Raw genomic sequence first — 54,496 nt, forward strand, 5'->3', positions numbered from 1 at the left:
CGCCGGCAGGCGTCAGGGCAAAATACACCGTATCGCCAGGCTCCAGGCCTTGCTCGAGAGGCCAGCCAAGCGGCACATCGCTGGTCCCGAAATCGCGATAGCTCAAAACGGCGTAATGGCCGAAAAACACGTCGCGCGGGTCAATGGGGTAGGTCTGGAGCACCACTTCAATCCCGGACGACCGCGCCTGCTCATGGCGGACCGTCATCCAGCCCAGAAACGCGAGAATGACGGCAAGGCCCAGTCCGGCGCGCGCCAGATAAGACATCCCGATCATGACGCCTGCTCCCCTCGTTTCGCCTGACTGCGCCGGGTGACCAGCAGCAGGACGGTCAACGCGGCTCCGAAGACGATCAGGGTGAAGCCGGCGGTGACAAGGTTGGTGGAATAGGTGAACAGGATGATCGCCGCACCGATAAAGCCGACCACCCCAGCGCCGCGAAACCAGCGCCGCCCCGGCGCGGCGCCATAGGCGGTCAGGCCTGAGAAGATCGCAAGGCTGAATACGGCGATGATCGCCATGAAGCCGCTGTCCAGAACACGCTCCGTCCCTAGCCCCATCAGCAGGAACACCATGGCGGCCCAGCTGGCCCAGCCTGCAAGGCTTCTCAGCGCGAAAACCGGTCTGGCTCGCACCACGCCTTCAAGAACAATCGCGACACCCGCCCACAGGGCGAACAAGGCGTAGGCGACACGACCGTCCTTTTCCGACGTGAATTGCTCAAGCACCAGTTCGGTCAGGTTCCAGCTCGCCCAAGCGATCACGGTCAGGGCCACAATGTTGAGCACCAGAAGCGAACGCCATCTGAACCCCTGAACGCCCAGAATGGCGAGCACCGGCAGAGCCCAGATCGGCTCGGGCAGACGCGTGAGTTCGCCCGTCTCGCCAAAGTGAAACAGGCTCCATACAAGCGCCAGAAGCGCGGTTCCCGCCGCCGCCAACGGCGAGCGTTGCGTGACGCTGATCAGAAGGCCCAGCCCGGTCCACAGGCCCAGAAAGGCGGCGTTGGTGGCGCTGGCGTGATAGAGCTGGCCAATCACGATTACGCCGCCGCCGGTCAACAAGACCGCAATCGCGGCGAGGATGTTGGACGGCAGGGTCAGGGCGCGATCGCGCAGCCAGCCCGCGGACAACATGGCGGCGCTGATCAACACGCCGACAAGGCCTAGACGCATCACCCCGGTCAGGGCCGACCAGTTCGCGGCGATGACTGTCAGAACGCCCAGGCCGATGACGAGGCCCGCCAGACTGGTCAGGATGGGCGAGGAAGAGGTTGAGGGCGGCGTTTCGCCTGCATGCTCACGCAGCGTCTTCGCGGTCGCCTCGTCAATGAAGCCCTTGCGGACCCATTGCTCCAGATCCGCGCTCAAGCGCTTGATATAGGCGTCTGTTTTCATACCCGTCCCGTCGCCCGACCCGTTCAGCGTGTTCCTTACACCCTGATCATGTCACAAATGCAGGCCGTCAGGGCATAAAAGCCTGAGCCTTACGCCTGTTTGGCGAGGCCCTGGCTGCAACGACGCAGGGTCTCGCTGGCGGTCTGCTCATCTCCCGCCAGCTCGAGCGGGTCCATGGGGGCGCCAAAAAGCAGGCGATAGCGCGCGCCCTTCTTGGCCAGAAGCTCGTGAAACACGGTCATGTGGCGCAATTCCTCATGGATCAGCCCGAGCGAATAGAACCAGAGCGACATGCGCTGGCGCACGCCAAGCGAGACGACAGGCGTCCTGTATTTGCGCGCCAGGCTGAGCGCTGTGGGCTGCCAGTCGGAATCCTGCAGACTCAGGCTGCGCCAATCCCAGGCCGACATGCGGCCCGCGGGGAAGACCACGATGCAGCGCCCCTCCTGAAAGGCGGTGATGGCGCGCTTGAGCGTGTCGCGGGTCTTTTCCCGGTTGCGATGCGCCTCGCGCCACTCCACCGGGATCACCACATCCGCGAGCCCTTCACAGACGCGGATGGCGTCGCGATTGGCGAAGAACACCATGTCGGGTCGCCGCGCCTTGAGCGCCTGCCAGACTGCGATGCCGTCGGCAATGCCGCCGGGATGGTTCGCGGTGATCACGCAGGGACCGGTCTCGGGCACATGTTCGATCCCCGTCTCCACCGTCCGCATGCTCAGAAAATCCTGCGCCCAGTCCATCGCCTCCCGGCCGGACTTGTCCGCCAGCGCATCGGCAATCTCGCACGCTCTGCGATAGCCCAGCAGCGGATAGAAGATGCGCTTCACCCAGGGCCAGAGCCGGGGGTTGGCGGACAGGCGGACCGCCCGCTCCTCAATGAGCTGGTCGACAATGTGGGAGGGCAAGGGATCAGATTCTGTCATGCCGCCAGAACAGGCTAGCAGGCGGCTTTCTGCAAGCCGTTGAGATCAGAGACTGCGAGATCGCAGATTTCAGGATTGCCGTCACAGCATTCCACGATCAGGAAATTCAGAAGGCCGCTCACCGCCGGCAGGGTCGCGGAATAGTAGCGGCGGCGCCCCTCCTTGCGAACATGCAGCAAGCCCGCAGACACCAGCACGGTCAGATGCGCCGAAAGATTGCTGGGCGTCACTTGCGCCTGATCCGCCAGATCTCCTGCGGACACCCCGTCCGGCCCAGCGCTCATCACGGCGCGGAACACGGTCAGTCGCGTCTCGTGCGCCAGCGCGCCGAACTGGTTCGCGGCAAGCTCCGGGGTCAATTTCAGCTCTTTCATTTCAACTTATCCTGAAATATAGAGACCTCGCAGTATAGAGGCCCAGACAGCCCCAACCAAGCGGAGCGCCGCGTCATGAAATTATTAGTTCTGTGCACCGGGAATTCAGCGCGTTCGATCCTGGCTGAAGCCTTGTGGTCGACCCTGAGCAAGGGGAGCGTAACAGCCTACTCTGCAGGGTCAAAACCTTCCGGGACGCCCAATCCCTACGCCCTTGAGACGCTGGCGCGTCATGGCCTGCCCATCGAGGGTCTGCGCTCGAAAAGCTGGAGCGAATTCGAAGGCGATGCGGCGCCGCAGATGGATGTGGTGATCACCGTGTGCGATTCCGCCGCTTCCGAGCCCTGCCCCATCTGGCCGGGCGCCCCGGTGCGGGTGCACTGGGGTTTGCCCGATCCGGCGAGCCTGCCGGCCGGGCCGGAGGCCGAAGCCGCATTTGAAGCCACCTTCCAGGCGCTCAAGTCCCGCATCCAGGCCTGCCTCGACGCCGGCATTGTCCCGGCATCCAATGAGCAGCGTCTCGAAATCCTGAAAGCCGCGCACGAGGCCGCCTGATGAGCCGACCAGAACCCCAAGTTGACGCACGCCCGGCGGGCGGAATCGGCCTTTTTGAAAAATGGCTGTCGGTATGGGTCGGCGTCGCCATTCTTGCCGGCACGGCGCTCGGCGCGCTGGCGCCGGGCGTCTTCGCCGCTCTGGCGAGCCTGGAGATCGCCCGGGTGAACCTGCCGGTGGCCCTTCTGATCTGGCTGATGGTCTTCCCCATGATGGTCAATATTGATCTGGGAAGCCTGCGCCAGATCGGCGCACGACCCAAGGGCCTCGCAATCACGCTGGTTGTGAACTGGCTGATCAAGCCCTTCACCATGGCCGGGCTGGCCGTCCTCTTCTTCGAATTCGTGTTCGCCCCCTTCCTGCAGCCGCAGGACGCCCAGGCCTATATCGCCGGACTGATCATTCTGGGCGCAGCGCCCTGCACCGCCATGGTCTTCGTCTGGTCCCAACTGACGCGGGGAGACGCCAACTACACCCTCGTCCAGGTGGCTGCGAATGATGTGATCATGGTGTTCGCCTTCGCCCCGATCGTGGCGCTGTTACTGGGCGTGACGGAGGTCAGTGTTCCATGGAGCACGCTGCTGATCTCGGTCGGTCTTTATGTGATCGCGCCGCTGTGCGCCGGCGCAATCGTCCGCCACATGCTGACGCGCGGTCTGGCGCCGCCGGACGCTGAGGCTGCGGTTGACGCGTTCACGGCGCGGATCAAGCCGCTCTCAATTGTCGGACTGATTGCGACCGTGGTGATCCTCTTCGGTTTTCAGGGCCGCACCCTGCTGACCCAACCGGTCGTGATCGCCATGATCAGCGTGCCGCTGCTGATCCAGTCCTATGGCATCTTCGCCATCGCCTATGGCGCGGCCTGGCTGGCGCGCACCCCGTTCAGCATCGCCGCCCCCTGCGCCCTGATCGGCACATCGAACTTCTTCGAGCTGGCGGTCGCTGTGGCGATCTCGCTGTTCGGCCTGAATTCCGGCGCTGCGCTGGCCACCGTGGTGGGCGTGCTCGTGGAGGTGCCGGTCATGCTGTCGCTGGTCGCCTTCGCCAACCGGACGCAACGCTGGTTCCCGTCATAACGGTCATGAAAAAGCCGCCCCGGCCAGGCCGGGGCGGCTGATCATGGACCTGCAGGCCCGTTCGCCTAGAAGCGGAAGCGAGCGCCCACGGACAGGGTCTCGGTATCCAGAACGCCGCGACGATCGTTCAGGGAGTCATAGCTGATCGCGACAGCAAGACCGCTGTCGAGATGGGCGGTGACGCCCAGCGAGAACTCGGACCAGTCATTGTCCTCAGTGTTGACCGGATCGATCACGATCGGGCCGGAGGCCGCGTTGAGCGAAGCGATCACCGCTTCATCCGAACCGCGGGCGTCCGCCGCGATGCCGGCGTACAGGCGCGGCTCGAGCACGGCGGCGCCCAGGCGGAACTGCGTGCTCGCCGCCAGACCGACGCGGCCCACCAGCTCCACATACTCGCTGGGATCGACCGTCATGGAGGCGACAGAGCCTGATTGCTCGCCCGCGTCAAACCGGGTTTCGGACCAGGTGGCGCTCACGATCGGGGTCAGCTTCAGCGCGTCTTCCACCGGCGACAGGTCATAGGCCAGGGCGCCCGTCACGGCATTGGTGTGACCGTCCTGGCCGCCCGTGGTGCGGAAGCTCGCACCGCCGACGACCGCGGTGCGGTCGCTGTCTGCAGTGTGACCGGCATGGGAGGCGGAGAGCATCGCCGTCAGGCCGCCCTGCTGGGCCAGTGCGAAAACGCCGACCTGAAGGGTGTCCACATCGCTGCGGGCCTGACCGCCGCCCACCAGAAGGCTTTCCGCCTCGGAGTTGGCGTAACCCAGGGTCGCGCCGACGCGCAGCCAGTTCCGGGTCTGATAGTCGAACCCGACAAAGCCGTAGCTGCCTTCAAGCTCGCTGGAGCTGACATTGGTGGTGTCCAGTTCGCCGTCCGTGGCGCCGGCTGCGCCAAACAGGCGCCAGCCATTGCCCTGATCCTGGATATTCGGACCGCCCGCAGCCTGGTCGGCTGCAATCGCCAGCGAGGCGTCATCCAGACGCGCCGTCTGATCGCCGCCCATCAGCTGGGCGGTGAAGCCCGCGGCCATGGCCTGACCGGACGCTTCAGCGCGGCCCTGACCCAGCGCCACATCACGCATCTGGTTGGCGAACAGCTCGAGATGCGCCTCGGACGCCCGACGCAGCTGGTAATGCTCGTGCGGGACGAGATTCTCGAAAGCCGAGGTCAGATCCTCGCCCGACAGCAGGTCGATGGGCGCATACAGGTTGGACAGGGCGTCATAGCTGCCCTCGCGGGCATTATCGAGACGCGCGGCAATGCCGCTCTGAGCGCCGTTCTGGAACTGGGCCTGGGTGGAGAAGGATTCCGCCTCCACCGTGACGTTGACGAAACCGGCGCCATAGGTCGTGGCCAGGTAGAGCACGCCCGGCAGGTTATCGCCGTCGAACTCGCCGACGCGCTCGCCCGCGAAGCTCAGAATGCGACGCGTATCGCCATAGGTCGGCACATAGCCATCCAGCGGGTTGACCGCGATCAGACCGCCCAGCGACACATCGCCATTCACCACCAGCAGGTCAGCGCCATCCGCGCTCCAGTCAACGCCCAGCACGCCGCCGGAGGTCTGGATGTAATCGCCCTGGATGGTCAGCGAGCCGGTCTGGCCCACAGCGCCGGCCGTCACCACGCCGCCCACATTGAACAGGGCGCCGTCAAGGATCTGTCCATTGCCGACGAAGGCGTTGAGATCGAACAGGGAGACAATGCCGGAACCGCTGAGCATGCCCGTCCACAGCATCAGCTCACGGGTCAGCAAGCCGCCATTCACCTCCAGCTCGCCGGCGATGACGTTCACGCCGATCAGGCTGGTCAGATCCGTGTCCTCATTGATCACGAGACGCGCATCGCCGCCCGCCAGGGTCAGATTATCAATCTCGGCAAAGTCGAGATCGAAGGTGGTGGTGCCCGCCGCCGCGAGGGTGACGTCGAAGAACTGCGCCGGATCCTCGAAGGCCGGCGCGTTCGGGCGGCCATAATAATTGCTCGGGACAAAGCCGGTGTAACCGGGCCCGGTCAGGGTCTGGATCAGGCCGGACACCGTCTGGGCGGTCGCCGCTTCCGGAGCGGCCCATGCAGAGCCGGCGGCGCCGTCGCGCAGACCTTCAGGCAAGGTCGCCACGACACCGTTCGCAGCAAAGTTGACGAGGCCGCCGCCAATGCCGGCGCCGGTTCCGGCCGGATTATCGCCGGTATCGGTGTCCGCGACCGGGGTGTCGAAAACGATGCCCTCGATCGGGCGACGCTGGCCCAGACCGCCTTCGTCGCCATCGGGCAGACCGTTCACGATCTCGCCGTCCTCGTTGTAGACGAAATAGTTCGGATCGAGCCCCTGCACCCAGTGGTCGCCATCGGACCACAGGCCGTCGCCCGCCATCGCGCTGACGTATTTGTAGGGGTTATTCTCGCTGATCCACTGATGGTAGGTGAACAGCGGATTGTAATAGCTGACCTCGCCATAGCTCTGGCCGGAGCTGTGGAAGAAGCCGTCCACAAAGCCGCCCGACAGCACGCCCAGGATCAACGGATTATTGAAGAGGTTCATGGCCATCAGCGGACCGCCGGAATCCCCGCCGCCGGTCGCGACTTCATTCGGCAGCGCGTCGCCCGGGAAATAGTCGATCGACGGGCCAGGCAGCACCACGGTGTCGCCGTCCAGACGCACGCCGTCGCCGGGGACATTGTCATCGCAGAAGATGCTGTCTTCACCCGTCGGGCCCAGATTGGCGCGGGTGCAGGTTCCGGTGCGGCCCGGAAGGTCGAAATCGGTCCAGTACAGCAGCTGGTTGTCGCTCGGCACCGGCGAGCCCGCGCCTTCTCCGGCGAGCGCCTGGAAGAAGTCGCTCTGGGAGGCCAGCAGGCCCAGCATGTTCTCGCCCGCGCGACGGCGGCCATTGATCGAGCCGATCGAGCTGTCCGAGCCGGGGTGGAAGGTGCCATAGCCGATCTGATTGACCAGAACGCCTTCATTGAAGACATCCTCGGGGATCGGGCTGAACAGCATGCCGTAGGTCGGCAGCGTGTAGAGCGGGTTGGAGAGCGCGATCATCGCCACATCCGCGGCGGGGAAGGTGTTCACGCCGTTCACTTCGCTGTCCGGGTGCATCATCAGATCCACGCCGAAGGACAAGCCGTTGAGATCATCGACGAATTGCTGGCCGGTATTGATCCAGTTGAAGAGCGGCACGAAGGTGTCCGGGCCATAGGCGATGATCGGCGTCAGCGAGCCGGGACCATCAGCGTAGACCTGTTCAGGATAGGCGTCGAAGCAGTGCGCCGCCGAGATCACGGTGCGCGCATTGATCATGGAGCCGGTGCAGTTGAACGTGATCTGCCCTGAGACCCGGTTCCACAGATAGATCTGGACGACGCCGTCCCAGCCCTGCGCAAACTGCTGGGCGCCCTCATCCCCCACATCATCGCGGAACGGGATGGCGTCTGCAGACGCGGTCATGGCCATGGCGAGCATCACGGATGAGGTCGCCGCCAGAAGCGGAGCTTTGATCGATTTCATGTGCATTCCCCGTGCGTATCGAAGCCGGCGATTTGATCGCCTGTTTTTCAGTCCGGTAAGCTACACTGGCCGACGCACAGGGAAATGCTTCATCTCACTGACACACACGCGAAAGGCGTATTCCATGCTGCTGCGTTGTATTTTTGTCTCAATCGCCGGCCTGCTCTGCGCCTGTGCGGGGGCGCCGTCCCCGGACCGGGTGCAGATACAGGGAACGCCCCCTGACAATACCCTCACGCCGCGGCTGCCCCGATCCGATCAGGGCCTGCCCCCGGACTGGTTCCTGGGCGACTGGCGCGTGGGCGCCTCAGGTTGCATGCTGCATCTGGGTCGAGGGGACGCCGAAGGCGCTTCAGGGCCGGTCGAGACGCGCGACTGCGCGCCGCCCTGGTCCGGGGCGAGCCGCTGGCGCCGACCGGCGGATGATCAGTCCCTCTTCGACATCCTGACGCCGGAGGGCGCCCTGCTCTGGCGGGCAGGCGCCATTCAACCGACCGCGATTGCAGGCGTGAATGGCGAGGGACGGCTTGTCCGCCTATACTGGGCGCAAGAGGGAACCCATGGGGGATGGGTGCGTCCCGGAGGGGAAGAATAATGATGCTGACAAGTCTGACTGTCCTTTTGACCTTCATGGCGCTGGCCGACGCGCCGCCGGAGGGCGGGGTCTATACGCTCACCACGCCTGTGCAGAGCTGCGAGATCCTGCTGGACGCCACAGCCGCGCCGCTGCCCGAGACCAATCTGGACCAGCGCGACGCCTCGGGCTTCGCCACGGCCATGCCCAGCTGCCCCGCGAGCGTCTCCCAGACGAGTTTCTGGAGCTATCGGGATGCGGATCGCACGCTGAGCCTTTTTGATCCCAGCGGCGCAAGCCTGTTCACGGGTCTGGCCAGCGAAGAGGGCTGGCGCGGCGAGATCACGGACGGCCTGCCCGCCACGCTGTCGGCGCGCTAGACGCTCACAAACGCCGCTGAGCGCTCGACAACCCGCCTTGCCGGGCGTTACACCCTGCCGCAATCAATCAAACGAGCCGGCGTCCGCGCGAGACCGGCCTGATGGAGGAAGCCCCATGTCCGCTCACCGCGATATCCACCACTTCATCAATGGCAAGGCCGTCCCCGGCGGGTCGGGTCGCTTTGGCGACGTCTACGACCCCAATACCGGCGAGGTGCAGGCCAAGGTCGCGCTGGCCAGCGTGAAGGAGCTCGATGAAGCGGTCGCCATCGCCAAGGCGGCGCAGCCGGACTGGGCGGCGGTGAACCCGCAGCGCCGCGCCCGCGTCATGTTCAAGTTCAAGCAACTGCTCGAAGAGAACATGGACGAGCTGGCGGTGCTGCTGTCGTCCGAACACGGCAAGGTCGTCGCCGACGCCAAGGGCGATGTGCAACGCGGCCTCGAAGTGATCGAGTTCGCCTGCGGCGTGCCGCACCTGATGAAGGGCGAATACACCGAAGGCGCCGGCCCGGGCATCGACGTCTATTCCATGCGTCAGGCCCTGGGCGTGGTGGCGGGCATCACCCCGTTCAACTTCCCCGCCATGATCCCGATGTGGATGTTCGGCGTGGCCATCGCCTGCGGCAATGCCTTCATTCTCAAACCGTCCGAGAAGGACCCGTCCGTGCCGGTGCGCCTGGCCGAACTGATGAAGGAAGCGGGCCTGCCCGACGGCATCCTGAACGTTGTCCATGGCGACAAGGAAGCGGTGGACGCCATTCTTGATCACCCCGATATCAAGGCGGTGAGCTTTGTGGGCAGCTCCGACATCGCCCAGTACGTCTATTCGCGCGGCACGGCGAACGCCAAGCGCGTGCAGGCCATGGGCGGCGCCAAGAACCACGGCATCATCCTGCCCGACGCCGATCTCGATCAGGTCGTGCAGGACCTCGTCGGTTCGGCCTATGGCTCGGCGGGCGAGCGCTGCATGGCGCTGCCTGTCGCGGTTCCGGTCGGTGATGACACCGCCGACCGCCTGCTGGAAAAGCTGATCCCGGAAATCGAGAAGCTGACCCCCGGCGCCTCCACCGATCCCGAGGCCCAGTACGGTCCGGTCGTCTCCCAGGCGCACAAGGAAAAGGTCGAGAACTACATCCAGATGGGCGTGGACGAGGGCGCGAAGCTCTTGATCGACGGTCGGAACTTCAAGCTGCAAGGCCATGAGAGCGGCTATTTCATCGGCCCGTCCCTGTTTGACCATGTCACCGCCGACATGAAGACCTATCAGGAAGAAATCTTTGGCCCCGTGCTGCAGATCGTGCGCGCCAAGGACCTTGAAGAGGCCGCCAAGCTGCCGAGCGAGCACCAGTACGGCAATGGCGTGGCGATCTTCACTCGCAACGGCCTCGCCGCGCGGGAATTCGCCTCCAAGGTCAATGTGGGCATGGTCGGCGTGAACGTGCCGATCCCGGTGCCGGTGGCCTATCACACCTTTGGCGGCTGGAAGCGGTCTTCGTTCGGCGACGCCAACCAGCACGGCATGGAAGGCGTGCGCTTCTTCACCAAGATCAAGACGGTGACCCAGCGCTGGCCGTCCGGTCAGGTGTCCGATCAGGCCTTCATCATCCCGACGATGGACTAGGGGTCTAGTCCTGAACATGAAAAAGCCGGCGGAGCGATCCGCCGGCTTTTTTGTGGGCCCGGACGGACAGCCTACCGCTTGTGCGCGTCGCGGATCGCCTGCATGTGCTCGACCGCACGGGGTTTGCCCTTGCCGCCGCAGAACTTGTACTCCTGCGTGCCCTCGGTGACGATCACATCGGTGTCGAGCGCTGCGGTGGTGGCGTAGGTGAAGCCCGCGGGCAGCTTCTTGTAGATCGGCGTGAAATCGCGACCGGCGGTGCTCTCATACAGCGCCTTGATGGAATCCACGACGAAATAGGTTTCCTGAAAATCGCTGATCACATAGTCGGTGCGCATGACCCGCTCGGGCACCATCTTGATGCGGTGCGGGCTGTCGGAGTAGAGCGAGAACAGGGTCTCGTCCGGGCTCGACAGAATGCCCGCGCCATAGACGCGCAATTCGCCCTCTTCCAGGATCAGGCCGAACTCCACCGTGTACCAGTAGACCGAGCCGAAATTCTTCAGGCGGTTATACTCGATCGCCCGACGCCCGCCCGCGCCATAGGCTTGGATGTAGTCGGCGAAGAACGGGTTCATCAGCATCGGCACATGGCCGAAAATGTCGTGGAAGGTGTCCGGCTCCTGCAGGTAGAAGAGGTCGTCCTCCACCGCCGTGTATTCGACGAATTCCGGCGCGCGGCCTTCATTGGCCTCTTTCACCTTTTTCGTTTTCGGATTGCCGCCGCGAATGAAAACGCCCGCCGGGAAGCGGCGGTTCTCCAGGTGCCAGAAGAAGATGTTGTCCGGGATCAGCTCGGGCACCGGCACCACTGTCCAGCCCGTGGCGGGCTTGAGGATGGCGTTGATGTCGTCAAAGCTGGGGATGCCGTCCTTGAAGAGGTGCTCGAGCTGCTCGAAGCCTTCCATGAAGTCCTTGCAGGCTCGGCCCGGCAGCATCTTGCGCTGGTTCTCGAACAGGAGACGCCAGCGCGCGTGTTCGGCGGGCGTGTAGTCGGGCTGGCGCTTGAGCTGCCAGCTGTCGGCGATGAAATCGCTCTCGTCCAGACGATAGCCTTCAGGCCGGATGGCGTAGCGATAGAGCGCCCCGCCGGGCCCCGTCAGTCCATTGCCGGCGTCCTGCACCAGCGGGTCGTAATAGGCGCGACCCATATCCGGGATGGATGTGGACACTTCGTCGAGCATACTCGCCTCCTATGGCTGGCCAGCCGGGCTGGTCTGAGTGAAAAGAACAGGCATACTGTGCCCGTTTCGAGGGTCCGCATAAAGAGACCCCGCTCATAACACACGCGACGCATCCGCGCAGTGCGAGCCCGCAGACGGGAGGAGCCGACGGCCATGACCACCGCTTTCACCTTCACGACAGTCCCCAAAACCCTGTTCCAGCCTGGCTCGAGCGCACGGCTCGCGGAAACCGCCGCCCCGGCGCTCAAGGGCGCCCAGCGCATCCTCTTTGTCACCGATCAGGGCGTCCTGAAGGCGGGACTGGCCGATGCGGCGCTGGCGGGCCTGAAGGATGCGGGCCTTCAGGTGCATGTCTATGACAAGGTGGTCGCCGACCCGCCCGAAAGCACCGTCTTCGAAGCTGTGGCGGAAGGTCAGGAATTTGGCGCCGAGGCCGTGATCGGCTTTGGCGGCGGCAGCCCGATGGACACGGCGAAAGTGGTCGCGCTCCTTTTGTCCGGCGAGCAATCCCTGTCCACGATGTATGGCGTGCAGCAGGTCAGGGCGAACCGTCCGCCGCTGATCCTGCTGCCCACCACGGCGGGCACCGGCTCGGAAGTGACCAATGTGGCGGTGCTGACCACGGGCGCGACCTCCAAACGCGGCATCGCGGCTGATCCTCTGTATGCGGACATGGCGATCCTGGATCCCGATCTCACGCTGGGCCTGCCCAAGCATCCCACCGCCTATACCGGCATTGACGCCATGGTTCACGCCATCGAGGCCTTCACCAATCGCCGCTCGAAAAACCCCATGTCGGACGCCCTGGCGCTGACCGCGCTGAAGCTGCTGCATGGCTCGATCCTGCGTGCCTGTGAGGACGGGTCGGACCGTGAGGCGCGCGGCGACATGCTGCTGGGCGCCATGCTGGCGGGTCAGGCCTTCTCCAACTCGCCCTGCGCCGGGGTGCACGCCATGGCCTATCCGCTGGGCGGCATGTTCCATGTTCCGCACGGGCTTTCGAACGCCGTCGTGCTGCCGCCCGTGCTGCGCTACAACGCGCCTTCCTCCGAAGATCAGTATGCGGAAATTTCCTCGCATCTGGGCCTCAAGCCGGGCTCCTCGGGCCTGATCGACGAGATGGACCGCATCGCCGAGGCCGTGGGCATCGAGCGCCGCCTGTCGGAACTGGGCATCAGCCATAATGACGTGCCGAAAATGGCGGAGGACGTGGCCGCCAATGATCGCCTCCTGCCGAACAATCCGCGCGAGATGACCTATGATTCCATCGTCGCGATGTATGAGGAAATCCTGTGAGCGCTGAGCGTCAGGCCCCGGCCAGACGGGCGGATTTCAAGCAGTTCGAACCCATCGAGACCCGCTGGGCGGACAATGATGTCTACGGCCATGTCAACAATGTGGTCTATTACGGCTTCTTCGACACCGCCGTGAACCGGCGGCTGGCGCGGGCGGGCCTTCTCGACATCGAGCACGGCGAGACCATCGGCCTCGTGGTGGAGACCGGCTGCCGCTATCACGCCGCCACGGCCTTTCCGGATGCTCTGGAAGCGGGGGTGAAGGTGGCGCGGATCGGCTCAAGCTCGGTGCGCTATGAGATCGCCATCTTCAAGGCGGGCGAGGACACCGCCGCCGCCGAGGGCTTCTTCGTGCATGTCTATGTGGACCGTCAGACCCGTCGCCCGAAGCCGCTGCCCGAGGCTTGGCGGTCGGAGCTGGAAGGCTGGATGGTCTAGACGGGCGACAGCATGGGGACCAGCAGTCGGACCCAGGCTGCGGCCGTCACCAGAAACATCCCGCCCCAGACAAGACTCGCCAGCATGATCATACGGTTGGCTTCCACGAGTTCAGGCAACTCACGGCGCGATAACTGTCGGAGCGCCAGACGGTCGAAGGGCCAGCTCACCTTCTTGCGGATGCGCATGGCGATCCGGGTGATCGATTCGGCGCCAATCTGCGTCAGAAAGCCGGGAGTGGCATCCAGCAAGGCATTGAGGGTGTAAGCCATCAGACCACAGATGAGTGTCAGCACCAGCGCCAGATAGAGACCAAAATCCTGCGTCTCTGTACGCCAGACCCAGAACAGGCCCAGAATAAGTGGGAACCGGAGAATCCTGTAGGCCGTCAGGATGACGACCGTATCTCTGACAAGCATCGTTGCAGGCATGAACATAGACTTGGCGGGTTGGACCTGACGGATGAAATTCACATCACGTCGCCTGAACCCCGATCTGAGCAGGATGGGCGCAATCTCGTGACGCGGAAGCCCTATGAACTCGGTCCGCCAACGGCCTCGCCGCCAGGCGTTATGCTCGCCACGACCATAGGCGCGCCGGAGATGAAACCTTCGACCAGACCGCCTCATAATCCCCTCAGGCGCGCATCAAGATAAAAAATTCAACGCACTGGCTAGCAGCTGTCAAAACAGGCCTCAAGACGCAATCCTTCTGCAACCTCATAAGGGTATAAGCGCATCCGTCTTGGCGGGGCGGGCGCATCATTGTATCGAGGCGGCCATGCGCACCTTGCAACGTCCCGCCCTTGTCTGGCTCGCCGCCGCTGTCAGCTTTGCTCTGATCGCGACCGCAGCTCTGGTCTGGAGCCTTTGAGAATGGGTCCTGTGGACAGCCTGAAACAGGCGGTGGCCGAAGGTCGGCTGCAGCCCGATCCCGGTCAGGCTGAGATCGCCGCGCACCTTGAAGCGCTGTGTGAGGCGCTATCGGAGTGGAATGAGGGCAAGTCGGGCCTGTTCAGCAAGTCCAAACCCGCGCCCAGGGGCCTTTATCTCTATGGCGGGGTGGGCACCGGCAAATCCCTGATGATGGATCTGTTCTTTGACGCCGCCCCGGTGGCGAAGAAGCGCCGCGTCCACTTTCACCAGTTCTTGCAGGAGATTCAGGCGCGCATCACCCATGAGCGCGAGAAAAAGGATTCCGATCCCCTGCCGCGCGTCGCCAAAGCGCTGGCCAAGCAGACGCGGCTACTGTGCTTTGACGAACTGCAGGTCACCGATGTGGGCGATGCGATGATCCTGGGGCGCCTGTTTGACGGCCTGTTCGCAGAGGGTGTGGTGATGGTCGCCACTTCCAACCGGCATCCAGATGATCTCTATAAGAACGGTCTGAATCGACAGCTGTTCGAGCCCTTCATCGATCTCATCAAACAGACGCTCGATGTCCGCGAACTCGATTCCGGGCGCGATTATCGCCTCGAGCAGCTCGAAGCCGCGCCGGTCTATTACCATCCGCTGGGGTCGGAAGCGGATTCGGCGATGGATAACGCCTTCAAGCGCCTCACGCGGGGCGCCAAGGTGCAGACCTGCATTCTCGACGTGAACGGGCGCGAACTGGTGGTGCCGCGACAGGCGGCGGGTGTGGCGCGCTTCACCTTTGACGAGTTGTGCGCCAGGCCGCTGGGCCCGGCGGACTATCTGATGGTGTCGGAGACCTTCCACACCGTGATGATTGATCGCGCGCCGCTGCTGACGCCGGGCAAGCGCGACGCCGCCAAGCGTTTCGTGACGCTGATCGACGCCCTCTACGAAATCCGGACCAAGCTGATCATGAGCGCGGAAGCGGAAGCCTCCAGACTCTACCCCGAAGGCGATTACGCGTTTGAATTCCAGCGTACGGTGTCGCGCCTGATGGAGATGAGCGGGCGCGCGTATCTGGCCGCCGAGCGCCGTGTGGGCGAAAGCGACGAGGACAGCCCAGACCGCACGCATTCTGAGTGACGGGGGCCGCCTGCCAAGGCACACTTCCCAGATCATTGTCTGGGGAGACGCACCATGATCCGCATCACACTTGGCCTCACCGCCCTCGTGCTCGCGAGCGGCTGTTCGCCCGCCAGCAACACGGTCGCCGCTGAACCTGCAGCCAACGCGGCGTCAGTTGCGAGCGGATTCGAGATCGCCATGAGCTATGACGCCAGCGGCTATTACCTGCCCAATGGCGGTCTTTCGGTCCATGGCTGGACGGTGGATCATCTGTTCATTGGCCACAGCACCGATTTCGAGTTCTGGCGCGAGGCGGGGTCGGCGCCTGATGAAATCCCGGTCTGGCTGAGCCTGAACCCGGTCGAGGGCGAAACCGCCACGAACGAGCTGGGGCAGACCTATTATCTTGATGCGCGACGCATCCGGCCTGACAGTCTGATCCTCACCGATGGCGCTTTCGAGTTCCGCACCCGGGATGACACGCTGGGAGACATCCTGATCTCGGGCATGATCCAGCCTGAATACCTGCACACGCCCGGAGAAATCCCCCATAGCGATGCGGCGGCGCTGGCGGTCGGAGTCGAGATGGGCGGCGAGCGCATCCGCAACGCCAGTTTTATGCACTGGCTGGGCGACTGACAGAGCTCAGAGCGGTCTTCTCCCTTCTGCGCATTGCACTTCTGCGCCGAGGGGCGTAAATCAGGCCCACCTGTCTTCGCGCCTGCATCAAAGGCGCGCCCCCTCGTAAGCTTGAGGAGTATTTCCATGGCTCGCAAAAAGATCGCCCTTATCGGCGCCGGCATGATCGGCGGCACCCTGGCTCATATCGCCGCTCGTGAAGAGCTGGGCGATGTGGTCCTGATGGACCTCAATGAAGGCACCGCCAAGGGCAAGGCGCTGGATCTGTGCGAAGCCAGCCCCGTCTTCGGCAAGGACAGCCATCTGACGGGCGGTTCGGTGGAAGACTATTCCGCCATTGAAGGCGCGGATGTGTGCATCGTCACCGCCGGCGTGCCGCGCAAGCCGGGCATGTCCCGCGACGACCTTCTGGAAATCAACCTCAAGGTCATGAAGTCGGTTGGCGAAGGCATCAAGAAGTTCGCCCCGAACGCCTTTGTGATCTGCATCACCAACCCGCTGGACGCCATGGTCTGGGCGCTGCGCGAATTTTCCGGCCTGCCCCACAACAAGGTGGTCGGCATGGCGGGCGTTCTGGACGCCGCGCGCTTCCGCTGGTTCCTGGCCGAAGAGTTCAACGTGTCGGTCGAAGACGTCACCGCCTTCGTGATGGGCGGCCATGGCGACACCATGGTGCCGCTGACCCGTTACTCCACCGTCGCCGGCATCCCGGTGCCGGACATGGTGAAAATGGGCTGGTCGTCTGACGAGAAGATCGACGCCATCGTCGACCGCACCCGCAAGGGCGGCGGCGAGATCGTCGGCCTTCTGGGCAATGGCTCGGCCTTCTACGCCCCGGCGGAAAGCGCCATCGCCATGGCCAAATCCTATCTCAACGACAAGAAGCGCATCCTGCCCTGCGCCGCGCACCTGACCGGCCAGTTCGGCGTGGACGGCCTGTATGTGGGCGTGCCGATCCAGATCGGCGCCAATGGCGTGGAGAAGGTCGTCGAGATCGAGCTGAACAAGGACGAACAGGCCATGTTCGACCATTCGGTCGATTCCGTGAAAGGCCTTGTGGAAGCGTGCAAGAAGATTGATCCCAGCCTGGCCTAAGGTCTGGTCGATCCGGTGTGAAAACCCCCGGGGCCAGACCGGCCCCGGGGGTTTTTCTTTGTCTGAGCCTGCGTCATTGTGCAGAGCAATATCATCTGAAGGAGAGATCCATGGGTCTCAACGTCGCCGTTCTGGGCGCCACGGGCGCTGTCGGTCAGGAAATGCTGACCATCCTCGAGGAACGCCTCTTCCCCGCCGAAACCGTCTACGCGCTCGCGAGCCGCAAATCCGTGGGCCGCGAAGTCTCCTATGGCGACAAGACCCTGACCATCAAGGACGCGGACACGTTCGACTATTCCACCGTCGACATCGTGCTGATGAGTGCGGGCGGGGATGTGTCGCGCGAGATGTCGCCGAAGATCGCCAAGGCCGGCGCGCTCGTGATCGACAATTCCAGCGCCTGGCGCATGGATCCGGACGTGCCGCTGGTCGTGCCCGAAGTGAACCCGGACACGCTCAACGAACGCCCGAAGAAGAACATCATCGCCAACCCCAATTGCTCCACCATCCAGACCGTGGTGGCGCTGAAACCCATCCATGATGCGGCGGGGATCATCCGGGCGAACTGTTCCACCTATCAGTCCACCTCTGGCGGCGGTCGCGAGGCCATGGACGAGCTGTGGAACCAGACCAAGGCGATCTACGTCAACGACCCGATCGAGCCCGAAGTCTTCCCCAAGCAGATCGCCTTCAACGTCATCCCGAAAATCGACGTCTTCATGGAGGACGGCGCGACCAAGGAAGAGTGGAAGATGACGGTCGAGACCAAGAAAATCCTCGACCCCAAGATCAAGCTCTTCGCCACCTGCGCCCGCGTGCCGGTGTTTGTCGGCCATTGCGTCGCCGCGCATCTGGAACTGGAGAAGGAACTCTCCGCCGAGGACGCCCGCAACCTGCTGCGCGAAGCGCCGGGCCTGATGGTGATCGACCGCGCGGATGAGGACGAACCGCAATTCGTCACCCCGGTGGAAAGCGTCGGTGAGTTCGCCACCTTCGTCAGCCGCATCCGCAACGACCCCACGGTCGAGAACGGTCTCGCCATGTGGATCGTGTCCGACAATCTGCGCAAGGGCGCAGCCCTGAACGCCGTCCAGATCGCTGAAGTAGTGGTCAACAAGGGCTGGCTGAAGAAGTAGGGCTGACTTCCCCCTCTCCCCCTTCGAAGGGGGAAAGGTTGGTTTTCAAAAGCGATTGAAATCCCGGGCGAGCGTCAGCGAAAACCCGGGACCTCCCTCCGCTAACAGCACCCTATCCTGACAGAGACCCCGGCCCGGCGCTGCGCTTGGCCGGGGTTTCACGTTCTGGAATACACGCACCGCTCGGCCTACGGACCGAGAGGGAGACCTAACGCACCTTGGACAGCGCCAGATCACGGGCCAGCCGCAGATCGGGATCGGCAGTGTTTTCCAGCACGAAATGATCCACCGACAGATCAAGCTCCAGCGCACGAATAGCCGCCGACTGGGCTTCCCACTGACCGCCCACGGGCCAGCCGCAGCCTTCGGAGGGGAAGGCGGAAACGCGCAGGGGCAGAGAGCCTGTCAGGCAGGCATAGGCCTCGAACGGCTTCTCGATGGCTTCCGGCACATGGATCGGGCTGATCGGCACGCCGTCATAGATCTCACCGCGATCCTCGGTGCCGTTCATGATGGCGTAGTCGCGTTCGGTCAGAAGCGTCGCCCAAACCCGCACCGAGCCGCCAGGGCGCTCCACCAGCGTGGCCGGGATCGAGCCATAGACGGCGATGCGGTTGGCGTAGGCGACCACATGATCCGGCACGCTGATCTGTATGACCGGAATGGCGACATCATCGAGATGGTCGCGGAATTTGCGGCGCAATTGCGCGGGCGCGGCGTTCGACCCCACCGCCGCCACGGCGTGATAGGCGCCGCGCTCAAACTCGGCGAGGCGCTGTTCGCCCAGCGCGGACGCCATGCGCATCGGCCCCTTGGCGTGATCAATGATCCAGTCGCCGAACCCGCCCTGGGTCTGCATCAAGGGCCAGGTCGCGCCATCCAGAAAGATGAAGGGCGTTTGCGGACGCGGGAAGGGATAGCTCAGCGCCCATTGCAGATGCAGGGTATCGGTATCGATCATGTCGCGCCTACCCCCGCTTGGCTTCGACCCAGTCAATCAGCAGCGCCGACACATCCACGCCGGAAAAGCGGCGCAATTCCTGAATGCCGGTAGGGGAGGTGACGTTGATCTCGGTGAGGTAGTCTCCGATCACGTCAATGCCCACAAAGACGAGGCCACGACGCTTCAGCTCCGGCCCGATGATGCGGCAGATCTCGAGATCGCGCTCGGTCAGGTCGGACTGGATGGCCTTGCCGCCCACATGCATGTTGGCGCGCACTTCGCCCTCGGCGGGCACGCGGTTGATCGCGCCCACGGGCTCGCCATCCACTAGGATCACCCGCTTGTCGCCATTGCGAACGTCCGGAACAAAGGCCTGCGCCATCAGCGGATCACGGCTGGTCTGACCGAACAGCTCCACCAGCGAGGCGATGTTTTCCGCGCTGTCGCGGATGCGGAACACGCCCGCCCCGCCATTGCCGAACAGCGGCTTGACGATGATGTCGCGATCATGGCGCTCGAAGAAGTCGCGGATCTCCGCTTCCGAGCTGGTGATCAGGGTCGGCGGCATCACGCCTTCAAACGTGGTGACGAACAGCTTTTCGGGCGTGTCGCGCACATGGCGCGGATCATTGACCACCAGCACCTCGGGCATGAGATGCTCGAGCATGTGGGTGGTGGTGATATAGCTCATGTCAAAGGGCGGATCCTGACGCAGGAAGACCGCATCCACCGTATGCAGGTCCAGCACTTCGGGCTCGGCCAGGGTGACATGCTCGCCCTGCACCCGCTGCAGCGTCTTCACCCGCTGCGCCGTCGCGCGCACCTTGCCGTTCTCAAGGCTGAGATCCTTGGGCTCATACACCCAGATCTCATGGCCGCGCCCAAAGGCCTCCAGCGCAATGTCAAAGGTGGAGTCCGCGTTCACATTGACGGCGGTGATGGGATCCATCTGGAAAGCAATCGTCAGCATGGGAAGCCTTTCGGGCAGAGGCGGGATCGATGGCCTGACAGGTAGGGGATGGCGGGCGCTTTGGGAAGGTCAGGGTTTGTCCTTGCAGGGATTTTGAGCGCCCCATAAACTCGCCCGATGCGCGAGTTTTTCTCACTTCTTCTTGGGCTGCTGGCTCTGGCCGCCTGCACCCCGCTGGAGCCGCATGAACAGCGGATACTAGACGCCTGCGGGACGCTGGAGCCTGATCTTGAAGCCGTGCGGCAAGACGCGCTTATGGGAAACCTGGACGCCATCGACTGTGAGATTGCGGTCGCAGACGGCAGTTACAGCATGCGCGCACTCGACCCGCCCGAAGCGGTCGACAGCGTGCGCTGGCGCTATCTGCGCTGGATCGTGACAGGTGAAGAACCTGATGATCTCATGGATTTGACCGCCCATCTCGACCAGCAATATCTCGAAGCCAGCCTGTCGCTAATCTTCACCCATCATCTGGAAGCGACCGGCCAGCTTTATGCCGGGCGCTATGACGAGGCGGGGTGCTTCCTGCGCCCGCCCCGCATGGATCAGCTCTATCAGCGCGCCCAACCCCATCCCGACATGGCGGTGTGCGAGACCGCGGTGCGGGCGCATCCGTTTGGCTAGCTCAGGCGGCGGCGGAGCTGTGAGGAGGGGGTGAAGCGGTAGCTCTTTTCGGAGCAAGCAACTGCATTCTCGATCCTTCAGACTTCATCGAGAGTCTCGAACACAGAATGCGGTTCATGAAGACAAAAGGCTTCCAAAAGCTCGCCTAGCGAATCCCCCCACCCTTGACTCTTCCCGCCCCCCCGCGTAAACGCCCACGCTTCATGCAAGCGTCTCTCCGCTTGCCTTACCCGCACACGGCGTCCTGCATTGATCAGGAGTGAACGCCTGGAGGCGGGCGAGGTCCCCCGCTCGACGAAGGCTCGTCCAGTGGGGCGGTTGCGGCGTGCGCGTTTGACACACACCTTGTTGGGTGTGACCAGAAGCGGACCAGGGCAGGCGAACACATGTTCGACTCACTTTCAGAACGGCTTTCCGGCGTCTTTGACAGCCTGACCGGGCGCGGCGCGCTCTCGGAAAAGGATGTGGACGCCGCGCTGCGCGAAATCCGCGTGGCGCTGCTGGAGGCCGACGTCGCCCTGCCGGCGGTGAAGGATTTCACTGCGAAGGTCCGCGAAAAGGCGATCGGCGAAGAGGTCATCCGCTCGGTCAGCCCCGGCCAGCAGGTCATCAAGATCGTCCATGACGGTCTGGTGGAGCTGTTGGGCGGCGAGGGCGAACCCGAAGGCCTGACCCTTACCGGCGAACCGCCTGTGGCGATCCTGATGGCGGGTCTTCAGGGCTCGGGTAAAACCACCACCACCGCCAAGCTCGCCAAGCGCATTTCCGAGCGCGAGAAGAAGAAAGTCCTCGTCGCCTCGCTCGACACCCGCCGTCCGGCGGCGATGGAGCAATTGGCGCAGATGGCCGAGAAGGCCGGCGTCGCCTGCCTGCCGATCGTGGCCGGCCAGTCCGCCGTCGAGATCGCCAAGCGCGCCATGAGCGCGGGTCGCCTTCAGGGCTATGACGTGGTGATCCTGGATACTGCGGGCCGTACCTCCATCGATGAAGAGATGATGGGCGAGGCCGCCAAGATCGCCGAAGTGGCGCGGCCGCGTGAAACCCTTCTGGTGGCGGACTCCCTGACCGGTCAGGATGCGGTGGAGACCGCCAAGCGCTTTGACGAGCGTTTGAAGCTGACCGGCCTGGTGCTGACCCGGATGGATGGCGATGGCCGCGGCGGCGCCGCGCTGTCCATGCGTTGGGTCACGGGCCTGCCGATCAAGTTCCTCGGCGTCTCTGAAAAGGTTGATGGCCTGGACGCCTTTGACGCCAAGCGCCTTGCCGGCCGCATCCTCGGGCGCGGCGACATCGTCTCGCTGGTGGAGAAAGCCGCCGCCGAGGTCGATCACGAGAAAGCCGAACGCCTCGCCAAGAAAATGGCGAAGGGCAAGTTCGATCTCGACGACATGGCCGACCAGTTGCGCCAGCTTCAGAAAATGGGCGGCGTTGCAGGGCTGATGGGCTTCCTGCCGGGCATGAACAAGGCGGCGAAGGCCCAGATGGCCAATGCCGGCTTTGACGACAAGATGCTCAAGCGCCAGGAAGCGATCATCCTGTCGATGACCAAGGAAGAGCGCGCCAAACCGGATCTGCTCAAGGCCAGCCGCAAGCGCCGCATCGCGCTCGGCTCGGGCGTTGAGGTGCCGGAGGTGAACAAGCTTTTGAAAATGCACCGCCAGATGGCGGACATGATGAAGAAGATGGGCAAGAAGGGCAAAAAAGGGGGTTTCCCCGGCATGCCCGGAATGCCGGGTATGGGCGGCGGCATGGCCGGCATGGGTGGCGGAATGCCCCCCGGCCTCGGCGATGCGGCGTCCGATCTTCTCAAGGGACAAGCGCCCAAGGGCGCAGACCTGCCGGGGCTGGGCGGCCCAGGCAAACAGGGCCTGCCAGGCATTGGCGGACCCCTGGGGCCGGATGGCCTACCGCTCGGCCTCTCGAAGAAAAAATGACCTCAAAGGACCACAACCATGTCTGTTAAAATTCGTCTCGCCCGCGGCGGCGCCAAGAAGCGTCCGTACTACCGCATCGTCGTCACCGATTCCCGCATGCCGCGCGATGGCCGCTTCATCGAGAAGATCGGCCACTACAACCCGATGCTGCCGAAAGACCACGAGAACCGCATCTCCGTGGACACCGAGAAAGCCGCCGAGTGGATCAAGAAAGGCGCCCAGCCGTCTGACCGCGTCGCGCGCTTCCTGAAAGACGCTGGCGTCTATGAATGGACCCACGGCAACAACCCGAAAAAGGGCGAGCCGGGCGAGAAAGCCAAAGAGCGCGCTGCTGAACGCGCTGAAAAAGAAGAAGCCAAGAAGGCGGCTGAAGCTGAAGCCGCTGCGGCTCCGGCTGAAGAAGCCCCGGCCGAAGAAGCTGCTGAAGAAGCGTCTGAATAAGACCTTTTGCTTCCGGCATTTGATCAACCCCGCCGTGGAAACGCGGCGGGGTTTTTCACATCTGGAGTCAGGGATTCACGCCGCGATCTGACTCTTCCCGCTTTCCCGGTGAACGCATTTGTTCTAGTTTTGTTCTGTAGCGGACAGCCGCCTGCGGAACACGAACCATGCGCAAGCCAGAGACCATCGAGCAGCTCTATCTCGACTTTGACAGCTTCTTTGCGAGCGTCGAGCAATACGCCGATCCGCGCCTGCGTGGCCGCCCTGTCGGGGTGATCCCCATGCAGGGCGCGCGCAATACCTGCATCATCGCCGCCTCCAAGGAAGCCAAGGCGAAGGGCGCAAGCTCGGTGATGACCGTGCGTGAGGCGCGCGAGGCGGTGCCCGACATGATCCTGGTGGATCAGAAGCCGGATCTCTATCGCCGCATGCACGCCCTGATGATCGCCGAGATCCGGGCCGTGCTGCCCATTGGCGCGGTGAAATCCATTGATGAGCTGACCTGCCCGCTCGACGGCCGCGCCATCGCCGACCCTGAAGGCGTCTCGAACGCCATCAAGGCGCGCATCGCGGCGCAGACCGACGGCGTCGTCACCTGCTCGATCGGCATGGCGCCCAATCGCTTCCTCGCCAAGATGGCCTGCAAGCTGGGTAAACCAGACGGTTTGACCATCTGGCGGCCCGAGGATTTGCCGGGGCCCTTGCTCAAACGTCCGCTCGACGAAGCGCCGGGCATTGGCTCCTCCATGCGCAAGCGCCTTCTGAAGGCGGGCGTGGCGGACATGAAGGCGCTCTGGGCGCTGCAGCCCAAGCAGATGCGCGCCCTGTGGCGCAATGTGGCGGGCGAGCGCTTCTGGTACGCCCTACACGGCTATGCGGTCCAGGCCGAGCCCGCCAAGCGGCGCATGTATGGCCATGGCCGCGTGCTGCCGCCCAGCCACCGCACCTGGCCCAGCGCCTATGACTGCGCGCGATTGCTGACGGTGAAGGCCGCCCGCCGCATGCGCCGGGACGGCCGCACCGCCGGGCGCATGGGTTTGTGGCTGCGCCATATCGAGGGCGGGTGGAGCGGGGAATTGCCCCTGCACAGCGCCCGCACCGATCGCGATTGCCTCAAGGCGCTCGACACGCTGTGGGCCGCCGCCCAGCGGGCGGACCCGCGCGCCCGCCCCATGCGGGCCGGCATGTATCTGGCCGATCTTGATGATCCCGGCGTCACCCAGACTGACTGGCTGATTGACGACAAGCCCGAGGATCGCGCCCGCCGCGACGCCCTGCAGGACGCCATCGACTCCATCAATAGCCGCTACGCCAAGTCGCTGGTGACCCAGGGCGTCTGGACCCCGCCGCCCGGCGGCTATGCCGGCGGCAAGATCGCTTTCACACGCATTCCCTATGCCGAGGACTTCTGGTGATGACCTGGAAAACCGAACTGCGCCTTGACGATCTCGACCCGCACAGCCGGCTCGAGGCCTTTTGCACCGCCTGCAGCGCGGCGCGCTATTACACCGTGCAGGAATTGCTGGCCCGCCGCGCGCTGGCCCACGCCCATCTGGATGAGGTGGAAACCGCGCTTCAATGCGCCCAGCCCGGCTGCCGCGCCCCCGTCACGCTTTACGAAGTGAGCGCGGGCGAGACCGAAGCCTTCCAGGGCGGCATGCCCTAGGGAGTGATCCGCTTGACCGTGTTACAGCCATTCATCGACATGCGCTCCAGATTGACGGCCTCAAGATCGCCGCGAGAGCTGACCATGCGCTCTTCAAAATGGTCAAAATGGCAGGTGAAGCTGGACTGCAGGGCCTGAACGGGAACCGCATTGCAGGTCCCCGGCGTGTCGGGAAAACCCGTCAGCATCCGCGACAGGGCGGTGAAGGCGGCGGTCTCCAGCGAGTTCCTGAGCCCGCTCACCTCCCCGATGGATCGGGTATCAAGGCGTTCATCGAGCGCACGCTGGGCGTCATCATTGCCAAAGAAGGCCAGGATCGTATCCGTATTGTTCTGCGCCTGAAGCCGCTCATAGGCTTCCGTCTCGGCATCCGTGCGCTCCAGACGCGCCCGGTTCTCCAGACCCCGCCCGAAGGCGAACTTGGTGTGAAACGGCGTCTGGATTTCATGAGCGAGGTTAATGCAGGCATCCTCCTCATCGCTGGTCATGGCGAACAGGCCTTCGGGCACGGACGCTTCGGAGAAATAGCTCAGAGCGCCCACCATCGCGTAATCACAGCCGGGATGGTCGCGGCCATGGGTTTCATAGCAGACGTCATGGGCGCGGCAGATGGCGTCAATGCCGTCCACCGGAACCAGCGTGTTGAGCACCTCAAGCTGAAGCGCCGAGTCCTCACTGACCCGTTCCGGAACCCCCGGACCGCAGAAATTGCCGTAATGATAGGCGCGGCCTTCCTCGGGAAACGCATACTGACTGGTCAGTGACGCGGTTTCACAGCCGCTCAAGGCCACAAGACCTGCAAGACTTACAACCAGAGCCCTATTCATTACCCAACGCCCCCTCACCCTGACGGATCCGAACGTCCTTTTGAGGAGGCGAGCCAACGCATAAAGACGCTCGAAGTCATTACATCAAAATTTTCAAATCTCCACTAAGACAGAGGCCGCGCGCAGCGACGATCTTGAGCCTTGGGCCATCTTTGGGCACAGAGAGCGCAGAAAAGGATCCCGCCATGCCCGCACCCAAAGAAGAGCTTGTCGTCATCGCCGCTGTCGCGGGCGCCCACGGGGTGCGCGGGGACGCCAAGCTCAAGCCGTTCGGCGACGCTGCCCAAGTGTGCAGCTATGGCCCCTTCCTGGACAAATCCGGCGCGGTGATCCTCACCCCCACCCAGGCCAAGCCCGGCCCCAATGGCACGGTGATCGTACGGCTGAAGGAAACCCTCACCCGCGAGCAGGTGCAGGCGATGAAGGGCACGCTCTTGCATGTGCCCCACAGCAACCTGCCCGAGCTCGACGAGGACGAGTTCTATTATTCCGACCTCATTGGCCTCAATGTCGAGAACCTTGAGGGCGAGACGCTTGGCAAGATCAAGTCCGTGCAGGATTTCGGAGCGGGCGATCTTCTGGAAATCTCCGGCCCGGACGGGGTCTGGTTCCTGCCCTTCACCAAGGACGCCGCCCCCCATGTGGACCTGAAAGCGGGCAAGCTCGTCGCCAATCCGCCCGAAGTCATCGAAGGCGATGAAAAGGACGGCGAATAGCTTCTGAAACCCAGGCCAAGCGCAGCGCAGGGCCGGGGGCCTCGTGCAGGATAAGGCGCTTCACGCGGAAAAGGTCCCGGTCTTCGCATTGCTCGCCCAGCAATTCATCTGCCGTCTCGAGACATCGTCATTCCGGGCTCGACCCGGGGCCCCATGCACCACCAGCCCCGCGCGCCAACGCAGGGGAAAGCATAAGACGGGTCGCGCGAGAGCGGGTCGTCTCGTGTTGAAGATGTGCAGTTTAAGAACCGGACCCGGCTCCCGCGCTTGAGATGACTTGTCGGGATCACCGTCCGGAGACTTCTGCGCTGTCGCGCCGCCGGTGCAGTCACCGTCTCATCAGACACCGCTGCCCTGGACCGCCCGGTGATTGCCCGCCTTTTCGGCAGAGGCTGCGTTACGGCCTCTGTCCTCGGGACATCCCGCCCCTCCCAGCCTGAACGCGCCGGCCGCCCGTCATGGGAGGAACGGGAGGAAGTATGGCTCGACTTTCAGAGGGGGCGGATAAGTTCGCGGCTACCCCTTGCCGCTGGGACTCCCATCTGTCCTTGCGTCGCAGGCCTTGGCGCCCCATAAGCGCGCGCCATGACGTTTAACGCCTCGGTGCTCACCCTCTATCCGGACGCTTTTCCGGGTCCGCTTGGGGTCTCCTTGCTGGAGACTGCAAGAAAGAACGGACTCTGGGCGCTTGAAACGGTGGACATCCGGTCGTTTTCCCGTCATAAGCACGCCTCCGTTGACGACACGCCGGCTGGCGGCGGCCCAGGAATGGTGCTGCGCCCCGATGTAGCGGCAGCGGCGATCGACAGTCTTCCAAGGGATGGACGGCCGTTGATCTATCTGACGCCTCGCGGCAAGCCGCTCTCCCAGACCATGGTCCGGGAGTGGGCGGCGGGTCCGGGCGTTATTGTCTTTTGCGGCCGCTTCGAGGGTCTCGACCAACGGGTCATCGAAGCGCGCGGCATGGACGAGGTGAGTGTCGGCGACGCCGTGCTCGCCGGGGGGGAAGCCCCCGCCATGGTCCTCATCGAGGCCTGTGTGCGGCTGATCCCCGGCGTTCTCGGCAAGCTCGAGAGCACCGAAGACGAGAGTTTTGAGGGTGATCTGCTCGAATACCCCCACTACACGCGACCGCGTGAATGGGAAGGGCACGAAATCCCGGACGTTTTGCTGTCAGGCGATCATGGCCGGATCGCCCGGTGGCGTAAGGAACAGGCCGAACACATAACGCGACTGCGCCGACCCGATCTCTGGACGAGATATCAGCGGCGTCAAGGAGAAGAGCCATGAACCTGATCCAACAGCTCGAGCAGGAAGAAGCCGTCCGCGTGCTCGGCGACAAGAAGATCCCGGAATTCTCCCCGGGTGACACGCTGACCGTGAACGTGTGGATCCGCGAAGGCGACCGCCAGCGCGTCCAGCGTTTCGAAGGCGTCTGCATCGCCCGCTCCGGCGGCGGCCTGAACGAGAACTTCACCGTGCGCAAGATCAGCTTCGGCGAAGGCGTCGAGCGCGTCTGGCCGGTCCACAGCCCGCTGATCGAGTCCATCGAGGTCAAGCGCAAGGGTAAAGTGCGCCGCGCCAAGCTGTACTATCTGCGTGACCGCCGCGGTAAGTCCGCGCGTATCGCCGAGCGCACCACCGGTCGCGGCATCGAGCCGCGCGGCAAGAAGAAAGAAGGCTAAGCCCTTCTTCCTTCACTCAGGTGACAAGATAACGCCCGCCGGAGCTATCCGGCGGGCGCTTTTTGTTGTGGTTTTTAGTTGGACCCTGCGGGCTGATCCTCGCTTACGCTGCGGGCGCGCTTTGCGCTTGCGAGCCCGTTGGGCTCGGTGTCCTGCGCCAACGGGCCGGAGCGTGTGACCCCGACCCCGTTCAGCCCAAGCTACTCGGCGGCCATCTGGTCGCGCACCGCCACGGCGGTGCCGGGGAAATCGGCGAAGACGCCGTCCACGCCCTCGGCATAGAGCGCGCGCAGCTCGTCCTGCACGCTGCCGCCGACCACCGGCTCGCGATCATCGCGCACGGTCCAGACATGGACAGCCAGGCCCAGATCATGCGCCTGCGCCACAAAGCCCGTGCTCTCCCCCTCAGGAGTGAAGAGAAGGGTCTTGTAGGCGCCCACACCGTCGGCAAATTGCGCAATCTCCTCCAGGCTGCGTCCGCCGGCATTCGCGCCCTCGGCGTCGGGCCCGGCGTAGAGCATGGCCAGTCGCACGTCTGACTCTGCGTTCAGGCGCTCAAGGAAGTCCGCATCAAAGGACTGGATGACCACTGGCGCATCGGCGCGGTTGAGATCATGCGCCTCAAGGGACGCAATCAGGGTCGGCAGCGGATCAAGGCCCATGGCCGTCAGCTCGGCGGGATATTTCACTTCCGGCTCAATGGCGATTTCACAGGCGCAGCGCTCTTCTTCCGCCGCCACGAAATCGAGAAACTGGTCAAAGGTCAGCACCGGGAACTGCCCGTTATAGGACTGATCGCGATCCTCCATGGTCTGGCGGGCGGTCAGGGTCGTCAGCTCAGCCGCGGTGAAGGTCGGGATCCACCAGTCCTCATGCCCCATCATCTCGACCCGGCGGTCTGCGAATTCGGGCCGGTTGGCGATATCGGTCGAATGGGACAGATAGGGGTCATGGCGCACGATCAGAACGCCGTCCGCGGACATCACGAGATCAGGCTCGATCACGTCCGCGCCCAGATCCAGCGCCAGCTGATAGGCGGCCTGACTGTGTTCGGGACGAAGACCGGACGCGCCGCGATGGGCGATCACCAGAGGCGGCTGACCGTCCAGCGTGCGCCATTGCGGGACCGGAGTTTCGGCCTCCCGGGCCTCGCCGGGCGCTTCGGACGGCGAACAGGCGGCGGCCAGAAGCGGCGCAATCAACAGCAAGGACGCGAAACGGGTCATGGTTATCCCCCATACCGGACAAAGGTGTGGGGACGGACTTTACTCATGCCCGCGACAATTCTGAGTGATGTTTTCGTGACGGCGCGGAGCGACTAGCCGCGCACGCCGCGCCCCGTCGGATCAATGGGATCGTCCACCGGGCCCGGACCGCCCGGCTCTGACGGCGCGCAATAGGGCCAGCTGGCCGAATTGGGACCCTGACCGGTACAGGTGGAGTCGCCCGAAGGAAACGCAGCGCAGCCCGACAGCGCGACAAGCACGATGAGCGGCGCGACGGCGCGGATGATACGGCGAATGGTCATGACGGCTCCCCTTTGCGGCCTCGCCACCTTCCCCTGCTTGTCAGGCGAGCGCAAGCACAGAGCCATGCTTTTATAGTTCACGCGACCTTAACGACGGTTCCGGCATGAAAGGCGGGTCTATTCACTGCGGACGCCCCGATGACCCGATCTTCGCGCAAATCCCGACGCAAATCCGGCTCCATGCCGGTCTGGCTGCGCGCAATGGTCATCACGGTGATCATCGGCGGCCTTCTGACCATTGGCGGCGTGGTGCATCTGGCGCGCACCCTGCCCGATCTCAGCGCCATCGCGCCGGCGCCCCATACGGGCGAAGTGGTGCTCCTGGATCGCGAAGGCCGCACCATCGCCCGCCGCGGCCAGTCCACCAGCGCCGTCATCACCGCCGACGCCTTGCCCCAGAACCTTGCGGACGCCGTCATTGCCGTCGAGGACCGGCGCTTTTACAGCCATTTCGGCATCGATCTCATCGGCACAGCCCGGGCGATGATGTCCAATATCCGCGCAGGACGCGTGGTTCAGGGCGGCTCCACGATCACCCAGCAGCTCGCCAAGAACCTGTTCCTGAGCCCCGAGCGCACCTATCGGCGCAAGGCGCAGGAAGTGTTGCTGGCGCTGTGGCTCGAGAACCGGTTCACCAAGGACGAAATCCTCGCCCTCTATCTCAACCGGGTCTATTTCGGCGCCGGCGCCTGGGGGGCCGAAGCCGCCTCGCGGCGCTATTTCTCCAAGCCCGCCGACGAGCTGAGCATTGGCGAAGCGGCGCTTCTGGCGGGGCTGCTGAAAGCGCCCTCGCGTTACGCCCCCACCAATGACGCCCGCCGCGCCTCGGTCCGCGCCACGGTGGTGCTGGACCTGATGTACGCCACCGGCCGGATCAGCCAGGACGAGCGCATCGCCGCCGCCTCGACCCCGATCCGGGTGTCGCGCGGCAGCTCCAGCCCCGGGGCCGGCTGGTTCGCCGACTGGGTGATGACCCAGGTGCGCGAGATGGCGCCCGGGCATCAGGGCGATCTGATTGTTCGCACCACGCTGGATGTGGACGCCCAGCGCGCCGCGGAATCCGCGCTCAGCCTGGGTCTTGAAACCCCGGACTGGGCTCGCGGCGCCACCGAAGGCGCGCTCATTGCGCTTGACAGCCAGGGCGGGGTGCGCGCCATGGTCGGCGGGCATGACTACGCGCAGGCGCCCTTCAACCGCGCCGTGAACGCGCGACGCCAGCCCGGTTCGGCCTTCAAGCCGTTTGTCTACGCCGCCGCCTTCGAGGGCGGGCTCGGCCCTGATGACGTCTTCATGGATGCGCCGATCGCCTATGGTGACTGGGCGCCGCAGAATTATGGCGACCGCTATGAGGGCGAGATGACGCTGGAACGCGCTTTCGCCCGATCCTCCAACGTCATTGCGGTCCAGGTCGCAGAAGCCACCGGTCGGGGCTGGGTGATGCGCACCGCCCAGCGCCTGGGGATCGAGAGCCCGCTTCAGAACACCCATGCGCTGTCCCTGGGGGCGTATGAAGTCACCCCGCTGGAACTGGGTCAGTCCTATCTGCCCTTCATGAATGGCGGACGCCGCGCCGACGCCTACGCCATCCTCTCGGTGCGCACAGCGGAGGGCGTCATGCTGTTCGAGCATGAACCGGTGCTGGGCGAGCGGGTGCTGGCGGACCGCATCCTGCGCCAGATGGACGGACTGTTTGACGCCGCCGTCAGCTATGGCACGGCGCGCGGCGCCCAGGTGGATGGTCGGCTGGTGCGCGGCAAGACCGGCACGACCAATGACAATCGCGACGCCTGGTTTGCGGGCTGGATGGACGGTCTCGCAGCGGTCGTCTGGATGGGCAATGACGATTACACCGCCACCGATAGCGCCGTCGGCGGCGCAGGACCGGCCCGGGTCTTCTCCGCCTTCATGAGCGCGGCGCCCGTCCCCCCGCGCGGGCTCGACGCCTTGCTGGCGGACGCGCCACGCGAGGATGATCCCATCGCCAACCTGCTGAACCCGCCCGAAGCTCCGTCAGCGCCAGAGACGACAGAGCCCGGCGAGCCGGAAGACGCCCCTCAGGACGAAGAGAGCGATCCCATCGCCGATCTTCTGGGCCGGATCGGCGGCGCGCAATAACGTCCTTTTCGGCCAACGCATGAGCGGACTGTGCTGGGTTTGACGCGCGCCTTGGGATAGGCTTGCGCCCACACTGCTCTCACAAGGATCGATCATGGCCGTTCTCTCCCGCCGCGCCCCGCTCGCATTCGCGCTAGCCCTCGGACTGGGCCTTGCCGCCTGTGGCCCGGATGCGGGGGAGTCTGCACGTCAGGACGCGCGCCATGACCGCCCCGTCACTGAGGCTCAGGCCGAAACCGCGCTCGCCGCATTCGGTCTCGAGAGCCCGGGGCGCGCCAGCTGGAGCGAACGCCGTTTCGAGCGGGGCGGCTATGTCTTCACAGATTTCGCCATGGATCTGGAGAACGGCCGGATGCGCGCTGACGCACTGGTGCTGACCGGGCCGCAACTCCGGGACGGCCAGCCTTTCTTCACGGGGCTGGATCTTGAAACCCTGGCGATTGAAGCGCCGAGCGGGGCCATGCGCGCCGCCATGCTGGGCCTGTCCGAGCCAAGCCCCGAGCTCGCGCGCGCCATCGCCGGCGTCCTGCGCGGCGATACGGATCTGGACGACCTTTCCGATCTCAAGGATGGATACGGGTTCTCCAGCCTCGAACTAGTCGCGCCGGTGATGCAGATCAATGACGCCCCGGACCTGACCGTCAGCCTGAGCGCGGACAGCGTCCGCCTGTCCGACTTCGCACAGGATGAACGGCTGGGATCAGTCGAATTCGCCAATTACGCCATGGAGGGTGTGGACGAACAGGGCCAGCCGATGGCGATGAGCGTCGCCTTTCTGGAAGCCTCCGGCGTGAAACTGGACGGATTGGAGACCGGCTCTCCTTTCGGCGCGGCGCTGATGTCGCCCGGCGCGGCGCCTTACGAGATGATCGACCTGCGCGGCATGGAGCTGGAAGCAGGCGGCGTGTTCATCACCCTGCCCGAACTGAGCGCCCGCGTTCAGGAGCGGGCCGGCTCGATCATGAGCTCCAGCCTGGCCCTGCCCGAGCTGCGCATCGCCCCCGCCGCCTCTCATCCCCAGAGCCCCCGCATCCGACAGAGTTTCGAGCTTCTGGGCTATGACGAGATCGTTCTGAGCGCCGCCGGGGAGACCCGCTATGACCCGGCCGAGGACCGGGCCTGGACGGAAGGCGACACCTATATCCGGCTCGAGGACGGGCTGACTCTGACCTTTGATCAGGAACTGACCGGCCTCGCGGCGTCTTCGGCGCTTGCCGAACAGGCCGCAGGCGAGATGGACAAGGACGCGGCGCGCATTCTGGCGCCGCTGATGATCCACCATGTCCGCCTGGAACTCGCCGACCAGTCCCTGATGGATCGCGTCACTGCACAGATGGCCCGCCAATCGGGCGTCAGCGAAGCGCAGGCGCGGGTCCAGCTGGGCGCCATGGCGCGCATGGGGCTGGCCTTCGCAGGCGCGCAGATGCCGGCCGGCGTGTTGCAACAGGCGGCCGGCGCCATTGACGGCTTCATCAATGCAGGCGGGGTTCTGACCATCGAGCTGGACCCGGCGGCGCCGGTTTCAGCCGCCGCCTTCGCCGATTACCCGGCGCCGGACGCCGACACGCTGGGCCTGACCATCACGCATGAACCGGCCGAGGCCGGAAACGACGGCGAATAGGGCCTAGCCGTTTTTCGCTCGCCGGGCGTCGTGCTCGGCCATGAACGCCTTCATCTTCGGTGCGATCTCCTCGCGGAACCGCCGGCCGTTGAAGACGCCGTAATGGCCGACGCCGGGCTGGATATGGTCCAGCCGCAGGTCTTCCGGCAGGCTCGAGCACAGCGTGTGCGCGGCCTGGGTCTGGCCAATGCCTGAAATGTCGTCGTTCTCGCCCTCAACGGTGAGAAGCGCCACATCGGTGATGGTTTCCGGACGCACCAGGCGACCCTCCACCGTCATCTCGCCCAGCGCCAGCTTGTGCTTCTGGAACACGTCCTCGATGGTCTGCAGGTAGAATTCCTCGGTCAGATCCATCACCGAGAGATACTCGTCATAGAATTCGCGGTGACGGTCCGCACTGTCGCCATCGCCGGACACCATGTGCTGGAAGAAGTTCCAGTGGGCGTCCACATGGCGCTCGAAATTCATGTTGATGAAGCCGGTCAGCTGCAGGAAGCCCGGATAGACCCGGCGCATGGCGCCCGGATACACCGGCGGCACGGTCTGGATCAGATTGTCCCGGAACCACTCATAGGGGCGTTCCTCGGCCAGCTTGTTCGGCACGGTCGGCGATTTGCGCGCATCGATGGGCGACCCCATGAAGGTCATGGAGGTGGGGCGTGCCGGATCCTTGTCCTCGGCCATCAGGGCGATGGCGGCCAGGGTCGGCGGGCCGGGCTGACACACCGCGACCACGTGCGGGTTCGAGCCCAGCGCCGTGATCATCTCGCGCACATAGAGCACATAGTCATCAAGATCGAAACGGCCCTCGGCGACCGAAACCTTGCGCGCATCCACCCAGTCGGTGATGTACACTTCATGGTCGGGCAGGAAGGCTTCGACCGTGCCGCGCAGCAGCGTGGCGTGGTGACCGGACATCGGGGCCACGATCAGCACCGGCCGATCCTTGATCTCCGACACCTTCACGCCGCGCGCTTTCGCGAGCGCCTTGCGATCCCGTTTGAAGTGCAGAAGCGAGCAGAAGGGCTTGCTCCACACGGTCTCGATATCGATATCGACCGGCTGGTCATTGACGTGGGTCGGGCTCAGCTCCCAGTCGGGCTTGCCGTAATAGCGCGTCAGGCTCTCGAACAGGTCGGCGGCCGCGGCCGTGGCGCGACCCGCCAGCGTGTCAGAGGCCGGATTGAGCGGGGAGCGCAGCGATCGCCGGGTCATGTTCGCGGCGGCGCGCCAGGGCAGCATGGCGGCCCGGCTCATTTCCAGAAAAGAGTAAAGCATAGCCTGTCTCCTCAGCGCCGGGACGTCCGCAGCACTGTCAGCTCAATTCGATTATGCCGGATTAGTCTCTAGAAACTGTTGAAGGCGTGAGGCGATCTGATCCGGGGTCGCCTGATGCGGAAAGACTTCAACAAACTCGCCATTCCGCCCCATCAGATAGATGAGCGAGGAATGGTCCATGGTGTATTCCGCCAGCGTGCCGTCATCCTCCACACGGGCGTAATAGACTCGATAGGCGCGGGCGGCCTCACGGATCTGCTCTTCGCTGCCGGTTAGGCCCAGCAGATTGTCGGGGAAGGCCGGCGACTGCACATAGGCGGCCAGCGCCTCGGGGGTGTCGCGTTCGGGATCCACCGTGATCAGGAGCGGCTGGAATTGTGCGCGCTGTTCAGGCGTCAGACGATCCAGAGCCGCCGCCATCACCTGAAGCGAGGTCGGGCAGATGTCCGGGCAGTAGGTGAAACCGAAATAGATCAGGGTCGGACGGCCTGCGAAGGTCTCTTCCGTCACCGTCCGGCCCGTATGATCCACCAGTGTGAACGGCCCGCCGATATCGGCCTGGCCGGACATGCGGACCGGAGCCGCCCCGGTGGTGTTCGCGCCTGTCCCGGCGCCCGGTGAGAGGGTCAGGATGGCGACCGCCGCGACGCCTGCGAGAATGGCGGCAATGGCGGGAAACAGCCAGATCGGTCGATTTTTCAAGTCCATGTGTAGTCCTGAGGTTGAGAGCGCGCCGGCGCAGCGCAATCATCCCCTCTGAGGTACGACATTCTTGTGTCAGATGCGAGCCCCGTATATCGCGGTGCAGCATCGCCGGACGCGACCATGCGCGTCATCTCGTCTCGTTGACCGCAAGCGCGGTCATCGCTCAGCTGACCGTTAAAGACGCTCCTCGGGGGAAGCCACACCGTGCGTGACAGCCAAATTGAACCTGACTGGTCAGAGCTTGACGCCGATCCTGACCTGACGCCCGTCTTCGGCCGCGTCCGACTGCGCACGCTGATCCTGCTGCGTTGGCTGGCGGTCGCCGGCCAGACGCTCGCCGTGATCGTGGTTTTCTACGGGCTGGGCTTTGATCTGCCCCTTGGCGCGTGTCTCGCCGTGATCGCCGCAAGCGCCTGGGTCAACGCCTGGCTGACGCTCGCCATGCCAACCCAGCGCTTCGCCAAGGACTGGGAAGCCTTTCTGCAGCTTGCCTATGACGTCATCCAGCTGATGGTTCTGCTGGCGTTGACGGGCGGTCTCACCAACCCCTTCTCGGTCATGCTGGTGGGCCCGGTGGTGATCGCGGTCTCCGCCCTGCCCGGGCGCTGGTGGCTGACTCTCGCGGCCATCGCCATCATCGGCTCGATCTCGCTGAGCATCTGGCATCTGCCCCTGCCCTGGGCGGACGGTCAAAGCGTCACCCTGCCCTCAACCTATCGCGCCGGCATCTGGATGGCGCTGGCCATCGCCATCGCCTTCACCGCCATCTATGCCTGGCGCGTCGGGTTCGAGGCGCAACGCATGGGCGCGGCCCTGGCGGCGACACAAAGCGTTCTGGCGCGCGAGCAACGCCTGTCGGCCCTGGGCGCGCTCGCCGCCGCCGCCGCACACGAGCTGGGCACGCCGCTGGCCACCATCCAGCTGACCGCCAAGGAAATGCTGCGCGCCGCCCAGGACGATATCGCGCGAGAGGACGCCGACCTCATCATTTCCCAGGCCCAGCGCTGTCGCGAGATCCTGCAGCGCCTGTCCCAATCGTCGCACAACACCGCGGACAAGATGCATGAGCGTATCGGCATCAAGGAGCTGATGGAGGAGGCCGCAGCCCCGCTCAAGGGCCTGGACGCCCATATCACGGTCAAGCTGGCCCCGCCGCCCGACCTGCCGGACGCGCCCGTGCTCAAGCGCCAGACCGAGCTGTTGTACGGCCTGGGCAACTTCATCGAGAACGCCGTGGATTTCGCCACCTCAGAAGTCCAGATCACCGGCGCCTGGACCGGCGACAGCCTGACCATCGTGGTCCAGGATGACGGGCCGGGCTTTCCGCCGGACATTCTCGCCAAGCTTGGCGAACCCTATGTCACCACGCGCCGGGGCCAGCCCGGCTATGGCGGCCTGGGCCTGGGCGTCTTCATCGCCGTCACCCTGATTGAACGCATTGGCGGTCGCGTGGACCTGACCAACGCCCCCCAGGGAGGCGCCCGCGTGGTGCTGAACCTGCCCCGTGCGCCGCTGGAGGCGGAACCGCGGAGCGATGTGGGCGCATCAGACCTTTCGCACTAAAATTTTCCGAATTGTCGAGCTGTCTTGCTTTCCATCCGACCTTTGCAGACGAGGGGAGAATGGGGGTAGAGATTAGGCCTGAACAAACCGACCCAGTTAAAGGAGCCTGTCGGCCGTGACCGAACACACTGAACTGGACCTTCCTGAAGACAAGACGCTGCTGCTGGTGGACGATGACGAGCCGTTCCGGAATCGGCTGTCGCGCGCCATGGAGAGCCGCGGCTTTGACGTGATCAGCGCGGTCGGCACGGTCGCCGAGGCCATCGTGATCGCCCGCAAGACGCCCCCCGCCTTCGCCGTGGTGGATTTGCGTCTGGATGACGGGGACGGCCTGGACGTGGTGCGCACCCTGCACGAAAGCCGCGATGACTGCCGCGTCATCATGCTGACCGGGTATGGCAATATCGCGACCGCCGTTGCGGCGGTGAAATCGGGCGCTGTGGACTATCTCGCCAAACCCGCAGACGCCGATGACGTGGTGAAGGCCTTGCTCGCCCAGCCTGACGCGAAACCCGCGCCGCCGGAGAACCCGATGAGCGCGGACCGGGTCCGGTGGGAGCACATCCAGCGCGTCTTCGAGCTGTGCAATCACAATGTGTCCGAGACGGCGCGCCGGCTGAACATGCACCGCCGCACCTTGCAGCGTATTCTCGCCAAGCGCGCCCCGCGCTAGGCAGATTGGCCCGATTTGACCGTTTTGGTCACTTAAGGCCGCGCCGGGTCCGGTCTAGGATGAGGCATGATCGCTTCCATCCCTGTCCGGACCCTGTGCTTCGTCGTCTATCCCGGCTTTGAGCTGCTGGATCTGACCGGCCCCTACGCCGTGCTCTCCAGCGCCGCCCGGCTGGCGCCGCAACTGGGATGGTCGCTCTGCATCGCCGCGCCCGAAGCAGGCCTTGTGACCTCAGGGCACGGGGTCGCCGTGCTGGCCGAACACGCCCTGCAGGAGCTGGAAGCGACCCCGCTTCACAGCCTGATCTGCGTCGGCGGAGACCGCGAGCCGGTCGAGACTGTTCTCTCCGATCAGGACTTTCTGGACCGTCTGCGAAGGACAGGCGAGGCCGCCGAGCGCTGCATCTCCATCTGCTCGGGCGCATATCTGCTCGCCGAAGCCGGGCTGGCCCGTCATCATCGCCTCACCACCCACTGGCGAGCCGTGCGGCATCTGTCGGAGCGTTATCCGGACATCAAGGTCGAGCCCGACGCCATCTACATCCAGGACGGAGCCATCTGGAGCTCAGCGGGCGTCACCGCCGGCATGGATCTGGCGCTCGCCCTGGTCGAACAGGAGGCGGGGCGCGCCCTCGCACTCAAGATCGCCCAGAACCTGCTGGTCCAGCGCCTGCGCTCAGGCGGGCAGAGCCAGTATTCCCCGGATCTGGCGGCCCAGGCCCGCCCTGAAAGCCGGCTCGCGCGCCTGTGTGACGCCGTGCGTCGCGAACCGTCCGCGGACTGGTCCATCGAAGCGCTATGCGACCGCTTTCACCTGTCCCGTCGCACCCTGAGCCGTCTGACCCGCACCGAGTTGAACCAGTCGCCCGCCCAGCTTGTGGAGCAATTGCGCGTGGAAGCCGCGCGCGCCCTGCTGGTGGAAACCGATCACGCCATCAGCGTCATTGCCGATATGTGCGGGTTCGGCGGCCTGCAAAGGCTGGATCGCGCCTTCCAGCGACAGCTGGGGGTGGCTCCACGCGACTTCCGCGCCCGCTTCCGCACCCCCTTTCCCCAGGAGACCGCATCATGAGCTTCACCATCGGCTTTCTTCTGTTTGACGATCTGACCCAGCTGGACTTCACCGGTCCCCTGCAGGTACTGAGCCGGGCGCCCGGCGCCGAGACGGCGCTGATCGCCCGCAAGGACGGACCAGTGCGCACCGATTGCGGCCCCTTCATCCTGCCCACCCATACGCTGGACACGGCGCCCGATCTCGATCTGCTGTGCGTGCCCGGCGGGTTCGGCGTGGACGCGATAATGCAGGACGCCGTCATGATCGAGTTCGTGCGCCGGCAGGGCGCGAAGGCCCGCTACGTCACCTCGGTCTGCACCGGCGCCTTCATCCTGGGCGCAGCCGGACTTTTGAAGGGCGTCCGCGCCACGACCCACTGGCGCTATCACGCGCATCTGTCCGCCTTCGGAGCCATTCCCGTAAATGAGCGCGTGGTGCATGACGGCCGGGTGATCACGGGAGGCGGGGTCACGGCCGGCATCGATTTCGCCCTGAGCGTGATGCGCGAGATCGCGGGCGACGCCGTCGCCGCCAGCATCCAGCTGGGGCTTGAATATGATCCGGCCCCGCCGCTGGACGCCGGCCATCCCGATCGCGCTTCATCCGACGTGCGCGAGGCTGTGGAGGCGCGCTTCGCCCCGCGCATGGAGGCCTTCGAAGCGCTGGTCGACGCGCTCACGGCTCAGGATGGATAGAGCCCCGTCCAGTAGCGCCGCCCCCGGTCCAGCTCATCCAGGCCCGCGGCCAGCGCCTCAAGGAAGACATGGCTCTGAACCAGCCTCACCGGGCCTTCCGCTTCACCTGCCCGGTCCAGGCTGACCTGTTCGGTGACGCCGCGCGCCAGATGATGACGCCAGAGCTGCTTGCGGATCGCCGCGTCGCCCTCGGCCAGACCCTTGTAAAGACCGGCATAGAGCTTACCGAGAACGGGGTCCCCGCAGGTGAGGTAAAGCCGCGTCAGGTCCTCGCCCAGCTTGGCGTCCGACATCTGACGCGCCGCATAGCGGCTGGCATTGGTCTTGGTCTCGATCAGGCGCGCCTCGAAACCCGCCTCGCCCATCCTGACGAAAATACCGTCCACGCCCTGCGGCCCGGGCCCCGGCTTGCCATTGATCGGCCGCCAGCCTTCAGCCGCCATCATCACACAACTCAGCGCCTCGCCGAATGCGCCCTGGTCATTGGAGCTGACAAACGCCCGCGGCGTGATCGGACGGAAGGGCGGCAGGACCAGCGGCGTCTCCCCCGTCCCGTCTCCATCCAGCCGGGCGCGCCAGCCCCGCCAGCCCCATCGGCCGGATATCCGGCGCCTGACGCGACCAGCGCGCTCAAACCCGCGAGCCCGAGCAGCTCCATCACCATCGCGACGGCCTCGCCGAACCCGCCGTCCGGCTAGATCCAGGGCATGTCGGTATAAAGCTCATAGGACACCATTGTGGGGATCACGCCCGCATCTTCCATCAGCTCGGGGGTCACCACCACCCATTTGGTCTTGAAGCTCTGCCGCCAGTCGATCTCGAGCACATTGTCCGCATATCGAACCGTCCGGCTGGCCTGAAAGGCTTCATTGTCCACCTCTCGCGCTCCGGTTTCGAAGGTCCAGACGTGGGACGGGCCGGGCAGATGGACTTCCACAAGGTGCCGCGCGCTCATGGGAAAGGGCAACCGGGATTCCTCGTCGAGCTCGATCAGGTACTGGGCCGCATAGAGCAGGGCGTCGGTAGTGAGGACCCGCGTGCGCGCGCCCTCCGCATCCGCCTTGCCGAAAAAGCGGGGCGCGCTGAGCTCGAGCCCGATCCGAAAGGTATTGTCGCGTACATTGTCATTGACGCTGAGATGATCGACCTGCACACCCTCAAACGCCTGATAGGCCTGTTGGAAGAAGGCCTCGCGATCGGCGTCGGACGCGTCCTCGAAGGCGGCGCGCATAAGGTTCGCATAATCCTCGCGATAGACCAGCTGCACATCAATCACCAGAGCGTCATCCGGACTCTGGGGGAGATGGTAGACCTGACGAATATCGGTCCAGGGATCGCCCGTCTCCCGGTCCGGCATGTCAATGAGTCCCTCCTCGCCGCCATCCAGCACCAGCGCCAAGTCGTAATCGGGTTGCTCACGCTGATCCATCAGGCCGCGCTGAAGGCTCAGCGTCGGGTCCACCCAGTAGTGCTGGCCCTGCCAGGCGATGCGGACGATGACATGGTCAAAGGCTTGCGGCGTGGCTGCAATGTCCGCCAGATCCCGTCCATCCAGACTGTTCACCAGCGCTGCATGGGCCTCGACGCCAAGCGCCTTGAGCAACTGGATCAGCAGGAGGGACTTCGCTTTGCAGTCTCCATTCCGCGTGCGCAACGTCTCCTCCGGGCTGGCCGGGGTATACCCCTGCTCGCCCAGGGAAATCGCGAAATAGCTCACATGATCCTGCACGAACTGGATGGCGCGCACCAGTTGAAGCTCAGGGTCGTCCGTGGAGCTGCGTATGCGGTCCGCCACCTCGCGCACATCCGCCGAAGGGCGGCCGGCGTCATAAAGATCATGCCCCCAGCGTTTGACGGCCATCCAGTCCTCGAACTGGGTGATCAGCCAGCCTGACGTCTGCTGGAAGCGGTTATAGGGGTCAAAGTCGAGATTGGCGGTGACGGCCTGTTCGGGATAGAGGAAGCCCTGATAGCCGTCCGCCTCCTCGATCTCGGGCTGGGCCGCGTCCCCGAGGGTCTGCAGCCGGGCGTCATCGGGCGCGAGCACGCGAATGCGGGCTTTCGGACTGTCCACATAATACTGAACCCCGACGAACTCGCTCACCCGTCCGTTCATACTGGGATGGCCGCCTGTCACCGACCAGCTCAGATCCAGCGTGTCGCCCGCCTGCACATTCGGGATGCGCACCAGCGCGCGCTCCAGCCCCGTCACCACGCCCTGGCCCAGCTGGTCCTCCGCCTGGATCTGGTCGATGAACAGGTCCGCCCCCCGGTCCTGACGCACCCCGTTCCGGATCACGGCGAAGTCGTGCAACAGAACACTTTGATAATCGGGGTAAAAATCGATCAACCGGGTTGAAACCGCCTCGGCCGCCTGACGGTTGGCCAGATCCACCACCATACGGATATAGCGCACAGGACGCTCGGCGCGCAGATCGGTCTGCTGGTCGATCAGACGGTAATGCAGGCCAGTCTGGGAGTCCGCGAGCGCCTGACGATCGAACGGAACGGGTTCGAGCGGCTCCACAAACCCCGGCGTCGGACTGAAGACCACCTCGCCCGCAGGGTGCGAGTCCTCGGCGAGCGGGGCTCCGGCCTCGCTGGGCGGCAGCTTCAAGAGGCCCGTCGCCGCCAAGCCGGCGACCACCAGCGCCGCCACGATGAACACGATATTGAAATAGCGTACGAAAGCTCGCATCGCTCACCCCCTCACAGCGATGACGCGACCCCTCGCACCATCATTCCCCGTCACTAGCCTAGAAAGCGAACTTGCAGGCGTCCAGCACGAGAAAGGCGGAAAGAGCGATATTTTTCCTGAAGCTGGCCTAGATGGCGCGAAGCGCGCGCTCGGCGGCGTTGCGGGCGAACTTCAAGGTCAGCGCCTTGCGCCGGGCCGGGGCGAGCTTGGCGACCGGGCTTTCACGCACCACCGCGCCGCCGAACCCGTCCGCAATGATGAGGCCGGTCTGCTGGGGCAGAATGTCGGACGGGAAGCGCTCGGAGACCGCGAAATAGAACCGGTCGCACCAGGCGAAATAGTCGGGCCATTTCTCATCGGTCCTGAAATCCTGAACGCCGGACTTCACTTCCACGATCACCATCTCGCCCTTCGGGCCCAGGCCTGCAAGGTCCGCCCGGCGGCCGCAGGGCAGGGTGAACTCGGCGATCGCGGTGATCCCCAGATCCATCAGGAGTCGCGCCGCGCCGCGCATGAGGAGGCGCGCATCATCAATCGCGGGATTGCTGGCGCGCGCGGTGGGAAGGGGATCAGTAACAGCCATGCCGCATCATGTTCATTTTATGTTCTCGCGGCAAGCCCCTGCGGGCTCTGGTCTCGGACCCGACGGCGCCCTATCTGTCCATCATGTTCAGAAGTCGAGACCTTTCCCGCCTCACCGCGCCCGACGAAGCGCAGTTTCTCGAGATCGCCCAGAGCGCCTGGGACGGTCTGCCCGAACAATTTCGGGCCCTGTGCGGCAATGTGGTGATCCAGACCCCGGACTTTGCCGACGAGGCGACCCTGGCCCATTTCAACATGGACAGCGCCTATCAATTGACCGGGCTCTACCATGGCGTCGATCTGACCCGGAAATCCGTGCTCGATCCGGCGGCGGGGCCTGATTACGTCTTCCTGTACCGCCTGCCGATCCTTCTGGAATGGTGCGAGCGGGGCGATGTGACCCTGTCAGAGATCATCACCCATGTGCTGGTGCACGAGATCGGCCATCATTTTGGCCTGTCGGACGATGACATGCATGTGATCGAGGATCAGGCGGACTGATCTGCTAGAAGCGGGCCATGGAGACGATCCCGCCCCTTGCAGCGCTGGCCGCGCTGATATCCGCCATGGCCCATGCCGGCATGGCGCTGTTCACCAAGCGCGCCGAGGACACGCTCACCTTCCGGGGCGTGTCCATGGTCTTTTCCGCCCTCTGGCTCAGCCCGGTCCTGTTTCTGTTTCCGCTCCCCGGCTGGGAGGTCTGGCGCTTCCTGCTGATGGGCGCCGGACTGATCTGGGCCTTCAACATGCTCATGATCTCCGCCTTCCGACGCGGATCAATGAATCTGGTCTATCCGGTGATGCGCGGCGCCGCCCCGGCGATCGCGGGCCTGTTCGCCTTCGTCTTTCTGGGCGAACCCCTGAGTCCGCTGGCGATCATCGGCCTGTCGGTCGCCTCCGCCGCCATCATCGCCTTCGCCTGGCCTGAAAGGAGCGGCGCCCCCAAGGCCGCAGCGCTCGGCTTCGCCCTGTCCGCTGCAGTCATGACGGCAAGCTATACGGTGAATGACGCCTCGGGGGTGCGCGCCGCCGGATCAGCGCTCATTTACGCCGCCTGGTTCTTCGTGCTGAGCGCGATCACGCTGGTGGGGACCGCCTGGATCCGACGCGGAGATCAGCTCATCCGCGTCGCCCGGTCCGAACTCAGACGCGGCTTCTACGCCTCCTTCTTCAACATCACCACCTATGGCCTCGCGCTCTACGCCTACGCCAACGCACCCGTCGCGCCCATGGCGGCGCTGCGGGAGACTTCGGTGGTGTTCGGAGCCATCGTCGCGGCGGCCATCCTGAAGGAGCCGCTGGGCGTGCGCCGCATCGGTCTGGCGGTGGTGCTGGCGCTCGGGCTGGCTGCAATTCAGCTGGGATAGCCGATCTGACTTTCGCCCGCCTGCGTATTAGGGCATCAAGGATGTTCAATAAGCCAAGCGGACACGAACCCATGTCAGACGCCCAGACCGTCACCTCCAAGAGCACCATCGGACAGGGCTCCAAGCTGCTCGTCGACGTCGGGCCGGCGGCGATCTTCATGATCACCTACAATGTCGCCAAGCGACTGGTGGAGGATCAGGCGATCTACTGGGCGACGGGCATCTTCATGCTCGCCACGGCTGCGGCCGTGGTCTACGCCATCGTCACCCAGAAGCGCTTTCCGCCCATGCTGGCGGTGACCTTCGTCATCGTGACGCTGTTCGGCGGCATGACGATCTATCTGCAGGATCCGATCTTCATCTTCATCAAGCCGACGATCATCAATCTGATCTTCTGCTTTGCGATCCTGTTCAGCTTCGCGCTCGGCTTCAATGTCTGGAAGCGCCTGTTCGGGTCGATCTACTCCATGCCCGACCATGCCTGGGTCATGCTGGGCATTCGCTGGGCGTTGTTCTTCGCCTTCCTGGCGGTGCTGAACGAGGTGATGTGGCGGCACATTGTCGACGCCAACGTGCCCGAAAGCGCACGCTGGTTCGCGGGGCTCGAGCTGAGCGAGGCCTTCTGGGTCAATTTCCGCTTCTTCGGCACCTTCCCGCTCTTCTTCCTGTTCGTGCTGGCCAATGTCCCGATGACGCTGAAATACGCCAAATCGGCCGAGGAGAGCGAAGAGAGCGCGACGAAAGACTCCCATTGAAACAGGCCATAACGGCCCTGTGAATTTCAAGCGAGCGGGATATGGGCTAGTAAGCACTTATGCTTACCTGGCTCTCCGTTCTGGCCGTGCTGTTTCAGGCCCATGCCGCCCCGTCTCATGAGACGCAGGCGATGCCCGAGCGGGCTGTGCCCGCCCCGTCTGACAGCGTGCGCGTGGTGGAGTTGTTCACCTCCCAGGGCTGCCCGCTCTGCCCGTCCGCCAATCAGCTTCTGGCCGAATTCGGCGCAGAAGAGAACGTGATCGCGCTGGCCTGGGGCGTGAACTACTGGGACGCCTATGGCTGGACGGACCAGTTCGCCATGCCCGAATTTGTGGATCGTCAGAAAGCCTATGTGGAGGCGGGCGAGGCCATGCGGGTCTACACGCCGCATTTCGTGCTCAATGGCGCACCCGAGCAATTGCGCTTTGATCCTGATCGGATCAGCGCCGCCTTCAACGCCAGCCCCCCCATCCGAGCCGCTCGCATCGAGGAAACCGGGACGGGCGCGCTGACGCTCGCCCTCACAGGCGAACGCGCGACGCCCGCTGAAATCTGGATTGTCCAGTACGAGCCCGGCGTTCAGACCCGCCAGATCGAGAGCGGCCGAAACGCCGGTCTGCGCATGACCCATTTCAACATGGTCCGCGCAGTTGAAAAGCTGGCGGACTGGAATGGCGGAGAGGCCTCCTATGTGCTGCCCGATACGGCTGACGGGCTCGACGCCGTGGTGCTGGTTCAGGACGGGCAGGGCGGTCGCCTGCTGTCAGCGGCGAAACTGCCCTAATCCGCCGGCGCGTAGTGCTGATCGAAATAGAGCTGCCAGCTCTCGCCGCGATCCGCGCTCATATAGACCTCGAAGGCATGACCGTCCGAGCCGGTGAAGTCATGCACCAGCTTGAAATGAAGCTGTCCGCCCTCGATGGGATAGGATGTGTCTGCGCGCAGATTGGTCGTCACCAGGCGCCCCTGCGCGTCAAACGCGCCCTCATAGATGTCCAGAAGGCCAAAGGCGTCATCCATGACGCTCAGCCGGTAGACCTCGCGATACGGGTCATAGGTGAAGAGCGTGCGCAGCTCGGTCAGGCCCTCTGAGCCGAGATCGATCCGTGCGGTCTCCTCCAGTCCGCGATCATTGAACGCATAACCCGCTTGCGCCATCCCCGGCTCGAGCGCCTGAGCGCCTGACGGGCCCATGATCTGGCCCGTGACAACCCATTCGCCCGCGAGCGGCGCGAGACGCGCCATCGCCTCAAGCTGGCGGGCCGACACATCATCCTGCGCATGTGCGGCCGTTGCGCTCGCCACCATGCAAGCCGCGCCCAGCACGATCGATCTCAAGTCCATGACGTCCTCCCCGCCTGTCCCGAGAGATCAGACTGGCGCAGAGCCGGAAGGGCGCAAAGTGAATTGGGGTTAACGTACGGGCTCGGCCACCTGATCGAGCGCCCGGGTCAGACGTTCATAGGCGTCTTCGCTGACCAGGAAGGCCCAGCCCTCCACCTGGTCATTGAAATGCTCCGCCCGGGGGGCCGCGTCATCGGCGAGTGCGGCGAGTTCGATGGTCGCCCAACGCTCATCGCCTTCGGCGAAGAACAGCATTTCGTAGGCGAGCCCCGAGAAGGTCACCGCCGCATGGCGGGCCACATAGGCGCCCACCAGCTCCTGATCGGGTTTGACGTCGCGGAAGCGCAATTGCGCGCCCGCCGTGGCCACGCCATTGGCGGCGCCGGCCGTCACAAGACGCCAGCCCGACGGTTCGCGCAATTCGTAATAGCGCTGCGCCTCGCCCGCGCGCATGACCCGCCAGCTCGGCCCGAATTCAGGCTGGATTTCCGCGCGCGCGATGGCCGAGGCGTCATGGGTCCAGAAATCAAGCCCCATCCAGCGGCCCGCATCCCCCAGAGTGTCCGCGCCCGCCACCGGCCCGGACGCCGCATAGGCGCGCACACCGCCCGGACGGCGCACATAGAGGCCGCGCTCGCCGCGCAAGCGCCCGATGATCAGATCGGCCAGCACCTCGTCCTCGGCATTGCTGATCGTCACCCTGACGCCGTCGCCGCCCGTCTCGGGATCGCCCAGGCCCAGACGGTCAAACTTGTCGGCGTCCCGTGTCATGGCCTCGGCGAACTTAAGCCCCTGAAGCAGCGTATCCAGCTCGGCGATGCGTTCGGCGCGGACGGGATAATCCCCCCGGTTCGCCATGACCCATCGGCCGTCTCGTTCTTCCATCACGAACGCGCCGTCGGCGGTCTCTATACGGATGCGTGACGCGTTCGCCGCCTGCCCGGACCAGTCCGGAACGACGGGACCGCTGACCTCCGGCGCTTGCCCCAGACGCGCATCGCGCCACACAGCGGTCGCCCCCAGCGCCAGCAGGGCCAGCGCCGCGCCCAGGCTGATCAGCGCCTGCAAACCGCGTCGTTTGTGGGGCGTTTGCCGGCTCATGCCCGATGTCTCCTGCGCCAGACCGCAGCCAGCACGCCCAGAACCAGCACCACCAGCGGCGGCAGCCAGAGCGTCCAGAGCAGAAGCCGGTTTTCAAGGGCATCGATCTCGACCCGGAAGCCGCGCTCGATCTCACGCAGACGCTCCCGGGCGTCCAGGATCTGCGCGCGCAGGGCGTCCGCCTCGGCCGCATCCGCACTGCCCGCCCCGCCCAGCGCCGACGCCCGGCCCAGACGGGTGAGCTCCTCCAGACGCCCCTCGGCTTCGCTCAGCTCGGCCTGAAGGCTGTCCTGCAGCGTCAGATAGCGCGCTTCCGCAGCCGTGCGCAGGGCGTCCACGCGCGTCATGGGGCGATCCGAGCGCGAGCGCGAGCGCAAGGTGACCAGCGCCCGATCCCCCGCCAGCCGGTCCACAAGGTTCAGGACGAGCGACAGATTATCCGCCACCACCTGTTCGCCCTGGACCGGGTCGGCGCGCAGATAGAAGGCCGGGTCAAACAGGTCCACATCCGCGAGCACGATCACCTCGCCTGATCCTGTGCTTTCGACCAGATGTTCGGTCCGGATCGGCGCGCCGTCATCCACGGGCGGGCCGTCGGGAAAGGCCGTGCGGAACCGGCCGTCCAGCAATAGCCCCAGGGTCAGGGGCGCATCGGTCGCCGGCTCGAAACCGCGCATCAGTTCTTCGGGCGAGGGGCTCGACGCGGCGATGTCTGCGTCAAGGCGCGCGCCCTGGGCGCTGGTGGACAGGAGCGGCGTCGCGTTCAGACCCGTTTCCGGCTCAAAGCCCAGCACGCCCGGCGAGCCCAGATTGACCGCCCGCGACAGGCCCGCAAGGCCGGGCAGGGCCTGATTGAGACCCGCAGGCGGTACGGAAAACCACAGCGGATAGGCGCGCATGCGGGTGCGCCCAGCCTCCACGATCTGGACAGGAAGACCTGTCTCCCCGTCCATGCCGACGGCGTTGCGATCATAAAGCACGCCCCAGCTGGCGAACAGGCGCGGCAGATCGGTCGCCCGCTGCGCGTTCAGCGGCGGCAAACCGTCCGGCCCGGGCTTGAGCGCGAGATGCGCCATCGGGTCCACCGCGACCATCACCAGGCCACGGGCAAGGGTGAACTGGTCGATGAGATAGAGCTGACGCTCGCTCATGACCGGCGGGTGGATCACCAGAAGCGCGTCCGCATCCTCAGGGATGACATCGAAATCGGGCTCCAGCCAGCTCAGCTGATAGGTGGCGCCCAGCTCGTCAATAATCCGGTTGCCGCTGCGTCCGTCCCGGTCCGGCGCGAAGGGCAGGTCCGATACGATGGCCAGATGCGGCGTTCTCGCGCGTTCCAGCTCGGCGATCAGACGCACGATCTCGTATTCCAGCCGCGCTTCGTCCTGCGGATCAAAGAAGGCGATGATGCGCGCCTCGTCCACGGCGTTGCGGCCCACCAGACCGAAGAAGATCTGTCCGCCGCCCTCGACCGGGACGGGCTGAAGGCCCGAGGAGATGGCTGCATCCTCTTCGGGAGAGAAAGGCGACGGATCAATTTCTTCGAGGCGCAGCGCGCCGCCCGACCGCGCTGACAGCGTGCGCAGGAGCTCGCGCACCCGGGCGCCATAGGCCCGCAATTCGGGATAGCCCGCCGCCTCGGCGCGCGAATAGTAGAAATCGAGCGTCATCGGCTCATCAAGCCGGCCCAGCACATCGCGCGTGCCGTCCGAGAGCTCGTAAAGGCTGCGTTCGGTGAGATCGAGACGGGCGCCGTCCAGAAGAAGGCGCGCGGCCATGTTCAGGCCGGCGAAGCCCAGGATCAGGCTGAGGATCATCACCCACAGGAAACGCGTCCGGTTCATCGACCGCCTCCCCGGCGCGCATCGATCAACGCCATGGCGAGCCCCAGCCCAAGCCCCATCAGGGAGAAGAAATAAATCAGGTCCGCCAGGCTGATGACGCCGCGGCGCAGGCTGTCGAACCGGGCCAGGGCGGACAGATCGGCCAGCGCCTCGGCCACCGCGCCAGGCATGTGCGCGGAAAGGGCGTCGAGCACGAAAGGAGCGCCCGATACGGTCACGAGAAAACACGCGCCCACGCCCAGTACGAAAGCGATCACCTGGTTGGGGGTGGAGGCGGACAGGGCCTGGCCCAGCGCCAGATAGCCGCCCGCCAGCAACAGCGCGCCCAGATAGGCGGTGGCGATGGCGGCGTTGTCCGGATTGCCGAGATAGTTCATCGCGCCCCACATGGGGAAGGTCAGCGCCAACGCCAGCGCGGCGACGCTCAACGCGGCCAGGAATTTGCCCAGCACCATCTCTGACAACGCGATCGGGCTCGCCAGCAGCACTTCCAGAGTGCCCCGGTCGCGTTCCTCCGCCCAGGCGCGCATGGCGAGCGCAGGCATCAGCACCAGCAAGAGCCAGGGCATATAGTCAAAGAGCGGAGCGAGATCGGCGCGACCGGTATCAAACAACCGCCCGACCCGCCAGGCGAAGGCGGGAGCGGCGAAGGCGAACACCGACAGGAAGACATAGGCGAGCGGCGTCTCGAAATACGCCGCCACTTCGCGCCGATAGATGGCGATCAGACCGGTCATGCGCGCGATCCTGGACGGTCGGAGAGGACCGGATCCTCCATGGCGCGGGTCAGGCCGCGGAACGCGCTTTCCAGGCTGCCGCCAAACTGGCGCGCCACATCGGCAGGCGTCCCGTCCACCTTGATCCGACCCTCTGCGATGACCACGGCGCGCGAGCACATGGCCTCCACTTCATCGAGCAGATGAGTGGAGATCAGGATCGCCTTCTTGGGCGCCATCTCGGAGATCAGGGCGCGCACCCCGTCCTTCTGGTTGGGGTCGAGGCCGTCAGTGGGTTCATCCAGGATCAGCACGGGCGGGTCATGGGCGATGGCGGCGGCGAGCGCCGCCCGGCGCTTATAGCCCTTGGACAGGGCGCCAATGGCCTTGTCCGCCATCTTGCCCAGTTGCGCGCGATCGAGCGCCACACGGGTCGCCTCATCGAGATTGGCGCCGGCATAGCCCCGCGCGCGCAAGCCAAAGCGCACGAACCCCCGGGCCGTCATGGAGGGATAGGCGGGGGCGCCTTCGGGCAGATAGCCCAGATGCGATTGCGCGGAGCGGCGGTCGATATGGCAATCGAAATCGGCGATCAGAGCGCGGCCGTCATCGGGCTCCAGACACCCCGCCAGCATGCGCATGGTGGTGGATTTGCCCGCGCCATTGGGGCCGAGGAACGCGACCACTTCGCCGCGTTCGACCGTAAAGGACACTTCATCCACGGCGGTGAAGCCGGCGAAGCGTTTGATCAGGCGGTCAGCGCGGATCATGGGCGGCGGATCATCCCGTCAGCGGCGGAAAACTGCACAACAGGGGTAGCTTACCTCTTCCCCTCACACCAGCTTTCTAGAGGCCCGGAATGACCAAAGCCTGAAAATTCAAAATCCGATGTCAGGAAGAAGGTGTCGACCGGCGCTCACCGCCAGACCCGGGGGGCTGGGGGGGCTGTGAATCCAGATCAGGCGGGTTTTGTATGCGCCAGCCGACCGCTTTAAGGTGGTGACGGGGTTAGGCTGCCCGAGGACGAAATTGAGGCGAGATTGCGGCAGACTGTGAAAAGTTCGTAAGGTCCAGATCAAAGGTTAATTCAGAACAGACATGGCTTTGACTCCCCTTCCCACGCCCCGCCCGCGCGACGACCGGATCATGTTTCATCGCACGGAGCTGGACCAGATCCTGAGGGTTTACGGCATGATGGTGGCGGGCGGCGAATGGCGCGACTACGCCATAGACGGTCTCAAGGATCGCGCTGAATTCTCCATCTTCAGGAACGCCGCCGAAGTGCCGATCTATCGCATCGTGAAAACCCCGGCCGACGCCCGCAGACAGGGCGCCTGGAAGGTGGTTGCGCCGGGCGGAACCATCCTCAAGCGCGGTCATGACCTGTCCAACGTGCTCAAGGTCTTCGACAACCAGCTCAGGAAGCTGAGCTGGAGCGGTTCCTGAAACAAAAAACCCCGGAGCATTCGCTCCGGGGTTTTTGCTGGACTGGTGGATCGCCTAGTCGCGATTGCCCAGGATCATCAGGATGATCTGGAACATGTTGATGAAGGCGATGTAGAGGTTCAGCGCGCCGTAATAGGTCAGCACGCCCAGGGACCGCTGGTCGCCGCGCGCCTCCACATAGGTCAGTTTCAGCGATTGGGTCTGCCAGGCCACCACGCCCGCCATCAGGCCCAGGATCGCGAACTGGATCAGCCATTGCAGACCCGAGCTCTCGATCAGGAACACGTTCAGCAGCGAGATCAGCACCACGCCGATCACCGCCATGACGAGGAAGCTGCCAATGGGCTGCAGGTTCGTCTTGGTGGTGTAGCCATACAGCGAGAGTCCGAAGAAGGCCGCCGCAGTAATGAAGAAGGCCTGCGCGATCGTGCCCATGGTGACCGAGATGGTCCCCGTCAGGGTCTCGGCGCTGGCGCCGGTGGTCGCCATCAGGACCCAGACCCCGAGGCCCGTGCCAATGAGGGAGACAACGGCCCAGTACAGGACCGCCGCGCCCAGCGGGGACGGGTTGCGCATGAAGAACATGGAGCCGAACAGCAGCACGATCGGGCCGAACTGGACGACAAAATAGAGCGGCGAGTTGAAGACGAGCTGCGTCACCGGATCCACAGTGCCCGCCACGAAGGCGAGAACGGCGGAGAGGACGAGCCCGAGGCCCATCTTGTTGTAAACGCCCAGCATGAAGCTGCGCAGGCCGGCATCCACAGAGGTGTCGAGCGTCTGTGCGCCGTAAGCAGGGTGCGAAAACTGGTTCATGATGTCCTTCTCAACCAGAAACAGGTGAACGCGACGATGCGCGCCTTGTGGTGTTGAATATCGGAGTTTTGCGCTCGGGTTTCAAGAGAAACCGGAACGGATCACATTCTGATATCCCTTATTATTAAAGGGATTTCACGTATCCTGCGCCGCGCCCGCTTGACGCAGCCGCCCCGCGCATGCCCCCTGAAACCATGTCGCTTCGTGTTTTCGCCGCCCTGCCCCTGTCTGACACGGTCGCCGATCAGGCCTGCGCCGAAATGACCGGCGTGCCGGACGCCAACTGGCGCCCGCGTGAAAACCTGCACATCACCTTGTGCTTTTACGGCGAGCTGGATGAACCGGTGATCGAGGAGCTTGATTCCGCGCTCGGTCAGGTCCGGCTGGCGCCCTTCGAGCTGAGGCTGGAAGGGGCGGGCCGGTTCGGCGGCGGCGATCCCAGCGCCATCTGGCTGGGCGTGGAGCATCATCCCGCCCTGATGGATCTGGCCCGGCAATGCCGGAAGGCGGCTCGACAGGCGGGCGTCGAGATCGAGAAGCGCGCCTATCTGCCCCATCTCACACTGGCTTACCTGAACCGGGATGTGGACATGGGCCGCGTCCAGCGCTTCGAGCAGAGACTGGGCCTGTTCAAGTCCGTCCCGTTCACGGTGGATCGCTTCCATCTGTACTCGAGCTGGGCGCGCAAGCCGCACACGCCCAATCTCTATCGGATCGAGACGGAATATCCCCTGATCGCCTAGCGACAGGCCCGTCTCGATCAGGCCAGGTCGCGCACAGCCCGGCCCGCTTGGACCGCCCGCAAGAGGCGCGGCCATAGACATGTCAGCTCAATTCCTAAATATGAATATGAATTCGTATTCGTATCAGAGGCCCTGACATGTCCATATCTTCCACCCCTCCTTCGCTTGCCGAGCGTCTGGTCGCCGCTGTGGCGTCCGAGCCCGCGCTCTGGTTTGGCATGGTCGCGATCGTGATCGCCTTCATCTACGCCGAGCTCAGCACGAAAGCCGCGCGTCGCCGCGCCAGGCTCCAGACTGAACGCGCGGCCCTGAAGACCATGACCGAAACGATCGTGATGCTCTGGCTGCTGGGCGGAATCTGTCTGGTCTGCTGGCTCGCCTCGGGACGGGATGTCATCAGCCTTGGCCTGAACCTGCCAGCCTTGACCGGTGAGAGCGCTTGGCGCGGATGGGCCGGATGGGCCATCGCCTGCGTGTTTGTCCTGTTTCTGCTCAGCCAGCTCTTGCCGTTGCGCACGTCTGAAGGCCGTGCGGAGATGGCCAAGGCGCTCGAGGGCATGGAGGGCGTGGACCTGATCCAGCCGCAGACCGGGGCGGAGCACCGCCGCTTTCAGCTGATGGCGGTCAGCGCCGGCTGGAACGAGGAAATCATCTTTCGCGGCTTCCTGCTGGGCGCGCTGGTGCTGGTCATGCCGCTCTGGGCCGCCGCACTGGTCTCCATGGTGATCTTCATCGGCTTTCACACCTATCAGGGGGTGTCCGGCATGATCCGCATCATTCCCATCACCCTCGGTCTGACCGTTCTGGTGGTGCTGTCTGGCTCACTCTGGCCGGCGATCATCGTGCATATCGCCGCCGACATGGTGGGCGGGCTCTATCTCTATCTTAGCCGCAAGCCGGTTCCGACGCTGGCGCCCGCTGCGCCGTAAGATAGCCCCAGGCGAAATCGGCCAGTTCCTCCGCCAGCGTTTCGAGGCTCAACCCCTTGGGCGCTGGCGGTCCGAGATCGGGATACAGACCCGCCTCGATCAATGCCGTATTGAGAAAATAGGCGAGCGTCTCGATGGCCCTTGTCCGGTCGCGCTGGGTGATCTCGGCGTCAAAATGATCATAGAGGGCGCCCAGGGACTGTCGCGCGGTCTCCGTAATCTCTTCCCAGCCCTCGCCAATCAGATCCGGCCGGATGCGCGCATACAGATGCACCGACCGCATGAGATGGGCTTCGCGCGCCATGAAGCGCGCGCCGACCCGCAAGGTCCGTTGCAGCACCCCGCGCAGGCTCTCATCGGTATCCTGCTCGGCCTCGGCGTGCTGATCGGCGGCGTGATCCTCAAGCCGGGCCTTGTAGAGCTCGAACAGGACCGGAATGAAGGCGTCCTTGTTCTCGAACCGGTTGTAGACCGCCCCCACAGACACCCCGGCTTCGTGCGCGATCTCGGCGACGGAGATCTGCTCGAACGCCTTCTGGCGCAACAGACGCTCCAGCGCAGCGACCAGTTTGTCGCGCGTGTGCTGGGATCGGGTCTGCAGAGCCGGTTTTGCGCCTTTCATGAGAGGTGTTGAACTCCGATCAGCTCCACTTGGCAAGTCAGTCCAGAAGCCGGGCGGAGCCGTCTCGGACTTCCACCCGCTGGGCGCCGGTTCCAAAGGCCTCGAACAGGACCGGCTCCACGCCGGTCATGAACGCCTGAACCCCGAGATCGAGCACGGTTTCAGCGAGGCCGTCCCGGCGCGCGGCGTCAAGATGGGCGCACGCCTCGTCAAAGATCAGCACCGGACCGCGGCCCGACAGGCGACGAATGGCGGCAGCCTGGGCCAAAGCAAGCCCCAGCACCATGGATTTCTGCTCCCCCGTCGAGCA

Annotated in this window: 57 protein-coding genes (2 of these 57 only partly in view); 32 read left to right on the forward strand and 25 right to left on the reverse strand. The window is 64.6% G+C overall.

Annotation, left to right across the window (positions count from 1 at the left end; translation table 11 throughout):
* The 4 genes from OA2633_RS09125 to OA2633_RS09140 form a co-directional block, all read right to left on the reverse strand.
* On the reverse strand, positions 1–277 hold the beginning of the coding sequence (locus tag OA2633_RS09125; protein WP_009802249.1) for a GDYXXLXY domain-containing protein. Its footprint begins 461 nt before the window's first position; only the first 277 of its 738 coding nucleotides appear in the window; its start codon is at positions 275–277; its stop codon lies beyond the left edge, outside the window.
* Complete coding sequence (locus OA2633_RS09130; RefSeq protein ID WP_009802250.1) at positions 274–1,398, reverse strand: DUF2157 domain-containing protein; 1,125 nt, start codon at positions 1,396–1,398, stop codon at positions 274–276. Before OA2633_RS09130 ends, OA2633_RS09125 begins: the two co-directional genes overlap by 4 nt.
* An 89-nt stretch (positions 1,399–1,487) precedes the next feature.
* The gene (locus OA2633_RS09135; protein ID WP_009802251.1) at positions 1,488–2,324 is read right to left on the reverse strand and encodes a 1-acyl-sn-glycerol-3-phosphate acyltransferase; all 837 of its coding nucleotides are present in this window, start codon (positions 2,322–2,324) and stop codon (positions 1,488–1,490) included.
* Positions 2,325–2,338: 14 nt separating this feature from the next.
* Positions 2,339–2,698: a helix-turn-helix transcriptional regulator gene (locus OA2633_RS09140; RefSeq protein WP_009802252.1), complete on the reverse strand. Its 360-nt coding sequence runs from the start codon at positions 2,696–2,698 to the stop codon at positions 2,339–2,341.
* A 75-nt stretch (positions 2,699–2,773) separates the two neighbouring features.
* Here OA2633_RS09140 and OA2633_RS09145 point away from each other — a divergent pair, with 75 nt between their 5' ends.
* Complete coding sequence (locus tag OA2633_RS09145) at positions 2,774–3,253, forward strand: arsenate reductase ArsC (protein ID WP_040612585.1); 480 nt, start codon at positions 2,774–2,776, stop codon at positions 3,251–3,253.
* A complete protein-coding gene (gene arsB / locus OA2633_RS09150) occupies positions 3,253–4,329 on the forward strand; it encodes an ACR3 family arsenite efflux transporter (protein WP_009802254.1) in 1,077 nt (358 codons plus the stop codon). Before OA2633_RS09145 ends, arsB begins: the two co-directional genes overlap by 1 nt.
* Before the next feature lie 65 nt (positions 4,330–4,394).
* Here the strand turns inward: arsB and OA2633_RS09155 are convergent, their stop codons facing one another.
* The gene (locus OA2633_RS09155; protein WP_040612587.1) at positions 4,395–7,844 is read right to left on the reverse strand and encodes an autotransporter outer membrane beta-barrel domain-containing protein; all 3,450 of its coding nucleotides are present in this window, start codon (positions 7,842–7,844) and stop codon (positions 4,395–4,397) included.
* Positions 7,845–7,968: 124 nt separating this feature from the next.
* Between OA2633_RS09155 and OA2633_RS09160 the strand changes: the two genes are divergently transcribed.
* From OA2633_RS09160 to OA2633_RS09170, 3 genes are all read left to right on the forward strand, one after another.
* The gene (locus OA2633_RS09160) at positions 7,969–8,439 is read left to right on the forward strand and encodes a hypothetical protein (RefSeq protein ID WP_009802256.1); all 471 of its coding nucleotides are present in this window, start codon (positions 7,969–7,971) and stop codon (positions 8,437–8,439) included.
* Entirely contained in the window at positions 8,439–8,798 is a 360-nt protein-coding gene (locus tag OA2633_RS09165) for a hypothetical protein (RefSeq protein ID WP_009802257.1), read from the forward strand. The genes OA2633_RS09160 and OA2633_RS09165 overlap by 1 nt, the downstream gene beginning before the upstream one ends.
* Positions 8,799–8,913: 115 nt before the next feature.
* Complete coding sequence (locus OA2633_RS09170) at positions 8,914–10,419, forward strand: CoA-acylating methylmalonate-semialdehyde dehydrogenase (RefSeq protein WP_009802258.1); 1,506 nt, start codon at positions 8,914–8,916, stop codon at positions 10,417–10,419.
* A 71-nt stretch (positions 10,420–10,490) separates the two neighbouring features.
* On the opposite strand, the gene OA2633_RS09175 is transcribed toward OA2633_RS09170, so the two are convergent.
* Positions 10,491–11,603, reverse strand: a complete 1,113-nt coding sequence (locus OA2633_RS09175; RefSeq protein ID WP_009802259.1) for a hypothetical protein — start codon at positions 11,601–11,603, stop codon at positions 10,491–10,493.
* A 153-nt stretch (positions 11,604–11,756) separates the two neighbouring features.
* Between OA2633_RS09175 and OA2633_RS09180 the strand changes: the two genes are divergently transcribed.
* Positions 11,757–12,899 (forward strand): iron-containing alcohol dehydrogenase, encoded by a 1,143-nt coding sequence (locus tag OA2633_RS09180; RefSeq protein WP_009802260.1) that lies wholly within the window; start codon positions 11,757–11,759, stop codon positions 12,897–12,899.
* The gene (locus OA2633_RS09185; RefSeq protein ID WP_009802261.1) at positions 12,896–13,336 is read left to right on the forward strand and encodes a thioesterase family protein; all 441 of its coding nucleotides are present in this window, start codon (positions 12,896–12,898) and stop codon (positions 13,334–13,336) included. Before OA2633_RS09180 ends, OA2633_RS09185 begins: the two co-directional genes overlap by 4 nt.
* On the opposite strand, the gene OA2633_RS09190 is transcribed toward OA2633_RS09185, so the two are convergent.
* Positions 13,333–13,809, reverse strand: a complete 477-nt coding sequence (locus OA2633_RS09190) for a hypothetical protein (RefSeq protein ID WP_009802262.1) — start codon at positions 13,807–13,809, stop codon at positions 13,333–13,335. The genes OA2633_RS09185 and OA2633_RS09190 overlap by 4 nt on opposite strands.
* Before the next feature lie 402 nt (positions 13,810–14,211).
* Between OA2633_RS09190 and zapE the strand changes: the two genes are divergently transcribed.
* The 4 genes from zapE (at position 14,212) to OA2633_RS09210 (ending at position 18,185) form a co-directional block, all read left to right on the forward strand.
* Positions 14,212–15,333, forward strand: a complete 1,122-nt coding sequence (zapE, locus tag OA2633_RS09195) for a cell division protein ZapE (RefSeq protein WP_040612591.1) — start codon at positions 14,212–14,214, stop codon at positions 15,331–15,333.
* 54 nt (positions 15,334–15,387) lie between these two features.
* The gene (locus OA2633_RS09200; RefSeq protein ID WP_009802264.1) at positions 15,388–15,954 is read left to right on the forward strand and encodes a hypothetical protein; all 567 of its coding nucleotides are present in this window, start codon (positions 15,388–15,390) and stop codon (positions 15,952–15,954) included.
* 126 nt (positions 15,955–16,080) lie between these two features.
* The gene (gene mdh, locus OA2633_RS09205) at positions 16,081–17,049 is read left to right on the forward strand and encodes a malate dehydrogenase (RefSeq protein ID WP_009802265.1); all 969 of its coding nucleotides are present in this window, start codon (positions 16,081–16,083) and stop codon (positions 17,047–17,049) included.
* A 110-nt stretch (positions 17,050–17,159) separates the two neighbouring features.
* Positions 17,160–18,185, forward strand: coding sequence for an aspartate-semialdehyde dehydrogenase (locus OA2633_RS09210; protein WP_009802266.1), 1,026 nt, complete (start codon positions 17,160–17,162; stop codon positions 18,183–18,185).
* A gap of 208 nt (positions 18,186–18,393) precedes the next feature.
* Here the strand turns inward: OA2633_RS09210 and OA2633_RS09215 are convergent, their stop codons facing one another.
* The gene (locus OA2633_RS09215; protein ID WP_009802267.1) at positions 18,394–19,146 is read right to left on the reverse strand and encodes a hypothetical protein; all 753 of its coding nucleotides are present in this window, start codon (positions 19,144–19,146) and stop codon (positions 18,394–18,396) included.
* 7 nt (positions 19,147–19,153) lie between these two features.
* The gene (gshB, locus tag OA2633_RS09225) at positions 19,154–20,098 is read right to left on the reverse strand and encodes a glutathione synthase (RefSeq protein ID WP_009802268.1); all 945 of its coding nucleotides are present in this window, start codon (positions 20,096–20,098) and stop codon (positions 19,154–19,156) included.
* A 117-nt stretch (positions 20,099–20,215) separates the two neighbouring features.
* On the opposite strand from gshB, the gene OA2633_RS09230 reads away from it, so the two are divergent.
* From OA2633_RS09230 to OA2633_RS09250, 5 genes are all read left to right on the forward strand, one after another.
* Complete coding sequence (locus OA2633_RS09230; RefSeq protein WP_009802269.1) at positions 20,216–20,722, forward strand: hypothetical protein; 507 nt, start codon at positions 20,216–20,218, stop codon at positions 20,720–20,722.
* Between the two features lie 386 nt (positions 20,723–21,108).
* Positions 21,109–22,656 (forward strand): signal recognition particle protein, encoded by a 1,548-nt coding sequence (gene ffh, locus OA2633_RS09235; RefSeq protein WP_009802270.1) that lies wholly within the window; start codon positions 21,109–21,111, stop codon positions 22,654–22,656.
* 18 nt (positions 22,657–22,674) lie between these two features.
* Positions 22,675–23,097, forward strand: coding sequence for a 30S ribosomal protein S16 (gene rpsP, locus OA2633_RS16725; RefSeq protein WP_009802271.1), 423 nt, complete (start codon positions 22,675–22,677; stop codon positions 23,095–23,097).
* A 167-nt stretch (positions 23,098–23,264) separates the two neighbouring features.
* Positions 23,265–24,512: a type VI secretion protein ImpB gene (locus tag OA2633_RS09245; RefSeq protein WP_009802272.1), complete on the forward strand. Its 1,248-nt coding sequence runs from the start codon at positions 23,265–23,267 to the stop codon at positions 24,510–24,512.
* Positions 24,512–24,763, forward strand: coding sequence for a hypothetical protein (locus OA2633_RS09250; protein ID WP_009802273.1), 252 nt, complete (start codon positions 24,512–24,514; stop codon positions 24,761–24,763). The genes OA2633_RS09245 and OA2633_RS09250 overlap by 1 nt, the downstream gene beginning before the upstream one ends.
* Here the strand turns inward: OA2633_RS09250 and OA2633_RS09255 are convergent.
* Complete coding sequence (locus OA2633_RS09255) at positions 24,760–25,590, reverse strand: hypothetical protein (protein ID WP_156776203.1); 831 nt, start codon at positions 25,588–25,590, stop codon at positions 24,760–24,762. The genes OA2633_RS09250 and OA2633_RS09255 overlap by 4 nt on opposite strands.
* 185 nt (positions 25,591–25,775) lie before the next feature.
* On the opposite strand from OA2633_RS09255, the gene rimM reads away from it, so the two are divergent.
* The 3 genes from rimM to rplS all read left to right on the forward strand — a co-directional run bounded on the left by rimM (position 25,776) and on the right by rplS (position 27,991).
* Positions 25,776–26,306, forward strand: a complete 531-nt coding sequence (gene rimM, locus OA2633_RS09260; protein ID WP_009802275.1) for a ribosome maturation factor RimM — start codon at positions 25,776–25,778, stop codon at positions 26,304–26,306.
* 585 nt (positions 26,307–26,891) lie between these two features.
* Positions 26,892–27,596, forward strand: a complete 705-nt coding sequence (gene trmD / locus OA2633_RS09265; protein ID WP_009802276.1) for a tRNA (guanosine(37)-N1)-methyltransferase TrmD — start codon at positions 26,892–26,894, stop codon at positions 27,594–27,596.
* Complete coding sequence (gene rplS / locus OA2633_RS09270; protein ID WP_009802278.1) at positions 27,593–27,991, forward strand: 50S ribosomal protein L19; 399 nt, start codon at positions 27,593–27,595, stop codon at positions 27,989–27,991. Before trmD ends, rplS begins: the two co-directional genes overlap by 4 nt.
* Before the next feature lie 200 nt (positions 27,992–28,191).
* On the opposite strand, the gene OA2633_RS09275 is transcribed toward rplS, so the two are convergent.
* Together OA2633_RS09275 and OA2633_RS09280 are read right to left on the reverse strand one after the other, a co-directional pair.
* Entirely contained in the window at positions 28,192–29,217 is a 1,026-nt protein-coding gene (locus OA2633_RS09275; RefSeq protein WP_009802279.1) for a glycerophosphodiester phosphodiesterase family protein, read from the reverse strand.
* 92 nt (positions 29,218–29,309) lie between these two features.
* Entirely contained in the window at positions 29,310–29,519 is a 210-nt protein-coding gene (locus OA2633_RS09280; RefSeq protein ID WP_009802280.1) for a hypothetical protein, read from the reverse strand.
* 138 nt (positions 29,520–29,657) lie between these two features.
* On the opposite strand from OA2633_RS09280, the gene OA2633_RS09285 reads away from it, so the two are divergent.
* Positions 29,658–31,634 (forward strand): transglycosylase domain-containing protein, encoded by a 1,977-nt coding sequence (locus OA2633_RS09285; RefSeq protein ID WP_009802281.1) that lies wholly within the window; start codon positions 29,658–29,660, stop codon positions 31,632–31,634.
* Between the two features lie 94 nt (positions 31,635–31,728).
* Positions 31,729–33,255: a hypothetical protein gene (locus OA2633_RS09290; RefSeq protein ID WP_009802282.1), complete on the forward strand. Its 1,527-nt coding sequence runs from the start codon at positions 31,729–31,731 to the stop codon at positions 33,253–33,255.
* 3 nt (positions 33,256–33,258) lie between these two features.
* Here the strand turns inward: OA2633_RS09290 and OA2633_RS09295 are convergent, their stop codons facing one another.
* Together OA2633_RS09295 and OA2633_RS09300 are read right to left on the reverse strand one after the other, a co-directional pair.
* Positions 33,259–34,533 (reverse strand): polyhydroxyalkanoate depolymerase, encoded by a 1,275-nt coding sequence (locus tag OA2633_RS09295; RefSeq protein ID WP_009802283.1) that lies wholly within the window; start codon positions 34,531–34,533, stop codon positions 33,259–33,261.
* Positions 34,534–34,584: 51 nt separating this feature from the next.
* Complete coding sequence (locus tag OA2633_RS09300; protein ID WP_009802284.1) at positions 34,585–35,241, reverse strand: SCO family protein; 657 nt, start codon at positions 35,239–35,241, stop codon at positions 34,585–34,587.
* A gap of 201 nt (positions 35,242–35,442) precedes the next feature.
* Here OA2633_RS09300 and OA2633_RS09305 point away from each other — a divergent pair, with 201 nt between their 5' ends.
* The 4 genes from OA2633_RS09305 (at position 35,443) to OA2633_RS09320 (ending at position 39,222) form a co-directional block, all read left to right on the forward strand.
* Positions 35,443–36,801: an ActS/PrrB/RegB family redox-sensitive histidine kinase gene (locus tag OA2633_RS09305; protein ID WP_009802285.1), complete on the forward strand. Its 1,359-nt coding sequence runs from the start codon at positions 35,443–35,445 to the stop codon at positions 36,799–36,801.
* 115 nt (positions 36,802–36,916) lie between these two features.
* The gene (locus OA2633_RS09310; protein WP_009802286.1) at positions 36,917–37,474 is read left to right on the forward strand and encodes an ActR/PrrA/RegA family redox response regulator transcription factor; all 558 of its coding nucleotides are present in this window, start codon (positions 36,917–36,919) and stop codon (positions 37,472–37,474) included.
* A 66-nt stretch (positions 37,475–37,540) separates the two neighbouring features.
* Entirely contained in the window at positions 37,541–38,545 is a 1,005-nt protein-coding gene (locus OA2633_RS09315; RefSeq protein ID WP_009802287.1) for a GlxA family transcriptional regulator, read from the forward strand.
* Complete coding sequence (locus OA2633_RS09320) at positions 38,542–39,222, forward strand: DJ-1/PfpI family protein (protein WP_009802288.1); 681 nt, start codon at positions 38,542–38,544, stop codon at positions 39,220–39,222. Before OA2633_RS09315 ends, OA2633_RS09320 begins: the two co-directional genes overlap by 4 nt.
* On the opposite strand, the gene OA2633_RS09325 is transcribed toward OA2633_RS09320, so the two are convergent.
* From OA2633_RS09325 to mmcB, 3 genes are all read right to left on the reverse strand, one after another.
* Positions 39,210–39,668 (reverse strand): hypothetical protein, encoded by a 459-nt coding sequence (locus OA2633_RS09325; protein WP_009802289.1) that lies wholly within the window; start codon positions 39,666–39,668, stop codon positions 39,210–39,212. The genes OA2633_RS09320 and OA2633_RS09325 overlap by 13 nt on opposite strands.
* Positions 39,669–39,916: 248 nt before the next feature.
* Entirely contained in the window at positions 39,917–41,920 is a 2,004-nt protein-coding gene (locus OA2633_RS09330) for a DUF3857 domain-containing protein (RefSeq protein WP_009802290.1), read from the reverse strand.
* A gap of 127 nt (positions 41,921–42,047) precedes the next feature.
* Entirely contained in the window at positions 42,048–42,503 is a 456-nt protein-coding gene (gene mmcB, locus OA2633_RS09335; protein WP_009802291.1) for a DNA repair putative endonuclease MmcB, read from the reverse strand.
* A gap of 8 nt (positions 42,504–42,511) precedes the next feature.
* On the opposite strand from mmcB, the gene OA2633_RS09340 reads away from it, so the two are divergent.
* From OA2633_RS09340 to OA2633_RS15395, 4 genes are all read left to right on the forward strand, one after another.
* Complete coding sequence (locus OA2633_RS09340) at positions 42,512–43,003, forward strand: metallopeptidase family protein (RefSeq protein ID WP_009802292.1); 492 nt, start codon at positions 42,512–42,514, stop codon at positions 43,001–43,003.
* Between the two features lie 17 nt (positions 43,004–43,020).
* Complete coding sequence (locus tag OA2633_RS09345; protein WP_009802293.1) at positions 43,021–43,869, forward strand: DMT family transporter; 849 nt, start codon at positions 43,021–43,023, stop codon at positions 43,867–43,869.
* Positions 43,870–43,940: 71 nt separating this feature from the next.
* Positions 43,941–44,624, forward strand: coding sequence for an inner membrane-spanning protein YciB (locus tag OA2633_RS09350; RefSeq protein ID WP_009802294.1), 684 nt, complete (start codon positions 43,941–43,943; stop codon positions 44,622–44,624).
* A gap of 59 nt (positions 44,625–44,683) precedes the next feature.
* On the forward strand, positions 44,684–45,409 hold the full coding sequence (locus tag OA2633_RS15395; RefSeq protein WP_009802295.1) for a thioredoxin family protein: 726 nt from the start codon (positions 44,684–44,686) through the stop codon (positions 45,407–45,409).
* Here the strand turns inward: OA2633_RS15395 and OA2633_RS09360 are convergent.
* The 5 genes from OA2633_RS09360 to OA2633_RS09380 form a co-directional block, all read right to left on the reverse strand.
* On the reverse strand, positions 45,406–45,969 hold the full coding sequence (locus OA2633_RS09360) for a DUF1579 family protein (RefSeq protein WP_009802296.1): 564 nt from the start codon (positions 45,967–45,969) through the stop codon (positions 45,406–45,408). The two genes, OA2633_RS15395 and OA2633_RS09360, sit on opposite strands and share 4 nt — an antisense overlap.
* 69 nt (positions 45,970–46,038) lie before the next feature.
* Entirely contained in the window at positions 46,039–47,070 is a 1,032-nt protein-coding gene (locus tag OA2633_RS09365) for a DUF4340 domain-containing protein (protein ID WP_040612598.1), read from the reverse strand.
* Positions 47,067–48,914, reverse strand: a complete 1,848-nt coding sequence (locus OA2633_RS09370; RefSeq protein WP_009802298.1) for a GldG family protein — start codon at positions 48,912–48,914, stop codon at positions 47,067–47,069. Before OA2633_RS09370 ends, OA2633_RS09365 begins: the two co-directional genes overlap by 4 nt.
* Positions 48,911–49,651 (reverse strand): ABC transporter permease, encoded by a 741-nt coding sequence (locus OA2633_RS09375; RefSeq protein WP_009802299.1) that lies wholly within the window; start codon positions 49,649–49,651, stop codon positions 48,911–48,913. The genes OA2633_RS09370 and OA2633_RS09375 overlap by 4 nt, the downstream gene beginning before the upstream one ends.
* Complete coding sequence (locus tag OA2633_RS09380) at positions 49,648–50,400, reverse strand: ABC transporter ATP-binding protein (RefSeq protein ID WP_009802300.1); 753 nt, start codon at positions 50,398–50,400, stop codon at positions 49,648–49,650. The genes OA2633_RS09375 and OA2633_RS09380 overlap by 4 nt, the downstream gene beginning before the upstream one ends.
* Before the next feature lie 376 nt (positions 50,401–50,776).
* Between OA2633_RS09380 and OA2633_RS09385 the strand changes: the two genes are divergently transcribed.
* Positions 50,777–51,076 (forward strand): DUF2794 domain-containing protein, encoded by a 300-nt coding sequence (locus OA2633_RS09385; protein WP_241760702.1) that lies wholly within the window; start codon positions 50,777–50,779, stop codon positions 51,074–51,076.
* Between the two features lie 54 nt (positions 51,077–51,130).
* Here the strand turns inward: OA2633_RS09385 and OA2633_RS09390 are convergent, their stop codons facing one another.
* Positions 51,131–51,892 (reverse strand): Bax inhibitor-1/YccA family protein, encoded by a 762-nt coding sequence (locus OA2633_RS09390; RefSeq protein ID WP_009802302.1) that lies wholly within the window; start codon positions 51,890–51,892, stop codon positions 51,131–51,133.
* 194 nt (positions 51,893–52,086) lie between these two features.
* Here OA2633_RS09390 and thpR point away from each other — a divergent pair, with 194 nt between their 5' ends.
* Together thpR and OA2633_RS15400 are read left to right on the forward strand one after the other, a co-directional pair.
* Positions 52,087–52,635, forward strand: coding sequence for an RNA 2',3'-cyclic phosphodiesterase (gene thpR / locus OA2633_RS09395; protein WP_040613391.1), 549 nt, complete (start codon positions 52,087–52,089; stop codon positions 52,633–52,635).
* 137 nt (positions 52,636–52,772) lie between these two features.
* Positions 52,773–53,564, forward strand: a complete 792-nt coding sequence (locus OA2633_RS15400; protein ID WP_009802304.1) for a CPBP family intramembrane glutamic endopeptidase — start codon at positions 52,773–52,775, stop codon at positions 53,562–53,564.
* Here the strand turns inward: OA2633_RS15400 and OA2633_RS15405 are convergent.
* On the reverse strand, positions 53,521–54,186 hold the full coding sequence (locus OA2633_RS15405) for a TetR/AcrR family transcriptional regulator (RefSeq protein ID WP_009802305.1): 666 nt from the start codon (positions 54,184–54,186) through the stop codon (positions 53,521–53,523). The genes OA2633_RS15400 and OA2633_RS15405 overlap by 44 nt on opposite strands.
* A 37-nt stretch (positions 54,187–54,223) precedes the next feature.
* On the reverse strand, positions 54,224–54,496 hold the final stretch of the coding sequence (gene recF / locus OA2633_RS09410; RefSeq protein WP_009802306.1) for a DNA replication/repair protein RecF. The gene runs 894 nt beyond the window's last position; 273 of the gene's 1,167 nt are visible here — the last part of the coding sequence; its start codon lies off the right edge, out of view — the gene reads right to left on this strand; it ends in the stop codon at positions 54,224–54,226.

Origin of the sequence: Oceanicaulis sp. HTCC2633 (assembly GCF_000152745.1) — a bacterium.
Taxonomy (GTDB): domain Bacteria; phylum Pseudomonadota; class Alphaproteobacteria; order Caulobacterales; family Maricaulaceae; genus Oceanicaulis.

What these genes read in the sequence shown, in the direction of transcription:
- OA2633_RS09380 (WP_009802300.1), bottom strand. Translation starts at nt 50,400, where the DNA reads ATGATCCGCGCTGACCGCCTGATCAAACGCTTCGCCGGCTTCACCGCC.
- mdh (WP_009802265.1), top strand. Translation starts at nt 16,081, where the DNA reads ATGGCTCGCAAAAAGATCGCCCTTATCGGCGCCGGCATGATCGGCGGC.
- OA2633_RS09360 (WP_009802296.1), bottom strand. Translation starts at nt 45,969, where the DNA reads ATGGACTTGAGATCGATCGTGCTGGGCGCGGCTTGCATGGTGGCGAGC.
- ffh (WP_009802270.1), top strand. Translation starts at nt 21,109, where the DNA reads ATGTTCGACTCACTTTCAGAACGGCTTTCCGGCGTCTTTGACAGCCTG.
- OA2633_RS09365 (WP_040612598.1), bottom strand. Translation starts at nt 47,070, where the DNA reads ATGAGCCGGCAAACGCCCCACAAACGACGCGGTTTGCAGGCGCTGATC.
- OA2633_RS09130 (WP_009802250.1), bottom strand. Translation starts at nt 1,398, where the DNA reads ATGAAAACAGACGCCTATATCAAGCGCTTGAGCGCGGATCTGGAGCAA.
- thpR (WP_040613391.1), top strand. Translation starts at nt 52,087, where the DNA reads ATGTCGCTTCGTGTTTTCGCCGCCCTGCCCCTGTCTGACACGGTCGCC.
- mmcB (WP_009802291.1), bottom strand. Translation starts at nt 42,503, where the DNA reads ATGGCTGTTACTGATCCCCTTCCCACCGCGCGCGCCAGCAATCCCGCG.
- OA2633_RS09295 (WP_009802283.1), bottom strand. Translation starts at nt 34,533, where the DNA reads ATGCTTTACTCTTTTCTGGAAATGAGCCGGGCCGCCATGCTGCCCTGG.
- gshB (WP_009802268.1), bottom strand. Translation starts at nt 20,098, where the DNA reads ATGCTGACGATTGCTTTCCAGATGGATCCCATCACCGCCGTCAATGTG.
- OA2633_RS09160 (WP_009802256.1), top strand. Translation starts at nt 7,969, where the DNA reads ATGCTGCTGCGTTGTATTTTTGTCTCAATCGCCGGCCTGCTCTGCGCC.
- OA2633_RS09180 (WP_009802260.1), top strand. Translation starts at nt 11,757, where the DNA reads ATGACCACCGCTTTCACCTTCACGACAGTCCCCAAAACCCTGTTCCAG.
- OA2633_RS09350 (WP_009802294.1), top strand. Translation starts at nt 43,941, where the DNA reads ATGTCAGACGCCCAGACCGTCACCTCCAAGAGCACCATCGGACAGGGC.
- trmD (WP_009802276.1), top strand. Translation starts at nt 26,892, where the DNA reads ATGACGTTTAACGCCTCGGTGCTCACCCTCTATCCGGACGCTTTTCCG.
- OA2633_RS09275 (WP_009802279.1), bottom strand. Translation starts at nt 29,217, where the DNA reads ATGACCCGTTTCGCGTCCTTGCTGTTGATTGCGCCGCTTCTGGCCGCC.
- OA2633_RS09340 (WP_009802292.1), top strand. Translation starts at nt 42,512, where the DNA reads ATGTTCATTTTATGTTCTCGCGGCAAGCCCCTGCGGGCTCTGGTCTCG.
- OA2633_RS09285 (WP_009802281.1), top strand. Translation starts at nt 29,658, where the DNA reads ATGACCCGATCTTCGCGCAAATCCCGACGCAAATCCGGCTCCATGCCG.
- OA2633_RS09140 (WP_009802252.1), bottom strand. Translation starts at nt 2,698, where the DNA reads ATGAAAGAGCTGAAATTGACCCCGGAGCTTGCCGCGAACCAGTTCGGC.
- OA2633_RS09280 (WP_009802280.1), bottom strand. Translation starts at nt 29,519, where the DNA reads ATGACCATTCGCCGTATCATCCGCGCCGTCGCGCCGCTCATCGTGCTT.
- OA2633_RS09255 (WP_156776203.1), bottom strand. Translation starts at nt 25,590, where the DNA reads ATGAATAGGGCTCTGGTTGTAAGTCTTGCAGGTCTTGTGGCCTTGAGC.
- OA2633_RS09390 (WP_009802302.1), bottom strand. Translation starts at nt 51,892, where the DNA reads ATGAACCAGTTTTCGCACCCTGCTTACGGCGCACAGACGCTCGACACC.
- rpsP (WP_009802271.1), top strand. Translation starts at nt 22,675, where the DNA reads ATGTCTGTTAAAATTCGTCTCGCCCGCGGCGGCGCCAAGAAGCGTCCG.
- OA2633_RS09385 (WP_241760702.1), top strand. Translation starts at nt 50,777, where the DNA reads ATGTTTCATCGCACGGAGCTGGACCAGATCCTGAGGGTTTACGGCATG.
- arsB (WP_009802254.1), top strand. Translation starts at nt 3,253, where the DNA reads ATGAGCCGACCAGAACCCCAAGTTGACGCACGCCCGGCGGGCGGAATC.
- OA2633_RS09170 (WP_009802258.1), top strand. Translation starts at nt 8,914, where the DNA reads ATGTCCGCTCACCGCGATATCCACCACTTCATCAATGGCAAGGCCGTC.
- OA2633_RS09250 (WP_009802273.1), top strand. Translation starts at nt 24,512, where the DNA reads ATGACCTGGAAAACCGAACTGCGCCTTGACGATCTCGACCCGCACAGC.
- OA2633_RS09325 (WP_009802289.1), bottom strand. Translation starts at nt 39,668, where the DNA reads ATGATGGCGGCTGAAGGCTGGCGGCCGATCAATGGCAAGCCGGGGCCC.
- OA2633_RS09215 (WP_009802267.1), bottom strand. Translation starts at nt 19,146, where the DNA reads ATGATCGATACCGATACCCTGCATCTGCAATGGGCGCTGAGCTATCCC.
- OA2633_RS09330 (WP_009802290.1), bottom strand. Translation starts at nt 41,920, where the DNA reads ATGCGAGCTTTCGTACGCTATTTCAATATCGTGTTCATCGTGGCGGCG.
- OA2633_RS09375 (WP_009802299.1), bottom strand. Translation starts at nt 49,651, where the DNA reads ATGACCGGTCTGATCGCCATCTATCGGCGCGAAGTGGCGGCGTATTTC.
- OA2633_RS09155 (WP_040612587.1), bottom strand. Translation starts at nt 7,844, where the DNA reads ATGAAATCGATCAAAGCTCCGCTTCTGGCGGCGACCTCATCCGTGATG.
- rplS (WP_009802278.1), top strand. Translation starts at nt 27,593, where the DNA reads ATGAACCTGATCCAACAGCTCGAGCAGGAAGAAGCCGTCCGCGTGCTC.
- OA2633_RS09370 (WP_009802298.1), bottom strand. Translation starts at nt 48,914, where the DNA reads ATGAACCGGACGCGTTTCCTGTGGGTGATGATCCTCAGCCTGATCCTG.
- OA2633_RS09210 (WP_009802266.1), top strand. Translation starts at nt 17,160, where the DNA reads ATGGGTCTCAACGTCGCCGTTCTGGGCGCCACGGGCGCTGTCGGTCAG.
- OA2633_RS09290 (WP_009802282.1), top strand. Translation starts at nt 31,729, where the DNA reads ATGGCCGTTCTCTCCCGCCGCGCCCCGCTCGCATTCGCGCTAGCCCTC.
- zapE (WP_040612591.1), top strand. Translation starts at nt 14,212, where the DNA reads ATGGGTCCTGTGGACAGCCTGAAACAGGCGGTGGCCGAAGGTCGGCTG.
- OA2633_RS15395 (WP_009802295.1), top strand. Translation starts at nt 44,684, where the DNA reads ATGCTTACCTGGCTCTCCGTTCTGGCCGTGCTGTTTCAGGCCCATGCC.
- OA2633_RS09300 (WP_009802284.1), bottom strand. Translation starts at nt 35,241, where the DNA reads ATGGACTTGAAAAATCGACCGATCTGGCTGTTTCCCGCCATTGCCGCC.
- OA2633_RS15400 (WP_009802304.1), top strand. Translation starts at nt 52,773, where the DNA reads ATGTCCATATCTTCCACCCCTCCTTCGCTTGCCGAGCGTCTGGTCGCC.
- OA2633_RS09200 (WP_009802264.1), top strand. Translation starts at nt 15,388, where the DNA reads ATGATCCGCATCACACTTGGCCTCACCGCCCTCGTGCTCGCGAGCGGC.
- OA2633_RS15405 (WP_009802305.1), bottom strand. Translation starts at nt 54,186, where the DNA reads ATGAAAGGCGCAAAACCGGCTCTGCAGACCCGATCCCAGCACACGCGC.
- OA2633_RS09165 (WP_009802257.1), top strand. Translation starts at nt 8,439, where the DNA reads ATGATGCTGACAAGTCTGACTGTCCTTTTGACCTTCATGGCGCTGGCC.
- OA2633_RS09320 (WP_009802288.1), top strand. Translation starts at nt 38,542, where the DNA reads ATGAGCTTCACCATCGGCTTTCTTCTGTTTGACGATCTGACCCAGCTG.
- rimM (WP_009802275.1), top strand. Translation starts at nt 25,776, where the DNA reads ATGCCCGCACCCAAAGAAGAGCTTGTCGTCATCGCCGCTGTCGCGGGC.
- OA2633_RS09345 (WP_009802293.1), top strand. Translation starts at nt 43,021, where the DNA reads ATGGAGACGATCCCGCCCCTTGCAGCGCTGGCCGCGCTGATATCCGCC.
- OA2633_RS09245 (WP_009802272.1), top strand. Translation starts at nt 23,265, where the DNA reads ATGCGCAAGCCAGAGACCATCGAGCAGCTCTATCTCGACTTTGACAGC.
- OA2633_RS09315 (WP_009802287.1), top strand. Translation starts at nt 37,541, where the DNA reads ATGATCGCTTCCATCCCTGTCCGGACCCTGTGCTTCGTCGTCTATCCC.
- OA2633_RS09230 (WP_009802269.1), top strand. Translation starts at nt 20,216, where the DNA reads ATGCGCGAGTTTTTCTCACTTCTTCTTGGGCTGCTGGCTCTGGCCGCC.
- OA2633_RS09135 (WP_009802251.1), bottom strand. Translation starts at nt 2,324, where the DNA reads ATGACAGAATCTGATCCCTTGCCCTCCCACATTGTCGACCAGCTCATT.
- OA2633_RS09175 (WP_009802259.1), bottom strand. Translation starts at nt 11,603, where the DNA reads ATGCTCGACGAAGTGTCCACATCCATCCCGGATATGGGTCGCGCCTAT.
- OA2633_RS09145 (WP_040612585.1), top strand. Translation starts at nt 2,774, where the DNA reads ATGAAATTATTAGTTCTGTGCACCGGGAATTCAGCGCGTTCGATCCTG.